Source organism: Corallococcus sp. CA049B (assembly GCF_003611685.1).
Lineage (GTDB): Bacteria > Myxococcota > Myxococcia > Myxococcales > Myxococcaceae > Corallococcus > Corallococcus coralloides.
In genome coordinates, this window is the sequence record NZ_RAWC01000043.1 from 1 (window position 1) to 53,110 (window position 53,110).

The following is a 53,110-nucleotide window of genomic DNA, read 5'->3' on the forward strand; positions in this document are numbered from 1 at the left end:
CCTCTGGCGTGGAGGGCCGGAGCACACGGCCCTGCCTGCGGGCGGCGGGGGCCTTCGCGGCCGGAGGCGCCACGAAGGGCAGGTCCTGCTCCTCGGCGCCTGAGTCTTGCTGTTCGTCCTCGTCGTCCTCGCTGGAGGAGGCGGCCTGCGCATCAGGCTCATCGGCCGCGGCGTCTTCCTCGGAGCCCGTGGCCTCCTCTCCCGTCTTGGCTTCTTCGGGCTCGGAGTCCTCGTCGGTGCCGGGGAGTTCCTCGGAGCCGATCGCCGCCGCGATGTCGGCCGCGGAGGCGTCGTCCTCCTCGGAGTCCTGCGACGCGTCCTCGTCGTCCGAGTCCTGGTCCGCGGCGGCTGCCGCCTCGGATGCATCCTCGTCGTCCGAATCCCCAGCCGCTGCTTCGGAAGCGTCGTCGTCCTCGGACTCCTCGTCGTCCGAAGCTTCGTTGTTGGACTCTTCGTCGTCCGAGGATTCGTCGGCCGCTTCTTCGTCGGATTCGTCGTCGTCCGAGTCCTCGTCGGCCGCTTCGTCGTCGGACTCCTCTTCGTCCGAGTCCTCGTCGTCGGACCCCTCGTCGTCCGAGTCCTCGTCGGAGTCGGACTCTTCCTCGTCGTCCGCCTCCTCCTCGTCGTCGGATGCAACCGGCACGTCGCGGGGCTGCGTGACCGCATCCACCGCCGCGAGGACCTCCTGCATGCGCGCCCGCGCGTGAGCGGCTTCGTCCACGGAGGACTGTGCCTTCGCGGGCTCGGACACCGTCGCGGCCGGAGCGGCGGCCACGGTCTCCTTCGCGGGGGCAGCGGCAGCCGAGGGGGCAGCGGCAGCCGAGGGGACGACGGCAGCCGCGGGGACGACGGCAGCCGCGGGGACAACGGCAGCCGCGGGGAGCTCCGCCGGACGCACCACGGGCTCCGGAGCACGGGCCACCGAAGCCCGCACGGGCTCACCCGCTCCCATCACCCCGAGCGCCACGGGCGTGGGCGCCACGTACCCGTTCTGTCTCGCGAGCATGAACAGCGCCTGGGCGACCAGGGCATTCCGGTCCACGCCCAGGTCGTGGCTCATCTGCTCCAGCGCCCGCCACAGGGGCTCCGCGACCTCGATGGTTTCACGAATCCGATTCATGCCTAGCTGCCCCTCAGATTGCTCTGCCACGGAGAGACGTGATCCGGGTCATTGAGCCAAAAGAACATCGCTTGCGTCTCCGCGTACTGCCGCTCCGCGATGGACACCAGGTTCGGGTGCAGGTCGCCCAGCGCCACGCCCTCGAACAGGAAGCCCTGGCCGGGCTTCGTCGTGCTGGCATTGCCGCGGAACTTGCGGTCCCGGCTCTGCCACAGCCGCTGCGAGGCCTGTCCCGCCGCCTGTCCGTAACCCGCCGGCGGCGCGATGCGCGTGGGCATCTGGAACGTCGTCTCGCCGCACGACCACAGCAGCCACGACAGCGCGCTCCAGTCCCCGCGCAGCATCATCGCCAGGTCCGCGAACCCCATCTCCAGGTCGAGCGTCTCGTCGATCTCCACCTGCTCGTCCTCGTCCGACTCCAGCTCTTCCTGCTTCAGCTCCACGGGCCCCTCACCCAGCAGGCCCGACAGGTCCGGCGGCAGCCAGGACACCGCGGCGCCGGGCTTGTACCGCTGGAGCAGCGCGCCGCGCATCGCCTGGAGCCGCGTGGCGTACTTGCGCACCAGCTGCTGGATGGCCTCCAGGGGCTGCTCGGGCTTCTCCGGCAGGCCGTCGTAGGTGCAGTGCGGAGGCTCCTGTCCCGCCCAGAAGTCGAACCGGGGGAACAACGCCCGCGCGTACGTGGCCAGGAACCGGGCGGTGTCTGGCTCCGCTTCCGCGAGCCCCTCCGCGTCCTTCCGCACCTGATCCGCCACGCCCAGGTTCAGCAGGATGAGGCCGCGCGTGAACAGGTACGCCTTGCGCTCCGGCGCGAGCAGCATCGCCGCGTGCAGGAAGTCCAGCGCCGCGCGAGGCCGGTCCGTCTGATCCAACAACACCGCGTAGCCCCGCAGCAGCGTGGCCGCCTCACCGCCGCGCATGAGCGCGTCCGCAATGGGGGCCCACGCCTGTCCCGCATCCTCCACCACGCTGTGCGCGACCTGACGGGCCGAGTCCTGCGTGCGCGGCAGCGTCAGCTCCTCCAGGCCCTGCTTCAACGGCTGGACGTCCAGCGACGTGGCGCACGCGCGCGCCGTGGCCAGCAGGGCCTCGCGGTAGCGCCGGTCCGCGCGGGCCTCCTTCGCCAGCTCGCGCCAGCCTTCCGCGCTCCGGGGGAGGTTGGAGAACACCGGCGAGCGCGCCAGCGTCTGCTCATCCATCGCCTGGCCCAGGTCGCGCTTGATCACCACCGCCCGCTGCGCGTCCATCAGGGACCACTCGCCACACGCGAAGTCGCCTTCCGCCCGGCCCTCCTCGAAGTGGACGCGGAAGTCCGCGTAGGTGTCCTCCGCGCGCGACCAGTAGCGCCCGTGCCGCCGTCCGTTGTCGAACTCGGCCTCCCAGAGCAGCTGGCCCTGCGCGTCCCAGAAGCGGGTGAGGCCGTGGCGCTCGCGCTCCGCGTTGAGCGTCACCTTGGCCCACTGGTTCAGGTCCTCGCGCAGCTCCGCGTCCTCGGGCAGGTGGGCCGGACGGGTGGGGTAGGGCTCGCCGGTGGACGGCACCACGCGCTGGCCGTCGCCGTTGAAGTGCTCCACCTGCCGCACGGTGCCGCGGTCGTAGTGCATCACCGTCTTGCGCACGCGCTCGCTCACGCCGCCTTCGTGCATGCGCTCGGTGGTGAAGCCGTCGGAGGCAATCCAGCTGCGAGGGCCGTGGAGCTGGCCCTGCTCGAAGGCGCCCTCCTGGGACACCGAGCCGTCCTCGTGGAAGCGCTTGAAGGGGCCGTGCGGCCTGCCCTGCTCCATGATGCATTCGTTGCAGAGGGTGCCGTCGGCGCGCCAGTACCGCCATGTGCCGTGCGGCCGGCCCTTTGCGTCCTTCGGGCCGAAGGACCACTCCTCGTCGCCGTCGTCCCAGGTGGCGCCCTCGGGGACGCCGGTGGGGAGCTGGCCCGCCTCGGTCCGCTCGCGGTTCGCCTTGCGGCGCTCCTCCTCCTCGACGTCCACGGCTCGCAGCGCGATCAGCAGCCGGTCCAGCGCCTCGGCGGGCAGCGCCTCGGAGACGCGGCGGACCTCCAGGCCGTCCTTGAACGCGACGAGGGTGGGATAGGCGTCGATGCCCAGCGGTCCGGCCACGGCCTCGTGCGCTTCCGCGTCGAGCCGGGCGAAGGTGATGTCCGGGAACCGCGCCGCGGCCTCGGTGAAGATGGGGGCGAACGCATGGCAGGGTTCACACCACGGCGCCCAGAAGTCCACGACGCACATGCCGGGCTTCTGGGTGACTGCTTCGAAATCCTCCGGGGTCAATTCGACCGGGACGCCTGCCAACGGGAACTCCTGCTCAAGGGGAGAGGCAGATAAGAGGGGCGCCGGGGGCCCGCGTCAACCGGCGCGTCACGGCGAGTCCGGCCCCCCTCCGGGCCGGACAGGGACGGCGGGTGCGTCCGCGAGCAGCAGGGGGCGGGACGTGGAACGATGGCCGGATGCGGCCCACCCTCGTGGTCATCAACGGTGAACAGTACTGGCAGCGCTACTTCCCGGAATACGAGGTCGTCTTCCGCAGGCTCCAGGAGTGTTCCTGGGTCCTGCGCGGTGGCGAACTCTGGTGCATCAACCGCGAGTCCGCGACACGGTTGGACGGCGTGCTCTGGCGGGTGGGCGCCATCCGCCCGGACCCCAGGCACCGCGCGACGCTGGAGCTCATCCGCCTGAGCGGCGTGCCCTGCTCCAACCCGGCGTCCGTGCTGGCGCGCTGTCACGACCGGCTGTCCATGCTGGCGGAGATGCGTGAGGCGGGGCTGCCGGTCATTCCGTTCGACGCCGCGCTCGGCGACGACATGCTGCGCCGGCTGGAGCGGCCCGTGCCGTTCGTCGTCAAGGTCGGCAATCACCACGCGGGGCTGGGCAAGGCGCTGGTGCGCGACGCGGGCGCGTGGCCGGAGATCGCGGACCTCCTCTTCGCCGCGGACGACTACGCGGTCGTCGAGCCCTTCATCGACTACGAGCGTGACGTCCGCTGCCTCGCGGTGGGCGAGCGCATGTGGGCGATGACGCGGGCGAGCGCGGGCTGGAAGGCCAACGTCGACACGCGCAAGTACCACGTCATCGACCCGCCGCCGGAGCTCGCGGAGCACACGCGCCGGGCCATGCGGCATCTGGGCGCGGACGTGCTGGGCCTGGACTTCCTCCAGGCGAAGGACGGCGCCTACACGCTGCTGGAATGCAACGACACGCCGGGCCTGTCCGGCTTCCCGGAGGCGCTGCGGGAGGACGTCGCGGAGTGCCTGCGTGTCCGGATGCGCCAGCGCTGAGTGGAGCGCAGCGACGCCGCGACGGTGTGCCGGAGCGGGCACCAGGTGGGCGCCCGGACGGAGGGAGCGGTGGGCCGGGAAGTCGTGCCTGCGCGGAAGCAAGGATGAAGCCACGGGCGGGGGCCGTGGTGGACCGCGAGTCAGTGTCTGTGCGAGTTCAAGGCGGAACCACGTGCAGAGGCTGCCCGTCGGGCGCGCTTGCCGGAGACCTGTCCGACTGTCCGACAGGTTCGCGCCCCATGTGGCCCGAGGCCATGAACCTGTCCGACTGTCCGACAGGTTCGCGCCGCATGCGGCCCGAAGCCACCAACCTGTCCGACAGTCGGACAGGTTTTCACCGCTCGGGGCCGGAGGGGGCGCCCTCCCGGTAGCCGGCGCGGACGGGTGCTCATGTGCCTATGTCAGACCCCTGATGCCGGGGCAGGGCATCACCCGGAGGGCAGCGTCGTCCGCACCCGCGACCGGCGCACCATCGCGAAGCTGCGTTACGAGGACTACGAGCGCACGCAGCGCGTGAAGCGCTGAAAAGCAAGAAGGCGGCGGTGTCTCCGTTCACCGCCGCCTCCATCCGAGCCACGCATCCAGTCGACCTGCGGCTCGGCGATATTCATGTGGCTTGTCGCGGATGAGGTCTGGCTGCACCCCGAAGTTGCCCGCGTTGTCCGTACCCATTGCGGCTGGCGTGCCAGCCTCCGGCCTGCCGGGCGCTCCCTGATTCCAGGGGTTTGTGTCCCACGCCGGGGGCGGCCCCTGATGACCGCCGTCCTGTCCCTGATGACGACTGTCACCAGGCAGGCAGCCTGGGTTGACGCGCCGCGGAAGGATGTTCGGAGCGGACGAGGGCCGGCGGTAGACTCGCGGATCAGGTCACGGCCCCCATGACGAAGAGAGACACCGGAAGGCGAAACACAGGCACCGGCAACTCGGACTCCGTGCGCGCGGGCACGGGCCGGGGCTCGGGATACGGAACGGGCCCCCGTCCGCGCCGCGCGGAGGACGTGCCGCCGGTTCCCCAGGTGGGCCGCTACCTGCTGCTGCGCAAGCTGGGGCAGGGCGGCATGGGCGTGGTGTACGCCGCCTATGACCCGGACCTGGACCGCAAGATCGCCCTGAAGCTGCTGCACCCGAACGCCAACCACGACAACGAGGAGGCGCGGTCCCGGCTCTTGCGTGAAGCGCAGGCCATGGCGCGCGTCTCCCATCCCAACGTCATCCCCGTCTTCGACGTGGGCATGTGGGGCGACCAGGTCTTCGTCGCCATGGAGCTGGTGGAGGGCGGCACGCTGGGCTCGTGGCTGAAGGAGGCGAAGCCGTCCTGGCGCGAGGTGCTGGAGCGCTACCTCCAGGCCGGCCGGGGCCTGCAGGCCGCGCACGCGGCGGGGCTGGTGCACCGCGACTTCAAGCCCGCCAACGTGCTGGTGAGCCACGCGGGCCGCGTCTACGTGACGGACTTCGGGCTGGCGCGGCAGGTGGGCGACGGACCGGAGGCCCCTGTCTCGCCGGAGGAGGCGCAGGTCCTGGAGTCCTCGGACCGGCGCATGCTGGACACCACGCTCACTGAAGCGGGCCTGCTGGTGGGCACGCCCAACTACATGTCCCCGGAGCAGTTCCGGGGCACGCAGCTGGACGCGCGCACGGACCAGTTCAGCTTCTGCGCGGCGCTCTACGGCGCGCTCTACGGCACGCGCCCCTTCGACCCGGGCAGCATCAAGGCCTACGCGTCCGCCAGCCGGAGCGCGGAGCTGGAGGCCACCGGCACGCAGTCGCTGGGCGGCACGCAGTCGCTGAACGCCGCGCCCGCGAAGGCCCCCGTCATCTCTCCGCCGCCCGCGCTCATCCGCGAGCCCCCGCGCGAAGCGAAGGTGCCCGGCTGGGTGCGGCAGGCGGTGCTGCGCGGGCTGGCGCTGGACGCGGACGCGCGCTTCGCGTCCATGCAGGCGCTGCTGGACGCGCTCTCCCAGGAGCAGCGCCACGGGCAGCGCAAGCGCTGGCTGGGCGCGGCGGGCGCGATGGCCACCTCGCTCGCGGTGGCGGGCGGCGTGGCGTGGCAGCAGTCCCAGGTGTGCGCGGACGCGGGCGCGCTGATGGACAGCGTGTGGACGCCGGACGCGAAGGCGAAGCTGGAGTCCGCCTTCCGCGCCACCGGGAAGCCCTTCGCGGAAGGCATGGCCGTGCGCGCCGTGCAGGTGCTGGGGCAGTACGCGGACGCGTGGAAGCACCAGCGCGTCCAGGCGTGCGAGGACGCGCGCGTGAGCGGCGTGAAGCCGGAGGAGCAACTGGACCGGCAGGTGGTGTGCCTGGAGCGCCGCCGCAAGGACCTGCGCGCCACGGTGGACCTGCTCGCGAGCGCGGACGCCGCCATGGTGGAGAAGTCCGTGGACATGGCGCACGCGCTGCCCGCGCTGCACGAGTGCGAGGACGTGGAGTCGCTGGCCGAACAGCAGCGCCGCCCCGCCGACCCCGCCCTGCGCGACGCCATTGAAGCGCTGGAGGACCAGCTGTCGGAGGTGCGCGCGCAGGTGGACGCGGGCCGCTACCCGGCGGCGCTCGCGGCGGTGAAGGCGCTGGAGGCCCCGGTGGAGAAGACGGGCTACCTGCCGCTGAAGGCGGAGATGCGCTTCCACCTGGGCTGGCTCCAGGAGCAGACGGGCCAGTCGCCGGAGGCGTCCCGCCTGCTGTCGCGCGCCGTGTTCGACGCGGAGGCGGGCAGGGCGGACCGGCTGAAGGTCGCCATCCTCAACAAGCTCCTCTACGTGGAGGACGGCCAGAAGCACTTCGACCCGGCGGCGAACTGGGGCGCGCTGGCGGAGGCCACCCTCCACCGCCTGGGCGGCGAGCCCGTGCTGCAGGCCGACGTGAAGGTGAACCAGGCCAACCTCGCCATGTCCCAGGGCCACATGGAGCAGGCCCGCGCGCGGCTGACGGAGGCGAGCGCCCTCTACGACAAGGCGCTGCCGCCCGAGCACCCCAAGCGCGCGCGGGCGCTCTTCCTCCTGGGCCGGCTGCTGCTGGGCACGGGCGACGCGAAGGGGGCGGTGCCGCTGTTGGAGGCGTCGCTCGCGAAGACCCTGGCCGCCGTGGGCCCGGTGCACCCGGACGTGGCCCGCCGGCACGGCCTGTTGTCCCTGGCCCTGCGAGACGCCGGCCAGCCCGAGCGCGCCCTGCCGCACGCCCAGGCGGTGGTGGACCTCTACAAGACCCTCCACGGCGAGAAGAGCGCCCAGGTGGCGGAGGCGCTGGACGAGCTGGGCATGTGCCAGCTGGGGATGAAGCGCTACGACGACGCGCTGAAGACCTACGAGCAGGCCGTGGCCCTCAAGCGCGAGCTGCTGCCCGAGGGCGACGAGGGCCTCCAGCCGTCCTACGACGGCGTGGGCCAGGCGCTGCTGGGCCTGGGCCGGGCACGCGACTCCGTGGCGCCGCTCCAGCTGGCGGTGTCCTTCGCGTCCGCGCCCCCGGATGCGCTGGCGGAGTCCGGCTTCGCGCTGGCGCGGGCGCTGTACCAGACGGGCCAGTCGCCAGAAGCCCGCGGGGAGGCCACCCGCGCCCGGGAGCGCTTCAGCGAGTCCGGGATGGACGCGCGCGTGGGCGAGGTGGACTCGTGGCTGGAGACCCTGCCCAAGGAGCCTCCGCGCCCGCCTGCCCGAAAGCCTTCCCGGGGCCGGCGCAGGTAGGACGACACGCGCGGCTGCTGGCGACCCCGGCGGGGCGTGCTACCGTCCCGCGCCGTGTCGCTGCCACCAGACGAGGACGAGGCGCTCCTGGACGCGACGGCCACCCTGAACCGGGGCCGTGCGGGACAGGTGCGGATGGTGCTCCGGGTGCTTTCCGGCGCGGAGGCCGGCAAGGCCCACCCGCTCAAGCAGGGGACGTACGTGGTGGGCAAGGCCCCCACGTGTGACATCGTCCTCTCCGACAAGGCCGTCTCCCGCCAGCACCTGAAGCTGGAGGTGCACGACGAGCACGTCGTCGCCACGGACCTGGGCTCGCACAACGGCTCGTTCGTGGAGGGGCTGCGCTTCACCGCCATGGAGCTGCGCCCCGGCAGCGTCATCACCCTGGGCGCCACCGAGTTGAAGCTGGTGCCGGAGGACACGCGCGAGCGCTCGCTGCCCCTGTCCTCACGCGACCGCTTCGGCGCGCTCGTGGGCCAGAGCCGCAAGATGCGCGAGGCCTTCACCGTGCTGGAGCGCCTGGCGCCCGGCGGCGCGGACGTGCTCATCCACGGCGAGACGGGCACCGGCAAGGACCTGTGCGCGGAGGCCATCCACCAGCAGAGCCCGCGCGCCAAGGGCCCCTTCGTCATCGTGGACCTGGCGGGCGTGCCCTCCACCCTCATCGAGTCCGAGCTCTTCGGCCACGTGAAGGGCTCCTTCACCGGCGCCCAGGCCGACCGCGCGGGCGCCTTCGAGCGCGCGCAGAACGGCACCGTCTTCCTGGACGAGATTGGCGAGCTGCCCCTGGAGCTGCAGCCGCGCCTCTTGCGCGTGCTGGAGCGCCGGCAGGTGAAGCGCGTGGGCGGCAATGACTACTTCACGGTGAACGTGCGCGTGGTGGCCGCCTCGCACGTGAACCTGGAGCAGGCCGTCCAGCAGGGGAAGTTCCGCCGCGACCTCTTCCACCGGCTCGCCGTGCTGCGCGTGACGTTGCCCGCGCTGCGCGAGCGCCCGGAGGACATCCCGTTCCTCATCGACCACATGCTCAAGCAGATGGGCCGGCCGCCGGGAGCGCTGTCGGACCAGACGCGCGCGCTGCTCATGCAGTACCCCTGGCCCGGCAACGTGCGCGAGCTGCGCAACGTGGTGGAGCAGGTGGTCAACCTGGGCGAGGAGGCCCTGCCGGACCTGGAGGCGCCCCCGGGCGCGGACGGCCGCAAGGGGCCGGACCTGGACCTGCCCTTCAAGGAAGCGAAAGAACACCTCATCGAAGTGTTCGAGCGCGACTACCTGAAGAACCTCATCGAGCGCTGCGAGGGCAACATCTCCCGGGCTTCCCGCGAGGCGGACATCGACCGTGTCTACCTTCGGAAACTCCTGCGCAAGCACGGGTTGGATCCGTCCGGGGACCCTTAACACGGGGCGGCATCCCAGGTAGGATGGAGTCCCCCATCCCCCTCCGGAGCCACGACCGTGAGCGTGAACATTTCTTCCAACGTCCTCCGCACCTTCCAGCAACTGGCGGAGGCGAAGCCGTCCGCCCCTCCGCAGCAGGCCGCTCAGCAGGCCGGGTTGCCGGAGGAGAAGGTCGTCTCGCAGGTGGAGGGCACGCCCACCACCGCCCAGACGGAGCAGGCCACGGACGCCTTCGCGGTGGTGCAGGCCCTCAACCAGGCGTGGGCGAGCCGCTTCCAGCCGGTCTCCGGCGCGTCGGCGAAGGACCTGGGCGTCAACGGGACGCTCGCGAACGCGCCCAAGGCCCCGGAGATTGGCGGCTGGGACGCCGCGGGGACGGCCCCCGACGTGGTCAAGCAGACCAACGCGAACGACTGCGGCGCCGCGGTGGCGGTGATGCTGGGCAAGGAGATTGGCACCAGCCAGGCCCAGCCCGCGTCGGACAAGGAGAAGATGTCCGCGCTGGAGTCGCGCTTCACGCAGGGCCAGGGCACGTCGCCGCATGAGCTGTCCAACATGCTGGCGAACCAGGGCGCGAAGGTGACGCAGACGTCGTCCAAGCTCGACACGAAGGCCCTGGATGACGCGCTCGCTCGCGGCGCCAAGGGCGCGGTGATGGTGGACTCCAGCCTGGTGGACCCCACGACGAAGCCGGGTGAGACGGGCCGCGCGCACTGGGTCTCCGTGGAGGGCAAGGACGACCAGGGCCGCTACCTCATCAAGGACCCCAGCACCGGCTCCAAGATTCCGGTGGACGCCCAGCGGCTCGCGGACTCCATGCAGATCAGCTGGGACCGGCACCAGGGCGGCGGGCAGATGATCGTCGAAAGCGCCCAGGGCATGTCGGAGGCCCAGGCCGCGCAGGAGGGCGGGCTGAAGGCCGTCGCGCTGGGCAACACGGATGGCGGCGGCTCGCGCGCCATGTCCAACTTCGGCCGCGAGTCTTCATAGGCCCTGAAGAGTGACGGCGGATGGACTGAAGTCCATCCGCCGCGGCCTTCAGACGGTGAGGTGCTGCACGGCCTGGAGCCGCAGCAGCTGGCGCGCCAGCTCCTGCACCTGCTCCACCTCCTCCAGGCCCATTGCCTTGCGCAGCGCGAGCCGCTTGTCCGTGGAGGCGCGCAGGAGCAGCGCGCGCAGCTGGGGATTGCTGAGCAGCGGGTTGAGCTGGCGCAGGTGGCCCACCAGCGCGCCCAGCTGGGGCAGCGTGAGGCCCGCCACCATCACCTGCGTCGCGGAGCCCTCGTCCGGGCTCTGGCTGGTGGCCAGCATCCACGGCGACAAGAGCAGGGAACGGGTGAAGTCCGTTTCGCAGGACAGGCCCAGCCGCGCGCACTCCTCCACCACGGGGCCGGAGTCGTGGCCCGCGATGATGGGCTGGATGCGGGCGGCCTCGTACTTCTGGAGGACGGCGTCGTAGAGCTTCCGGGCCTCCACTCCCTGCGGCGTGCGCGGGAACTCCGCGAAGGCCTGGGCAATCTCCGCGCGCAGCGTGCCCAGGAGCGTGGCGTCATCCGCCGTGCCGGGCTCGCCCAGGACCTGGGCCAGGTAGGCCCGGTCCTCGGGGACCGCGTTCGCGGACTTCCACCACTCGAAGGTGACGGTGCTCACGCTCAGGACCACCGGCAGGGTGACGACGCCCTGGCGGCCGGGGTTGGCGAGGAAGGCGCTCATCTTCCCCTCCACCTCCGTGAGGCCGCGGTAGAGGCGGTTGAGCACGGCGATGCGCAGCTTCGCGCGCCCCTCCAGCGCCTGCTTCGCGGCGTCGGACGACTGGCCGTCCGTGGCGGTGCGCTCCCGGGAGGACTCGGAAGCCGCGGGCCGGCGCTCGAGCCGCGGCGCCCCGGGCGCCTGCGGTGTCGTGGGCGGAGGCTGGGGGAGCGCCGGGGCCGTCTGGGGCGCCTGCGCCGCGAGGGCCGGGGGCTGCTCCAGGGTGCCCAGGCTGGCGGCGCCCTGTGACGTGCCAGGGGCCATTCCGGCCTGCTGCTGGGCACCCCTGGCACCCCCACCGCCGGCTTCGTTGCGCTCCGTCTCGCCGGAGCGGCCGAAGTCCATGCCGTCCTGGGGGCCGGCCTGCTCCAGGCCCCCCTTGGCGGAGGCGCCCTTCGCGGAGCCTCCCTTGACGGCGACGCCTCCCTTGCCAGCGCCGCCCTTCGCGGAGGCCTTGCCGGATGACTTGCCTTCACCGGACTGCGCCTTCTCCTCCTTCTCCTGCGCGGGGCTCTGCAGGGGCAGGCCCGGGCGGGGAAGGCCAGATGGAAGGCGGACGCTCATGGACGGGGGCCTCGCTAGGGGGGAATCAGGCCAGGTTCTTCAGGTGGACGACGAGGTTGCTGTCCTTGCTGCCCAGCGTGCTCGCGTCATCCGTGGGGATGACGTAGCCCTGATCCGCGCCGACGTGCTTGCGGAAGAAGTCTACCACCTCCGGATCCTGCACGTTGGACGTGGTGCTCTTCTTGATGCCGTACGCGGAGCCGTCCGCTCCCTTGGCCTTCACGGAGTCAGGCGCGTTGGCGAGCAGGTTGTCCATCGTGCCCGACAGTCGGCCGCCGCCGTCCGGCTGGATGGTCATCGCGGTGTTGTGCCCCTCGATGTAGCTGACGTCGTAGTACGTGTTCCCGAACCCGCCGTCGAACTTCACTTCACCGAGCGTCGCGTTCTTGCCGTCGCCGCTGTCGCTGCGGAAGTTGCCGGACCAGTTGTCCGGGAACTGCACCGTGCGGCTCTCACCGGGCTTCAGCGTGACGGAGTCGACGGCCTTCTCGCCCGCGTTGGGGGTGAAGTTCACCGTCATCGGCTTGTCGCCGTCGTTGTTGAGGGTGATGGTGTTCTTGCCCTTCACCGCGCCCGAGTCGCCCACGGACTGGGGACCGGCGACGGCCGCGTTCTTCTGGGGAGCCGCCGGAGCCGGGGTGCCCTGCGCGGGGGCAGGAGCCGCGGCCTGGGCCATGGCAGGCGCAGCGCCCTGGGCAGTGGCAGGCGCAGTGGCCTGAGCAGTGGCAGGAGCCGCGGCCGGACCCGCGGCCTGGGCGGCCGGACCCGCGGCCTGCTGCGCACCGGCGCCGTTCATTCCACCGAGCAGGTCCACCAGCTGATTCACCATCTGGACCATCTGGGCCAGCTGCTCCATGGGATTGCCGCCCTGGAGCGTGCCCTTCCTGCCCACGCCCGCCGGCGCGTCGAAGCCATCCGCCTGGAACATTCCCTGGCGCGAACCCGCGCCGCACCTCGTCTTCGCCGCGTCCGCCGTGGGGCCCGACACCGGGCTGGAGAGCTCCGTGGCGGACGTGCGGGGCGAGAAGGAGGAGCTGGCAACGGACGACTTCGACAGGGGGGAGAGCGCCATGGCGGGGTTCCTCGGAGATGGGATGGGGCGGCGGGAAGAAGCCGTCCGGTTCAGCGATGCAGGGGGCTAGAGCAGGCCGCGTGCCAGCCCTCCCTGCGGCCCAAGTCCCTGAAATGACTGGTGGGTGGAGTGGCAGAAGGCCGCCGGGCTGATGACTGCCGTCAGGCCCCTGGTGTCTGCCGTCATCAGTCCCCCCGGGCCCCTGCGCGCTTGGGACCGGGACGCATGTCTCACCGCGCCATGTGAAGACAGCCATCCATTGATGTCTGGCGTCATCGATTGAGCGCCCACCGGGACCTCATGGGTAGGGCTTCACCCAAGGGTGTTTCAAGAGACGTCTGTCCAGACAGACCCACGCATTGGGTTTGTTTTTTTGGAAGGTGGAAAATTCGCATGTCTGAGATTGGGTGTTACCAAACCGACACCTCGACGCTGGGTGTGGCCGGGGTCGCGCTTCCCGCGCGCGCCGCCGCATTCCCTCGCGGGTCTCCCTCCTTCGCTCCCCATTCCTATGTCCGTTCAAATGCCTTTCCGGGCGCCGCCCCCTTCGTGGGGACGGTTCCTGGTCGTCGTGTCCGCATTGCTCACCCTGGCCGGTTGTCAGAAGGCCGCCGCTCCCGCCGAGCCCCAGACGGAGGACGTGGGCGCCGCGCGCTTCGTCGTCGCCGTGCACCAGGCGGTGACCGCCTCCGACGTGCAGCGGGTGGACCTCACGGTGGATGGCCCGGGCCAGCCGGAGCTCACCGTGCAGCTCGCGCCGGACAACTCGGTGTGGACTGGCCTGTTGAGCCAGCTGCCCGCGGGCACCGGGCGCCGCTTCCGGGCCTTCGCGTATGACGCGAACGCGCGGCTCATCTACCGGGGGGAGGCGTTGGACGTCACCATCACCGCCAACCAGACGGTCCAGGTGAACATCCTGCTCCAGCAGGTGGACCCGTCCCCCGAGTTCGAGAACGCCGGTCCCATCATCACCTCGCTGGTGGTGTCGCGCTCCTCGGTGGAGGTGGGTGGCTTCGTGGACGTGCGGGCCACGGCCTACGACCCCAACAGCGGCGACGTGCTCACGTACGCGTGGACGGCGACGGCGGGCACCTTCGGCACGCCCGCGGCGCTGGCCTCGCGCTGGACGGCCCCCATGACGGAGGGCGTGCGGACGCTGACGCTGACGGTGGCGGATCAGCTGGGCGCGTCCACCGCGGTGAGCTTCCCCATCCTCGTGGAGGGCACGGGCGTGGGCGAGGCGGAGGTCTTCGTGCGCTTCAACTCCTGGCCGCAGGTGGTGTCGCTCACCGGCTTCCCCACGCAGGTGGTCCCCGGCCAGTCCATTGGCGTGAGCGCGCAGGGCCAGGACAACGACGACGTCGCGGCGAACCTGCACTACGCCTGGACCGCGAGCTGCGCGGGCACCTGGACGGACGAGGGCACCGCGAACGCGCGCTTCACCCCCTCGGAGCTGCCCACTCAGAGCACCTGTGACAACTGCCAGCTCACCGTGCGCGTGACGGACGGCCGGGGCGGCGAGGGCCTGGGCCACCTGGGCGTGTGCGTGGGCGCGCCGGTGTCCGCCAACGTGGCGCCGCGCATCACCAGCGCCTTCCAGACGGCCCGCACCGTGGACCCGGGCAGCACCGTGCGCTTCAACGTCCGCGCCATGGATCCGGAGGGCACCGCCCTGGTCTTCGCCTGGGAGGCGCCGGCCGGCACCCTGGGGACGCCCGCCCCCATCTCCGAGGGCAGCGAGGTGACGTGGACGGCCCCCGCGTGCGTGGACGCGCAGGCGACGCCGGTGGTGCGCGCGCGGGTGACGGACGCGGAAGGGCTGGAAGCCGTGCAGACCTTCTCCCTCACCTGGACGGGCCCCGCGTGCGCCACGGCGCTGGGCTTCCTCATGCAGCCCTCGGACGTGCTGGCGACGAACGTCATCACCCCCGCGGTGCGCGTGGTGCTGCTGGACAGCCTGGGCCGCACGTCGCTGGCTCCCTCGGGCCCGGTGCGGCTGGCGTTGGGCGCGAACCCCGGCGCGGGCACGCTGTCCGGCACGGTGGAGGCGGCGCCTTCGGCGGGCATCGCGACGTTCGCGGACCTGAGCATCGACGCGTCGGGCGTGGGCTACACGCTGGTGGCGTCCGTGGCGGGGATTCCGTCCCTGGCGAGCCAGGCCTTCACCATCCAGCCGCTGGCCGTGCGCGGCGCGTCGGTGGACCGCTTCCTGACGACGGGCAACGCGCAGTTGAGCCGGAACACGGACCTGGGCGCCACGGTGGTGCAGGCGCTGGTGGAGCAGGGCAACGGCACGTTCACGACCTTCGACGGCGCGGGCGCGGCGGATGGGACGTTCTCCATCCAGGGCGTGCCCTCGGGCGCGTACTACCTGCGGCTGGGCAGGGACTACGTCGTGACGAACTCGCGCGCGCCGGACATGGGGCGTGACGGGCAGGGCCGCCCGGACGCGGTCCCGGCGAGCTCGAACACGTATCTGGCCGTGGACCTCCAGGGCCTGGCGCCCTGGCAGGTGGGGGACGACATCGAAATCTTCTCCGCGGGCACGGGGCTGTGGGCGCAGGGCGTGCCGGAGTACGCGCTGACGGGCGCCGCGCTGAGCGCGGGCAGCCAGCGCTGGACCCAGACGCTGGAGTACGCGGACATGCGCAACGCGAGCCCCGTGGAGGCCGCCGCGGGCGACACCGTGACGTTCCACCAGCTCTCCCTGAAGTCGGAGGCGACGAGCGGCGCGCCCGTGGCCTACACGGCGGCGACGCGGGCCTTCTCCGCGCCGCTGGCGGTGGCCCAGGGCGGCACGGCGAGCTTCACGGGCACGCTGGCGGCGCTCGCGCAGGACCAGGTGCTGAACGTGGACCTGCGCACGCAGGCCTTCGAGGCGCTGCGCACCCAGGTGCACCCCGGTGCCACTCCGGTGGACCACGTGCTGTTCGTCGCGGCGTTCCCGGACGGCACGCGGGGCAGCTACACGTCCGCGCCGGACCTGCTGACCTACTTCCCGGCCAAGGGCGCCGCGGACCGCGCTTTCTCCTTCAGCTACGGCAACCCCTTCCCGGGCTTCACGCAGGCGGGCCTGGCGGAGACGTCCTTCACGGTGTCGCTGCTGGCGCCGGGCGCGACCCAGGCGCTCACCGTGCGGCCCTCGGTGGGCCAGGCGGACGCGCTGCCGTCGTTCCACGCCTCCGCGCTGGCGCCCCGGCTGGGCCCCGCGCGCTCGCCGACGCTGGCGGGCCAGGACGCCTTCGGGAACGTGACGGGCGTGGGCCTGACGCCGCGCCTCGCCTGGACGGCGCCCTCGGTGGGCACCGCCACGCACTACCGCGTCCGCGTCTATGAGGTGTTCGTGAACGCGCAGGGCCGCACGGCGCAGGCCGCGGGTGGTCCGGTGGCGCAGCTGTACACTGCGGCCACGTCGCTGCGCTTCCCGCCCGGAGTGCTGGCCGCGGGCAAGCAGTACTACGCCATCCTGGAGGCGGCCTCGTCCGGCAACGCCGACTTCCAGGGCCACCCCTTCCGGTCCTCCTGGCCGGAGGCGCACGCAATGCTCGTGACGGGCATCTTCGCGCCGTAGGCGTCGCGGCGTCCTGAAACGCCGCTTCCGCCCCGAGCCTCCAGGTCCGCGTCGGGCCCTGGGGGCTTCGGGCGTTTCCGCAGTCACCCCCGTCGTCGTCGGAAGCTCCCCATGTCCCTACCGCGTTCGGTGCGTGCCCTGATGGGCACCGCCGTGTTGTGTGTCCTTTCCCTGTTGTCGGTGAGTTGTGCCACGGAAGACTTAGATGACGCCTGCGACGCGGGCTGTGTCGCGGGCGAGGCGTGCCAGGACGGAGGCTGTATCGATGAAGCCTGTGTCGGGTTGGTGTGTCCCGACGGACAGGTATGCGCCGGGGGCGACTGCGTCCAGCCCGCGGTCATCATCCCCACGCCGGTGGAGGCGCAGTGGGGAACGAAGAAGGAGAACGGCGAGGCCTGCGCCTCCAACCGGGACTGCAACAGTGGCACCTGCGCGGATGGCGTCTGCTGTGACTCCGCCTGTAACGGCGCGTGCGACGCGTGCAACCTGCCAGGCAACGAGGGCATCTGCACCGTCGCCCCGCGCGGCACGGCGTGTGACGACGGGGACGCGTGCACCCTCGAGGACGTCTGCGACGGTGAGAGCGCGACCGCCTGCGGGGGCACGCTCAAGGCCTGCAATGCCCCGCCGAACCAGTGCCACGAGACGGTGGGCGCCTGCTCCGAGGGAACCTGCACGTACACGACGAAGCCCGCGGGCACCGCGTGCGACGACGGCAACGCCTGCACCCACGGGGAGACGTGCGGCACCGACGCGAGCTGTGGCAACGGCACGCTGAAGGTCTGCGAGTCGCCTGGCGGCGCGTGCCTGGAGAACGCGGGGGCCTGCCAGCCGGAGACGGGCGCGTGCACGTACACGCCCCGGTCGCAGGGCACGGCGTGCCGCGCGGCGGTGGGCCCGTGTGACGTGGCGGAGGTCTGCACGGGGGCCGGAGGCGAGTGCCCGCCGGACCTGAAGCAGCCGGCGGGAACGGCGTGCGTGGATGACGGCAACCCCTGCACCACGGATGTCTGTGATGCTTCGGGCTCGTGCCTGCACCCGGTGCTGGGCGTGGGCACGGTCTGCGGCGCGGGCAGCGTGTGCAACGCCTCCGCGCAGTGCATCTCCAGTTGCTTCATCGACGGGGCGCTGGTGGCGGCGGGGACGACGAACCCGGCGGGTGCGTGCCAGGTGTGCGACCCGTCCCGCTCCACGTCGGCCTGGAGCTTCAAGTCCGCGGCCACGCAGTGCCGGGGCGCGGCGGATGCCTGTGACGCGGTGGAGTCCTGCACGGGCAGCAGCGCGCAGTGCCCCGCGGACGGCGACGTCGCGGCGGGCACCAGCTGCGGCGCGGGCAGCATCTGCGACGCGTCCGGCCAGTGCTCCGCGAACTGCTTCATCGACGGTGCGCTCTACGCCTCCGGGGCCACGAACCCGGCCGGCGCGTGCCAGGTGTGCAACCCGACGCTGTCCACGACGGGCTGGAGCTTCAAGCCCGCGACCACGCAGTGCCGCTCGGCCTCCGGTGTCTGCGACGCGGCCGAGTCCTGCACGGGCAGCAGCGCGCAGTGCCCGGGCGACGCGGCGGTGGGCAACGGCACGTCGTGCGGCGGCGGCTCCGAGAGCGCCTGGGGCCCGTGCGAGGGCTTCTCCGGGACGTGTGGTGAGACGGGCACGCAGTCGCGCACGGTCACGGTGCAGGCCTGCTTCAACGGCGGCTGCCAGGCGTCCACCACCACGGAGACCCGCGCCTGCACGCGCAGCACGCAGGGCAACGCCTGTGGCTCCTCCAGCACGGGCAGCTGGGGCACGTGCAGCTACTCCGGCACCTGTGGCGAGAGCGGCAGCCGCTCGCGCACGGTGACGGAGGGCTTCTGCTCCGCGGGCGCCTGCCAGCCGTCGAGCCGGACGGAGACGGAGGCCTGCACCCGCGACACCGACGGCATCACCTGCGGCAGCACGACGACGGGCAGCTGGGGCACGTGCAGCTACTCCGGCACCTGCGGAGAGGACGGCGTCCAGTCGCGCACCATCACGGAGCGAGTGTGCTCCGCCGGCACGTGCCAGTCCTTCAGCGACACGGAGACGGCGGACTGCTACCGCAACACCGAGGGCAAGTCGTGCGGCACCACCACCACGGGAAGCTGGGGCCCGTGCGGTGGCTACGCGGATTCCTGCGACGAATCCGGCACGCAGCAGCGCAGCGTGACGACGCGGACGTGCTCGTCGGGCTCGTGCGGCAGCACCCCGTCCACGGAGACGACGACCTGCAGCCGCAGCACGTCGGGCAATGCCTGTGGCACGCAGGTCGGAGCCTGGGGCCCGTGCGGCGGCTTCAGCGGCACGTGCGGCCGGTCGGGCACCCGGTCCCGGACGGTGACGAACCTGGTCTGCGGTGGTGGCTCCTGTGGCGGTGGCACGAGCTATGAGGAATCCCAGGCATGTGAACGTGACACCACGGGCGCCTCCTGCAACGACGACAACGCCTGCACCACGGGGGACACGTGCGACAGCGGAGGTGGCTGCTCCGGCACCCAGATGTCCTGCCCTGGTGGCGGCACGTGCTCGAACGGGACGTGTCCTCCCACCTGCAGTGGTTACGGACAGGCCATGTGCAATGGCGTCTGCACCAACCTGATCAACAACAACAACAACTGCGGAGGTTGTGGAATCAGGTGTGCGGTCAACGCGGGCGAAATCTGCCAGGGAATGGATTGCGTCTGCGTTGGCCTGCGGTCGGAAAAGAATGGGGAACCGGGGGCGCTTCCTCGCTGCGCGCCCGACAACCCGCTCTAGTGCCCTGACCGCGTGAAAAACACTTCTCGCGCGGGACGCATGCGCCCCGCGCGAGAAGTCTTCACGGCTTCAGCACGTCCAGGTCAGACCCTTCGGACCGTGCTCGAATGGATGAGCCGCAGTATCAGCAGCAGCACCACCGCTCCAATGAACGCCACGAAGATGGTGCCCGCGATGCCACCGAACGGGGCTCCCGTGCCGAGCGCCCGGAGGATGAAACCTCCCAGGAACGCGCCCACCACGCCCACGACGATGTCGCCAATCAGGCCGTAGCCACCGCCCACCACCGCGGACGCGAGCCATCCGGCGATGAGGCCGATCACCGCCCACAACAGGATTGTCTCCAGCGCCATGTCTCCTCCTCCCATCGAGGTGATGGACGGAACATGGGCATGATTCCCGGCCATGCCCGCCCCTCCCGCAAGGGCGACGGCAGGGCGGGCAGGCAGCCGCGTCTTCAGAGGAGAGCGGGGCAAAATGCCCCACGGAAACCCGGGGCAAAATGCCCCAATTTGAACCTCTGTTCGCGCTCTGCTGGCATTGAGTGAACACCTGTCGCTGAAGGCGGCGAGGAGTCACTTCCATGAAGCGCATCTTCGAGTCCGTCGGGTCGCCGTTGCAGTTCGACCGTGAGTCCTTCCGGTGCCGTCACACGCTCCTGGGACATCCCGCGTTGGAGCTGGAGAACCTGGCGGGCGTGGTGCAGCGGCTGCCTTCCGAGAACGTGTTCTTCAGCTCCGGTCTGGTGCCCAAGGACGCGGACTTCGACCGCGCGCACCTGGACTACCGCACCGGCCTGTCGCTGAAGGACACCGTGGAGAACATGATGACGAGCAACTCGTACATCATGCTGCGCGCGCCGGAGCAGGACCCCAGCTTCCACGATCTGTACCGCGCGCTCCTGTCGGAGGTGGAGGACCTGATGCGCCAGCAGGGCGTGGGCACCCACGCCGTGGATCCGATGCTCTACCTCTTCATCGCGTCCCCTGGCAGCGTCACGCCCTTCCACCTGGACCGCTACTCCACGCTGCTGATGCAGTTCCGGGGCAGCAAGGCGGTGCACGTCTCGAAGGCGTGGGACGAACAGGTGGTCCCCGCGCCGGACCTGGAGGCCTTCGTCGCGCGCTCCGGCTCCAAGGTGAATTACCGCGAGGCCTTCGACGCGACGGCGGAGCGCTACGCCTTCGGGCCCGGGGACGCGCTGCACATCCCCTTCGTGGCGCCGCACTACGTGAAGAACGGCGCGGACGATGTCTCCGTGTCGCTGTCCATCATCTTCAACACCCGCGAGACGGCCCGGCACCTGCGCGCGCTGCGCGCCAACCATGCGCTGCGCAAGCACCTGGGGCCGTTGGGGCACCGGCCCACGCCGGTGAACCGCTTCCTGCCGCTGGACCACGTGAAGAGCGGCATGGAGCGCGTGGTGCGCCGGGCGCGCGGCCTGCTGCACGCCTGAGGACGGCGCGCTCGCGGGCAGGGGATCCGCGGACCCGGTGGAGCCCCCCGCGAGGCACGGCCCTCACCCGCCAGGCATCCGCCCCGCGGTCTGCCAGGAAAACACCTCCACGACTGTGCGCATGAGCCCATGGCACATGCGCGAGAAGTTCGCCCGATGCTCGGAATCCCGGGGGATTGACGGCGGCACCCTTAAAGGTGCATTCAGGATGCATCTTTTTGGGGCGTGGGCCCGGAAAGCGAGCGGAGTCATGACGAGCGTGTACGAGAAGATTGGCGGAGAGCCGGCGATGGCGGCGGCGGTGGACGTCTTCTACCGGAAGGTGCTGGCCGACGAGCGCATCAGCCACTTCTTCGAGGACGTGGACATGGAGCGCCAGGCCGCGAAGCAGAAGGCGTTCCTGACGATGGTGACCGGCGGGCCCTCGAACTACTCGGGCAAGGACATGCGCGCGGGGCACAAGCACCTGGTGGAGCGCGGGCTGAACGCGATGCACTTCGACGCGGTGGTGGGGCACCTGAAGGAGACGCTGGAGGAACTGGGCGTGCCCGCGGAGCTGGTGGGCCAGGTGATGACCGTCGCCGAAGGGGCGCGCGCGGACGTGTTGAACCGCTGAAGCAGCCGTCAGGAGGCACGCCATGGCGAAGGTACGGCATGAATCCGAGTGGTATCCGCTGGAGCCCGGAGAGACGGTGCTGGACGGACTGCTGCGCCAGGGCGTGCGCGTGCCGCATGCGTGCCGGGCGGGGGCCTGCCAGTCCTGCCTGATGCGGGCGACCTCGGGCACGGTGCCCGAGGCGGCGCAGGTGGGGCTCAAGGACACGCTGCGGGCGCGAGGCTACTTCCTCGCGTGCACGTGCCGGCCCCAGGAGGGCACGGCGCTGGAGGTGGCGGGGGCGTCGGAGCTGCGCGTCCCCGCGCGGGTGGTGGACCTGGGGTCGCTCAGCGCGGACGTGTTCGCGGTGCGGCTGGAGGTGGAGTCGCCGCTCGACTATCGCGCGGGGCAGTACGTCACGGTGGTGCGCGCGGACGGGCTCGCGCGCAGCTACTCGCTGGCGAGCCTGCCTCGCGAGGGCCGGCTGGAATTGCACGTGCGGCTCGTGCCCGGGGGCGCCATGAGCGGTTGGTTCGCCCGCGAAGTCAGCCCCGGTGACCGGGTGCACGTGCAGGGGCCGGCCGGGGATTGCTTCTACGTGCCCGGGCAGCCGGAGGCGCCGCTGCTCCTGGCGGGGACGGGCACGGGGCTCGCGCCGCTGTATGGAATCCTGCGGGATGCGCTGGAGGCGGGCCACACCGGCCCCATCCACCTGTTCCACGGGGCGAAGGATCCGGGCGGGCTGTACCTCGTGGATGCGCTGAGGGCCCTGGCGGCGAGCCATCCGAACCTCCACTACCGGCCCGTCGTGCTGGCGGGGGGCGGTGGGGCGGTGGAGGAGGGCACCCTGGAGGCGAAGGTCCTCACCTGCCTCCCGAAGCGCCCGTTGGGCTGGCGAGCGTTCCTCTGCGGCAACCCCGAAGCGGTGCTATCCCTGCGCAAGAAGCTCTTTCTCGCGGGGTTCTCGCTGAAGGACATCCACGCGGATGCCTTCCTTCCGAGCGTTCCGCGAGCGGGGCCCGTCGCCGGAGCCGCCTGACTTGCACCTGACCCTTCACGCCGACTACTCGCTGCGCGTCCTCATGTACCTGGCGGCACGTCCCGGGCGGCCGTCGTCCACGCAGGAGATGGCGGACGCCTACGGCATCTCCAAGCACCACCTGGTGCGCGTGGTGCAGACGCTGGCGCAGGAAGGGCACGTGGAGGTGAAGCCGGGGCGGGCCGGCGGCGTGCTGCTGGCGAAGGCCCCGGGAGACATCCGGCTGGGCAAGGTGGTGCGCGCGGCCGAGCCGGGCTTCCACCTGGTGGAGTGCTTCGACAAGGAGCGCAACACGTGCCCCATCGCGCCCGCGTGCGGCCTCAAGGGCGTGCTGGCGGAGGCGCGTGACGCGTTCTTCGCCACGTTGGACAAGTACTCGTTGGAGGACCTGCTGCGGCGCTCCAAGCCCGGCCTGTCCGACCTGCTGCTGACCCCGGCCGCGCCGCAGGGGTAGGCGCGCCGGGAAGGAAGCGGTGACGTCCGGACTGGACGCAGCCCCCCCGGAGCGCGAATGTCCCAGTGGGTCCAGACCCTCCTGAACATCACCGCGCGAGGTACTCCGCAGCCGCGCCTCCAGCTCCACGATGCGAGCCTCCTGCTGCGCAATGCGAGACTCCTGCTGCTCGATTCGCGCGAGCGCCGCGCTCAGCAGTCGCTCCAACTCTGCGATACGCGCATCTCCTGGGGTCGGGAGTGGCCACGCCCTAGTATTTCCAAGCCGCCCCCGGCCCACGTCGAGCGTGGTGAGGCCCACCATTCGCTGCCTCACTGCCCCCTCAGGCGAGCACCACCCCGTGAACGCTTGCCAAGCTGCTTGGCCTGCTGTTCGACATGCTCTGACCCCCGCTCTGTACTCAGCCTGAGAGGAACGCCTCCCAGTCGTCTGCCTGAACCGTGACGCCCGACCCCTTCCGCCAGGCGGTGACCTCCGCCTCCCACGCCGCGGCCCCTCCTCGCAGGGGGAAGGCGCGCGTGACCGCGAGCCGGTAGAACGGTTCGTGGTCGCGCAGGAGGCCGCGATTGACCGCGTCGACTTCACCGGGGCCGTGACCGGAGCCCCCGGCCATCCATTCCGGGCCCCTCACTGATGCGTCTCCAACCTGTCCGACAGTCGGACAGGCTTCCGCGACTCGGCCGGAGCGGAGAACGTCCAAGGGAGCCCGCCAGCACGGGGGTGCGCGCCGCGACCTCCAAACCTGTCCGACAGTCGGACAGGTTCGTGGCGTGCGGCTGCCGGGGGAGCCCTCCCTGCGTTCTCACCTTCTCAACCATGGGCACGGACGTCGTGTTCGGGAGGTTGGCGCGGTTCTCGCCCGACACGGCAAGTCACGGCGGGCCCCTGTCGCGGACCCGCCGTGATGGAGTCATTGCCTCAGCGCCAGGTGTCGTTCACGGTCGAGGTTCCCGTGGCCGGCGTCGTCAGGGTGCGGTTGGCGCCGCCCTCCCAGGTGACGTTGTTGGCGGCGTCCTTCTTGATGAACTTGTACTCAACCGCCGTGGAGCCCGGCAGCGCGACGGCCGCGCTCCACGTGGGGTAGTTGGCCGCGGACAGCAGGATGGCATTGGCCGGAGCCCAGCTCCCCAGCGCTGCGACGTTGCCCACCACGTACACGCTCTGTCCCATCACGGTGCTCGCCGTGACGTTGAACGTCACCGTGGCCCCGCTGGTGGACGTGGTGACGGAGAGCGCGGAGGACTGCGCGGACGCGTTGCCCGCCGTGTCCCGCGCCCGCACGGTGTAGCTGTACGCCGTGCCCGCCGTCAGCCCCGTGTCCGTGTAGCTGGCCGTCGTGGGCGAGCCCACCAGTGACCCATTGCGATACACGTCATAGCCCGCGATGCCGCTCGCGTCGGTGGACGCCGTCCACGTCAGCGACACGGTGGTCGCCGTCTTCGCCGGAGCCGTCAGCCCCGAAGGCACCGACGGCGCGGTGGTGTCCTGGGACGGCGCACCCGCGGAGATGCTCCCCGCGTTGAACGTCGAGGTGCCCGCGGGGAAGAAGTAGTTGAGCCCCCCGTTGTTGTCCCACGTGCCGCTGCCGTTGTTGAAGACGGCCTCCAGCTGCGTGGCCGAGCCCAGGCTCACCGTGTACTTCGCGTACCCCGAGACCTCCGCCGTCGCCATGGCCACGCCCGGAGACGTCGTCCACGTGCCGCCCGCCGGACGGTAGTGGATGTAGGGCGTTGCGTAGCCCTTCTTGTAATAGACGGTCGCCGTGTTGCCGGCGCTGGTGGTGACGGAGAGCGCGGTGCTCGCCGCGGACGTGTTGCCCGCCGCGTCGCGTGCCCGCACCGTGTAGCCATAGGCCGTGTTGGAGGACAGCCCGCTGTCCGTGTAGCTCGTGGACGTGGGCGAGCCCACCTGCGTGCCATTGCGGAACACCAGGTAGCCCGTCACGCCGACGTTGTCCGTGGACGCGGTCCAGCTCAGTGACACCGTCGTCGCGGACTTCGACGGAGCCGTCAGTCCCGTGGGCACCGACGGCGCCGTGGTGTCGCTCACCGGCGCGCCCGCCGTGATGACGCCCGCGTTGAACGTGGAGGTGCCCGTGGGGAACAGGTAGTTGCCGCCGTTGTTGTTGTCCCACGTCCCGCTGCCGTTGTTGAAGACAGCCTCCAGTTGCTGCACGGAGCCCAGGTTCACCGTGTACTTTGCGTACCCCGTCACCTCCGCGTCCGGCATCAGCACGCCCGGCGCCGTCGTCCACGTGCCACCCGCGGGGCGGTAGTGGATGTACGGCGTAGCGAAGCCCTTCTTGTAATAGACCGTCGTCGTGTACCCCAAGCCGGTGGTGACGGAGAGCGCAGCGCTGGCCACGGAGGTATTCCCCGCCGCGTCACGAGCCTTCACGGTGTAGCTGTAAGTCGTGCTCGAGGACAGCCCCGTGTCCGTGAACGTCGTCGCCGTGGGCGCGGCCACCTGTGTGCCATTGCGGAACACGAGGTAGTCACTCACGCCGTAGTTGTCCGTGGCGGCGGTCCAGCTCAGCACCACCGAGGAGCTGGTGACACCCGACGCGGAGAGCCCCGAGGGCGCTGACGGCGCCGTGGTGTCCGGGGGCAGGGTGGTGACGGAGAGCGCGCTGCTCGCCGCGGAGGTGTTGCCCGCCGCGTCCCGCGCCCGCACGGTGTAGCTGTACGCCGTGCCCGCCGTCAGCCCCGTGTCCGTGTAGCTCGTCGTGGAAGGCGAGCCCACCTGCGTGCCATTGCGGAACACCTGGTAGCCCGTCACGCCCACGTTGTCCGTGGAGGCCGTCCACGTCAGCGTCACGGAGCGGTCCGTGCGCGTCGCCGCGAGCCCCGTGGGCACGGACGGCGCCGTGGTGTCCACGCGGAGGAACGGATAGGTGCCCGTCACCGAGCCGTTGATGTCCTCGATGTACTTGCCGCCCTCCAGCCGGTACTTCCCCGCGCCCACGTAGACGGATTGGATCTCGCTGCGCGTGACGTTGCCGCGCGAGTCGGTGGCCTCGATGTAGTAGTCGAGCAGCTGGTCGCGGTAGGCCCCGAGGTACACGTAGTAGAGGTCGCCAATCTCCTGCGCGGCCACCTTCTGCATCACCGGCAGGTGCGCCGGCTGCCACGCGACGCCGTTCATCACCGGCCGCAGCTCGCGGCGCTGGAGCGGGTAATCCACCCAGGCGCCCACGCGCGACGGCGTGATGCCAGGCACGCCCGCGGCCTTCAGCGCCACCGGGTCGTAGACGCGAGGCGTGTTGTCCAACGGATCGATGCTCTTCGCCGTGTGCACGCGCACGCGCGCCTTGATGCTGGTGATGCCGCTCACGTCGAACGCATAGGTGTACAGCGCGAAGTTGTTGTCGAAGTGGTGCAGCGTCCACCCTTCGGACTTGTCCGTGTTGGCGCTGCCCGGGTTGTACGGCCAGCGCTGCGGCCACCAGACGGACGGGCCCGTGCGGTCCTGTGCCAGCCGGTCCTGCACGTACGGCTTGGAGAAGTAGAGCGACTGGTTGAAGGACAGCGTGGGCTTCACGTTGTCGTCCACGTTCTCGTCGTAGTAGCCGAAGCCGGAGTCCATGGCCGGCAGGAGGAAGTACCAGGCCAGCTCCGCGGGGTTCGCGCCGCCCGCCCAGTCATTCGCCGCGTCGCCCTTCACCGGGAAGGACAGCATCCACGGGTTGAGCTGGTTGCCCGCGTGAGTCACCTGCGAGTCCAGCGCCGTGGTGGGCTTCCAGTGGTTGGGGTGCGCGTCCAGCCAGACCTGCTCGGCCGTCTTCGCGTAGTTCATCGCGGCCTGGAGCAGCGCGAAGTTGCGCTCCAGGTAGTGCCAGCCGTGCTCCAGCGACACCGTCATCCCCTCCTGCACGCCGCTCAGGTTCGTCTTGGGCGCCAGGTTGAGCCCGGTGGCCGAGTTGAACGCCGGGAACTGCCCCTTCCAGATGCCGAAGGGCAGCCGCCAGTGGTGCCACTGCGGGTCGGACGAGGAATCGCGCGTGTCCACCCACGAGCCGTCCTGAACGTGCACCACGTCCGTGGAGACGGGCGTGTTGTTGACCAGGTACTCGTCGATGCCCAGGCACTGCACGCCGCCGGTGCAGGTGACGGCGCGGCCGTTGAGCCACGTGTCGAGCGAACCCGCGCGCCCGCCGGAGTTGTCGCCGTCATGCGCGAGCACGAAGAACTGCTTCTGGGACACCAGCCCCTCGAAGTCGCGCAGGCCCACCACGTCCACGGTGGCCTGCCCCTCCCAGCCCTCCAGCCAGGAGCCGTTCTGGTTGACGGGGATGCCCACGACGCGCGACTCGGCGCCCGTGGCCGGGTCCACGTAGCGCACCCAGTGCGGCGTGGAGGCGAAGGGGTACTTGTTGCGGATGACCTGCTGCTCGTGCGCCATGGACTCGCTCACCCAGGCGCCCACGGTGCTGGTGTTCTGGAGGTCCGCGCGGTTGGGCGGCGACACCAGCGTGTCCGAGCCCGGGTCGTTGAGGAACGGATAGTCCTTCAGCGTGCGGGAGAAGTGGTTGTCACCGATGACGGACCACTTCACGCCCAGCTTCGCCAACGTGGGGATGAGCCGCTCGCTGAAGCCCAGCTCCGTGGGGAAGAAGCCCTTGGAGGCCGTGAAGCCGCTGCCCAGGAAGTACGACTGGGACAGCGTGGCGCTCTGGTAGATGAGGTCCTTGAGGAAGTAGTCCGGCCCCACCAGCGGGCCCATGGAGTGGTGGCCCGTGAAGTGGATGAGGTCCAACGAGCGGTTGCCCGCGGGCGTGCGCAGGTTGGCGTAGCGGTCCCGCCAGGTGGCGCCCCAGTTGGCGTTGTCGTAGCCGGACACGTTGCGGCGGGTGACCAGGTCGTTGACGTTGTTCACCACCGCGCCGGACATGGTGACGTGAACCTGTCCCGTGGAGGCATTGGCCTTCATGTCCGCGGCCACGTCCGGCGGCCAGTATTGATACGCGCCCACCTTCGCGTGGTGCGAGTAATACGTCACCAGGTCGTCGTGCGGCATGGGCGCGCCCGACGGCAGGAAATAGGTGTAGTTGGCCGGAGGTGACTGCTTTATCTGGATGACCTGCCCGTCATACGCGTAGCGGATGGGGCCGCCCACCGGCGTCGCGTTGTATTGGGTCAGGTCGTAGTACGCCCAGAAGTTGGGCATGTGATTGTGATACACGTGCGCGGCGGCAATCTGCGCCTGCGCCGGCTGCGCGTGTATCAGGATGACGGCGAACACCGCGAGCAAGGCCAGTTGCGGCTGTCTTTTCATGGGGCGTCCTCACCGGACGAGAGGGGCCGTCCGGTGGGCGCTGCTTACTGGCGTTTGACTCAAGATTTCCCATGTAAACTGGGAATGACAATCTGTAAATTGATACTGCGATGCGTCAGGCACTCGCGGACAAGCGGTCGTTGACAGGGGGCATGCGGGCCCGGACAGTCGGGCGCGCCATGGCCACCTATCCCGCGTCAGCCCGTGAAGCCTTTGTCCAATTGCGTACGCTTGCGGAGGCGCTGGCCCGGCCGGACGAGCGTGCGCGGGCGCTGGCGGAGCTGCGCGAGCTGGCGGAGCTGTCGCGCGACCAGCCGGAGGGGGCGCCGCTGCGGCTGGCGTCGGTGGTGGTGGCGGTGGGCGCGTCCCAGGAGCGGCTGGAGTTGTTGATTCCGCCGTCCATCTTCGCGCCGGAGGCATGGGCGTTCACGTTCCTGGAGGGGCTCCTGAAGGTCCCGCTGGACGAGTACGCCGGCAAGCAGCTGGTGGAGGTGGGCTCCGGCTCCGGGTGGATCTGCATCGCGCTGGCGAAGTTCACGGGGCTCGCGCGCATCCGGGGGCTGGACCTGAACCCGCAGGCCCCGGCGGTGGGGCTGTGCAACGCGTGGCTCAACGGCGACGAGGCGCTGGTGTCGCGGCTGTCCTTTGGTGAGAGCGACCTGCTGCTCGGCCTGCCGCAGAAGCCGGAGTGGGACTTCATCGTCGGGTGCATCCCGCAGGTGCTGCGGAGCGACGAGCTGCCCGCGGAGCTGGCGCAGGCGGATGAGCAGGCGCTGTTGGACCTGTCCAACTACACCTCGTTGCAGAACGTCTACGAGGACCACTTCGGCCTGGGGCTCATCGCGCGCCTGCTCAACGAGGCGCCGGAGCGGCTGCTGCCCGGGGGACGGCTGCTCTTGAACCTGGCGGGCCGTCCGGGCCGCGCCATCATCGCGCGGATGTTCACCCGGCGCGGTTTCACCACCCGCGTGCGCGTGGCCCGGCGGGTGATGCAGGCGGCGGACACGGACATCCGCCCGCTGGTGTCGCTGGAGCAGCGCACCGGGCGGGAGTTCGAGTTCTTCATGGAGGCGCACAGCCCGGAGCCCCTGCGCGCGGCGACGGCGCTGGGCTGGCTGCAGTCTGGCCAACCCATCTGGCACGAGGTGGCGGTGTGGGAGGCCCAGCTGTCGCTGCCCCGGGAGACGCTGGCCCTGCGCGCCGCGCTGCGCTCGCTGGGCATCGCGGCGCTCCAGGAGGAGCTGGACCTGGGGGCGGCGTCCGCGGAGCAGCTGGGCTTCGTCACGGCGCTCGCGGAGCGGCTGTCGCAGGCGCCCTTCCTGCCCTACGCGCACGAGGCCGGCGACGCGTCCTTCCGCAGGCTGGTGGCCCGCTACCTGGACCGCCACTTCGGCCTGAGGTTGTCGGAGGACTCGCTGTTCGTCGCGCCCGAGCGCGAGCAGGCCGTCTATTCGTTCCTGCTCGCCACGTGCGACCCCGGGGACACAGTGCTGGTGTCGCGCAGCCTGCACCCGCTCTACGCGCGCGCCCTGGACAAGGCGGGCGTGCGCGCCACCGTGACGCACAACACGCTGGGGGAGATCCGCCGCCTGCTGAGCGCCTTCGACGTGAAGGCCGTGCTCCTGACGGTGGAGCCGGGCGAGCGCACCAACCTGGCGGTGCTGCGCGACATCGTGGCGGAGGCCGCGCGGCGGGGCATCTGGGTGGTGCTGGACGAGAGCGCCTTCTTCAACATCACCGGCGACGTGGAGCCGCGCACCCTCTTCGAGTTCCTGGCGCGGACGCAGCACTCGCCCAACCTGGTCATCCTGTACGGCCTCATCAAGAACGCGGTGTGGCCGGACCTGGAGCTGACGCTGCTGCTCCCCGTTCCGGAGCCGCTGCGCGCGGACCTGGAGGTGGCGGCGGAGGTGACGTACTCGCGCATCAGCGTGCTGGCGGAGTGGTTCTACGAGCGGACCTTCTCGGAGCTGCTCGCCTTCCGCATGGCCTTCGCGGAGCCGGTGCCGCCCTCGCCGCACCGGGCGCCGGAGGTGCCACTGCCGCGCTCGAGCCGCATCGCGAGGCTGTCGGAGCTGCCCGCGTTCGCGCCGAAGTTCTTCCGCGAAGACGACCCGGAGCTCGTGCGCCTGGACTACGGCGAGAATGAGGGCCCCATGCCGCTGCCGCTGGTGGAGGGGCTCATCGCGGCGGGCGTCGCGCCGCGCGCGGACGGAGCGCAGACGGGGCTGGCGGAGGCCGTGGCGGCCTTCCTGCTGGAGACGCGAGGGGCCCGCTATGCCCCCGAGGACGTCGTGGTGGCTCCCGGCGTCTGGCCGCTCATGCACCACCTGGGCGTGGCGCTGCGCCAGCGGCTGGGGCGGATGCCGCGCGTGTTCCTGGTGACGCCCTGTTACGGAGTGCTGGAGCCCACGTTCCTGGCGGCCGGCTGCGAGGTGGAGTCCGGCCCGCTGGGCACGCTGCTGTCGCGCCGCGCGCGGGGGACGACGCCGGACGCGGTGGTGCTGTCGCAGCCGGCGAACCCCACGGGGCACTACCTGTCGCACGAGGAGTTGATGGCGCTGGCGACGTTCGTGGTGGAGCAGCGCTGTCTCTGGATTTCAGATGAAATCTTCGGCTTGGTGAATCTCACCAACCCCACGGCGGAGACAGTGCACAGCCCGGTGACGCTGGAGGGCGCGGTGCCCGGCATCGGCGTGCGGACGGTGCTGTTGGGCGGACTGTCGAAGGAGTTCGCGGCCGGGGGCCTGCGCGTGGGCTGGGTGGCCACGAAGGACAGGGCATTGGTAGCGGCGCTGCGCGACAGCGCCCCGGGCGTACTGCACACGCCCACCGCCCGCGCGGCGGCGTACCTGTACGCGGCCCATGCGCGCGGACCGGACGGACAGTTGCTCTACGCCGCCCGGCACAAGGCGCTGAGGAACTACCTGGCGAGGATGCGCCGCGACCTCGCGGAGAAGCGCGCGCTGGTGGCGGAGGCGCTGCCGGACGACGGCCGCGCGGAGGCCACGGAGGCGGGGGGCTTGTTCCTCGCGCCGCCGATGACGGCCTGGCTGGGGCGCTCGGTGGATGGGGTGAAGCTCACGCCAGAGAACCTGCCGCGCGTCGTCTACGAGCACACGCACGTGGTGCTCAACGGCGGCGCGTGGTGCGGTGACCCGGAGCGCGTGCGCGCGGTGTTCTCCATTCCGAGGGAGAAGCTGTTGAAGGCCCGCGACCGGCTGCGGACCTTCGGCCAGCGGCTGCGCTGACGGAACGGCGCGGCTTCAAGCGAGGCCCCCGGCGGCGGGACGGAGCGGTCCAAACCTGTCCGACAGTCGGACCAGTTTCCGCTGCTCGGGCGAAGCGGACGCTCCCGGCCGAGCAGTTCCAAACCTGTCCGACAGTCGGACAAGTTTCCGCCGCCAGGACAAAGTGGGCGCCGTCCGGCCCCAGCTTCAGGCCCGTCCGATAGTCCAACAGGTTCGGGCCGACCGGGCAAAGCGGGGGCCTCCAGGCCGCGCCGTTTCAAACGTGTCCGACAGTCGGACAGGTTTCCGCTGCCCGGGCGAAGCGGACGTCTCCGGGCCACGCGGTTCCAAAGCTGTCCGACAGTCGGACAGGTTTCCCAGGCCCGGGTGGAAACGGGCGTGTCCCGGCCGCGCGGTTCCGAACCTGTCCGACAGGTTTCGGCCGCCTGGATGAAGCGGCTTGGCCTGGCCGCGCCGTTTCGAACGTGTCCGACAGTCCGACAGGCTTCCGTGACCCGGGCGAAGCGGACGCCTCCGGGCCGCGCCGGCCCAGACTTGTCCGACAGTCGGACAGGTTTCCGAGGCCCAGGTGGAAACGGGTGCGGCCCGGCCGCGCGGTTCCGAACCAGTCCGACAGTCGGACAGGTTTCCGCCTTCCGGAGGCGGACGCCTTTCGACCGCGCCGTTTCGAACGTGTCCGACAGTCGGACAGGTTTCGGCCGCCCGGACGAAACGGACGGCTCCCAGCCGCGCCTTCCTGAACGTGTCCGGCAGGTTTCGGCCGCCTGGACGAGGCGGGCACCTCCCGGCCGTGCCTTTCAAACGTGTCCGACAGTCGGACAGGTTTTGGCGGTGCGCCGCCGGCGGGGGCGTCTCCGGAGCGTTCTCGTGTTCTCAGTTCTTTGGAGGGAGCTCATGCCCGAAGGCTGGGGCTGATGGATGCCCGGGGGCTGCGAGCCCGCGGCCACCGGCTGAGGCGACGCGGATCCGGGACCGTTCCTCTACACTGCGCCGGCCCATGATCCGTTCCCTCGCCGTCCTCCTCTGCTGTCTGCCTGCCGGCGCGCTCGCGGCCTCCGAGTCCTGGCTCGTGACGACCGACCTGTGGGGCAACCCCGCCTACCAACTCCTCACGCTGGAGCGCGATGGGAAGCGCCTCACCGGCGAGCTGGATGGGGACGCGCTGAAGGGGGAGCGCACGGGCAACGCCATCCACTTCGTCGTCACGGACTCGCGCCAGAAGACCTACGTCTTCGACGGCAAGGTGAGCGGTGAATCGCTGCGCGGCACCGCGGACTACCCGGACAGCAACAACCCGAAGACGCGCGTGTCCCATGCCTTCACGGGCCGGTTGCTGCCCTCGCGCCCCGCGGGCGGTCCTCGCGTGCATGACTTCACGCCCACCTCGTGGTCCAACGAGTTCACCGCGCACCGTGCGCCGGTGCTGACCGTCTGGCCGGGCGACACGGTGCGCACCTCGACGCTCGACTCCGGCGGCATGGACCCGAAGGGCGTCACCCGCGCCCTCTTCGGCAACCCGCAGACGGGCCCCTTCTTCATCGCCACCGCGAACCCGGGCGACACGCTGGCCATCCGCATCCGCCGCCTCACGTTGAACCGCACGTTCGCGGACAGCCTGGATGGCATCGTGGGCCGGGCCCTCACTCCGGGCCTCGCCGCGAAGGCGACGGAGCTGGGCAAGCCCGTGCGCTGGAAGCTCGACCCCGACCGCGGCGTCGCGACCCCGGAGAACCCGACGGAGCGCCTGAAGGCCTTCACCGTGCCGCTGCGGCCCATGCTGGGCGGCCTGGCCGTGGCGCCCGGCTTCGGGTCCGCGCCCCTGTCCACCGGCGACACGGGCCGCTACGGCGGCAACATGGACTTCAACGAGGTCGTGGAGGGCAACACCGTCTACCTGCCCGTGGCGCAGCCCGGAGCGCTCCTATACCTGGGCGACGCGCACGCCGCGCAGGGCGACGGCGAGACGTCGCAGTACGCCCTGGAGACCTCCATGGACGTCGAGTTCACCGTGGACGTCCTGCACGGCAAGCCGCCGCCCTCCACGCCTCGCGTGGAGTCCCCCACGCACCTGATGGCGCTGGGGCAGGGCGGCTCACTGGACGACGCCCTGCGCTCCGCGACGCAGGGGCTGACCCAGTGGCTGGAGCAGGACTACGGGCTCACCCTGTCGGAGAGCGCGCAGGTGCTGGGCAGCTCCGTCCAGTACGTCGTCGCGAACCTCGCCGGGCGCAGCGTGGGCGTCGCCGCGAAGCTGGACAAGGCTCGGCTCCAGGCCCTCCGCCCCTCGGTGAAGTGAGCTGGAGTCCCGGGTGCGTCCGCGGCCCCTGAAAATGGGGCGGAAATGCCGTGTCGATTCCGCGGCCCCTCGTTCGACGTGGAGGTGAACCCTCCCGGTCACCCGGGAGCACCTCTTCCATCGAGCCGGGAGCCTCCCATGGCCAGCAAGATCGCAATCGCCGTCCTCGTCCTCGTCGTCGCGCTGGGCGCCTTCGTCGCCACCCGCCCGGACCACTTCCGCATCGAGCGCAACGCGCACGTGGCCGCGCCCCCGGCCACCGTCTTCGCGCTGATCAACGACCTGCACCGGTTCGACACGTGGAACCCGTTCCGCTCCGAGCCCGCGCCCGGCGTGACCAATGTCTTCGACGGGCCCAACGAAGGACCGGGCGCCAGCTTCTCCTATGCCGGCGGCGAGTCCGGGGCGGGGCGCATGACCATCGTGGAGAGCCAGCCCGGCGCGCGCGTCGTCCTCAAGCTGGAGTTCTTCAAGCCGTTCGAAGCCACGAACCAGGCCACCTTCACGCTCACCCCGGAGAACGGCGGCACCCGCGTGAGCTGGGCGATGGAGGGCGAGAACACCCTGATGGGCAAGGCCATGTCGCTCGTCGTGAACATGGACACGATGATCGGCAAGGAGTTCGAGCGGGGCCTCGCGAACCTGGACGCCACTGCCCGAGGCATCACCCCGCCTTCCAGCGCGAGCGCCCAGTCCGACGCGGCGACGCCCGCCCCGGCGCTCTGAAGCATCGAGCCTCAGTCCTCCAGCGCCCGGTAGGCGCCCTTGGAGAACTCCAGGGCCAGGGCCTCGTCGTCGGGGCCCTGCATGCGTCTCTGCGTCAGGAGGATGGCGGTCAGGTCCTGCCGGGGATCGATGAAGAACGTCGGGCCGTAGCCGCCGGCCCAGCCGTAGCGCCCCGCGGTGGGGGAGATGCCATCCGGCTTCGTGCACACGGCTCCGCCGAAGCCCCATCCGGACGCATCCCAGAAGCCAGGGAAGAAGGGCGAGGCGGCCTTCTGCTCCTCCGGAATCTGGTCCGTCAGCATCTCCTGGACGCTCGCGGAGGACAGCAGGCGGGTGTTCCCGGCCTGACCTCCGCCCAGCAGCATCCGGCAGAAGGCGAGCAGGTCATCGGCCGTGGACACGAGCCCTCCCTGGCCTCCTCCCGACAGGAACGCGGGAGGCCGTGACCAGGAGCTGTCCGCCGGTGTGTCCCACGCTTCCAGCGTTCCCGTGGCGTCGTCGAGCGCATAGGCCGTCGTGAGCCGGTCGAGCTTCTCCGTGGGCACGGTGAACGCCGTGTCCTTCATGCCCAGTGGCACGAAGAGCCGCTCGCGCAGGAAGTCGTCGAGGCGCATGCCCGAGGCCCGCGCGACCAGCACGCCCAGGACCTCGTAGCCGGTGTGATAGCTCCACCGCTCTCCGGGTTGATGCATGAGCGGCAGCGTGCCCAGCCGCCGCATGAATTCGTCGGGCGGATCCGTGAGCGCGTGGAAGCCGGGCGCCACCCGGGCCTCGCTCATGGCCCTCTGGATGGGGTGCGTGCCGGGCGGCGCCATCACCGCGCCCAGCCCCCAGCGCAGCGTGAGCAGGTCGCGCACGGTGATGGCGCGCTTCGCGGGGACGGTGTCGTCGAGCGGGCCGCCGGGAGTGCGCAGGACGCGGCGGTCCGCCAGCTCCGGCAGCCACGGGTCGACGGCGCCGTCGAGCGGGAGCTTCCCGTCCTCCACGAGCATCAGCGTGGCCACCGCCGTGATGGGCTTGGCCATGGACGCGAGCCGGAAGAGGCTGTCCCGCCGCATGGGCGGACCGGAGGGCGCAAGGCCCTGCGTGCCCAGCACGTCGACGTGCACGGTGTCTTCGCGAGCGACCAGGGCGACGACACCGGGCAGGTCGCCGCGTTCGACGTGGCCGCGCAGGGCGGACGTCATGTCGGCGAGCCGTGACGGGGAGAGCGCGGCGGATCGTGGGTGCATGGCCTTGAGTCTAGCCCCGCGACGCCGGCCGCGAGTCCAGATGCGTGGGGGCAGGCCGGCGCTTCAGCGCTTCGCGAGGATGAAGGCGGTGACGGAATAGCGCTGGTGGCCCCGGGCCTCGGACGTCCATTCCGTCACGCGGTGGGGGGCGCCCCTCGCGCGGAAGATGAACACCGAGTTGAAGAGCGGCGGGACGCGCATCATGTCCGCGTCCACTTCGGGATGCCGGAAGGTGAGGACGCCGCCGAAGCGGTCCTCCCACGGGCGCGTGAAGTTGTAGACGACGGCGAGCCCTTCCTCGTCCGTGTCCCGGTGCTCCGGGAAGAACTCGCCCACCTCCATGCGCGACACCTGCACCTGCCGCGTCTCCAGTGGCTCGGGCCAGCCCACCAGCGCGGCGTGGAAGGCCGCGCCGTCCGCGCTCTTGAGCCACGCGCAGAAGTCCGTCAGGGCGGAGGGCTCCTGCTGATGCAGCGGCGCGATGTGCAGCGGATAGGGGCCGTGATGGTGGCGCACGAAGCGCGCGTCTCGCAGGGCCTGGTGCAGCGCCTCGGCGCGCTCGGGGAGGAGGGCGTCCGTGAGGCAGAGGTGCGGCACCCGTCCGCCTTCAATGAACTCCCGGCGGAGCGTGGCGTGCAGGGCCTCGGAGACGGAGGCTAGGCGCGTCCACGCGGTCGCGGACGCCGGGAACACCTCCGGCTTCGGGGCCGGGACGGGGCCGAAGATGCTGTCGGCGTAGTCCGTGATGAAGAACCCGCTCGGGCGCTCAGGCCTTGGAGACGAGGTAGCTGGCGAGCCGGGAGATGACTTTGCCGTCGCGCGGGTCATCGAAGAAGGAGATGGCGGGAGTGGGGTTGAATTCAAGCGCCACGAAGGCGCCATCAGGTCCGCGCCGCAGGTCCACCGCCGTGAAGACCATGCCCAGCGCGCTGGCGCCCTTGAGACACACCGCCCAGGCCTCCTTCGGCAGGCGGGCGGGCTTCACGCGGTGCAGGTTCTGCCTCGCGTCCACCACGCCGTCGGTGGGGATGTGGAAGGCGGACACGGGCTCGCCGTCGAGCACGTAGGCGCGGAACTCGTCGCCCTGGATCTGCTCCTGGAACAGCACCGGGCAGTTGGCGAGCAGCTGGAGCCGTTCCTCGGTGAGGTCCGCCTCCTCCACCTTGCGCACCAGCGCGCCGCCGCTCAGGGGCTTGTAGATGACGGCCCCGTGGCGCGCGACGAACTCGCGCACCGCGTCCGGCGAGGCGGTGGCCAGGGTGCTGGGGACGGGGATGCGGTGGCGGCGCAGCAGGGCCAGCTGTTGCAGCTTCAGGTAGTGCAGCTCCACCGCCTCCAGCGGGTTGACGAACGAGCCGCCGCGCCGGTGCAGCGAACGCAGCACCGAGTGGAGGAACGACTGGCGCTCCCGCTCCGCCAGGTACTGCTCCTGCCAGCGCGGGAAGTTGCGCTCGGACAGGGCCTCGGCCTCGGGGACCGGGAGCGAGAGGCGCACGAGCTTGAGGTAGAACGAGCGCAGGTCGCTGAGACACTCACCGTCCCAGTGGACCTCCCCGTCCTCCCAGCTCAACGCGGCGGAGTCCGGGACCCGGTCCGTCTCCAGGACGATGGCTCGCGCACGACGCCGCTCCACCGCTTCCGCGACGAAGCGGGTGGCGTCATCCGAGCGCGAGCCGATGACCACGACCTTCTTGCGAGACGTCATGGGGTCCCTGACTTCGCCCGCCCGTCTTTCAGACCGGGCTGTCCATCTTGACCTTCACGATGCCGCCATCCAGCGGCTTGAGGTCCGGGAGCTTCGAGCCACGCGTGGGGTCATCCATCATGACCTTCACCACGCCGAGGTCCTCCGGCGGCTTGAAGTCCGGCAGCTTCAAGCCACCGGTCGGATCATCCATCCGGATCTTCACCCGGCCGCCGTCCGGCGGAGTGAAGTCCGGCACCTTCGAGCCACGGGTCGGGTCATCCATCATGACCTTCACCCGGCCGCCATCCGGCGGCGTGAAGTCCGGCAGGTTCAAGCCACCGGTCGGATCATCCATCCGGACCTTCACCCGGCCGCCGTCCGGCGGCGTGAAGTCCGGCAGCTTCAATCCACCGGTCGGATCATCCATCCGGATCTTCACCCGGCCGCCGTCCCGCGGCGTGAAGTCCGACAGCTTCGAGCCGCGGGTGGGGTCGTCCATCATGACCTTCACCATGCCGCTGTCCTTCGGCGGCTTGAGGCCGACGCCGTCGCCCACGAACCTATCCGCGAGCTCACGGGCCTTCGGGGTCAACTTGACCTTCTCGAAGGCGTCGCGCACCTGGTGCTTCTGCTGGGGGCTCAGCTGGCTCGCGTCAGCGCCCTGGAGCGCCTTCTTGAGGGCCGGGGCGCCCACGGCCTTGCCTGCCGTGCTGGCGGTCTTCAACGCGGTCTGCAGCGACGAGACGAAGCCCGTGGGGGATTTGATCTGGGTCATAAAGATTCCTCTGAAAAGGTTATCGCCGTGCCTGGTCAGGGAGTTGCTTGATTCTCTCAAGATGAGAGTCCCGGTAGACCCTGGGGCTGCCTGGCCGCCCGCCGTCTTCCTTCGGGCCATGGGCGACCCAACCCTTGAAGACAAGGGGAGGAGACACCATGGCGCACCGAGACGACGGACTGCTGGTGCGAGCGCTCGCGGAGTCCGTGCGGCCGCTCCAGGGGACGAGGGAGGACTTCGGGCCCCTGATGGACCTGGTGGGGAACGCGACGTGCGTGCTGATTGGGGAAGCGACCCACGGCACGCACGAGTTCTACCGGCTGCGCGCGCTCCTGACGCGGAGGCTCATCGAGGAGAAGGGCTTCAACGCCGTCGCGGTGGAGGCGGACTGGCCGGACGCGTACCGCATCAACCGCTACGTGCGGGCCATGGGCACGGACGCGGACGCGGTGGAGTCGCTCTCTGACTTCCAGCGCTTCCCCGCGTGGATGTGGCGCAACGCGGACGTGCTGGACTTCGCGGGCTGGCTGCGGACCCACAACGACCGTCACTCCGCGCGGGAGAAGGTCGGGTTCTACGGGCTGGACCTCTACAGCCTCCACGCCTCCATGGGCGCGGTGCTGAAGTACCTGGACCGGGCGGATCCGGAGGCCGCGAAGCGCGCCCGGTACCGCTACGCGTGCTTCGAACACTTCGGCGAGGACCCGAAGGACTACGGCCACGCGACGTCGCTGGGCCTGTCTCCGGATTGCGAGCGCCAGGTCGTCGACCAGCTCCGCGAGCTGCAACGGGAGCGCGAGGCCCTGCTGCGAAGGGATGGGTTCATCGCGGAGGACGCGCAGTTCGAGGCGGAGCAGAACGCCCGGGTCGTCCAGAACGCGGAGGAATACTACCGGTCCATGTTCCATGGGCGCATCTCGTCCTGGAACCTGCGCGACACGCACATGGCGGACACGCTGGATGCGCTGACGGGCTTCCTGAAGCGGAGGCTCGGGGCCGCCCGGATCGTCGTCTGGGCGCACAACTCACACGTCGGGGACGCGCGCGCGACGGAGATGGGAGCGTCGGGCGAGGTGAACCTGGGCCAGCTGACGCGCCAGCGACACCCGCGAGCGACGCGGCTCATCGGCTTCAGCACGTACCGGGGCACCGTCACCGCGGCCTCCAACTGGGGAGGGTCCGCCGAGCGCAAGCAGGTCCGCCACGGGCTCGCGGGCAGCTGCGAGTCCGTCTTCCATCAGGTTGGCCTGCCGGGCTTCCTGCTGGACCTCCGCGAGCTGGGAGAGGCCGCCGGAGCGCTCCGGGAGCCGCGCCTGCAGCGGGCCATCGGCGTCATCTACCGGCCCGAAACGGAGCGCAGGAGCCACTACTTCCACACGCGGCTGCCGGAGCAGTTCGACGCGATGTTGCACATCGACGAGACGCGCGCGCTCGAACCGCTGGAGCGCACCGCCGGATGGGAGCGCGGTGAAGCGCCGGAGACCTATCCGACGGGCCTGTAGCCGCCGGGCCTCGCGGCTACCTCCGGGGCCGGGTGGCCGCGGCCTTGCGGGTGGCCGCGGCCTTGCGGGCGGACGTCTTGCGCGCGGTGGCCGTGCGCTGGCGTGAGGCGCTCTTCGCCTGGGCGGACAGGGCTGGGCGGACACAGGGCCTGCTTGGAAGCCGCCTGACGGCCCTCCCGCTCGAGCGCGCCCTTGCGTGGCCTTGCTCCGCTTCCTCGACGGTGCCCGGGGCCTGCTTCGCTCGTTCAACGGTCGCCTTGCCGGGCATGGCTTCCTCCCATCCGGGTTACGGTCCTGGCCCAAGGGTGCGGACGCTCCGCGCCCAGGCAAGCCGTGCCCCGTGTCCGGAGAAAGCCCCATGCGGTGGTGGTGCCTCATGCTGTTGCTTGCTTCCTGTTCGGCGCACCGGTCCTCCGGTGGCGGCGCGCCGGACGAAGCGAACGCGCGGGACCTGCGCGCCCGCATCCACGAGGCCCGGGGCGAAGCTGCCACCGAGTCCCGGCAGTGGAGCGTGGCGGCGGCGTCGTTCGCGCTCGCTCGGGCCTCGCGGGATTCGCTCGCCGCGCAGTGGGGACAGGGCCAGGCGGTGGACCGCGCCTCCACGCTGCGCTGGTCGAAGCGCATCCAGGGCTCGGTGCTCGCCCTGGCGTTCACGCCGGATGGCCGCGTGCTGGCGTCCGGACACTACGACTCCGTCGTCCGGCTCTGGGACGTGGAGCGCGGCGAGCTGCTGGCGGAGCTGAAGGGCCACACGGCCGAGGTCCACGCCGTGGCCTTCTCGCCGGACGGCCGCTGGCTGGCTTCCGCGGGAAGACCCGGCGAGCTCCGCGTCTGGGATTGGCGCCAGGGCCAGCCGCGCGCGGTGATTCCCGGCCACACCGACGTCGTGCTCGGGCTGGCCTTCTCGCCCGACGGCAGGCGGCTGGCCTCCGGCGGCCTGGACAAGGCCGTCCGCGTCTGGGACTTCGAGACGGGCGCCGAGCAGCTGCGCTTCGAGCACGACGACTACGTCATCGCCGTCGCCTTCTCCCCGGACGGCAGGCGGCTCCTGTCCACGAGCGCGGACCGGAGCGCGCGGCTCTGGGACCTGGAGTCGCGCAAGGAACTCCACCGCCTCGTGGGACATGAAGAGAAGGTGGTGGCGGGCGCGTTCTCCTCGGACGGGATGCGCATCATGACGGCGGCGGCCGACCGGGCCGTGCGCTTCTGGGACGCCCGCTCGGGACAGCTCACCGACGTGTTTCGCAACTCAGGCGACGTCTCCGTGGCCGCCATCGACGGCGGGTTCCAGCTCCTGGTCCAGGGCGGATGGGACGGGCGCGTGCAGCTCATTGACGGCCATGGGGGCGCGCTGCTGGAGCGGATGGATGCGCATCAAGCCTTCGTGATGAGCGTGTCCCTGTCACCGGACGGGCGCACGTTCGCTTCGGGCGGGATGGACGGCCTCCTCGCCGTGTGGCGCCGGCCGGAGGTCCCCGCGCAGGTGCTGCTTCGCGGACCCGGCGTCTGGGTGGAGGCGCTCGCGTTCTCCCAGGACCGCGAGTTGATGACAGGCAGTGAGGACGGCTGGCGGCGGTGGCGCATCGCGGAGGGAAGGGAGCTCCGTCCGGAAGGGGGAGGAGCGGAGGCCGCGGTGTCCCTGGCGGTGAGCCCGGACCGCGAGCGCATCGCGGTGGGCACGCTGAAGGGGAGGGCGCTCGTGCTGGACGCGCGTTCGGGGCGGGTGCTGCTGGAGCTGCCAGGGGGGAGCGGCTCCGTGCGCGCGGTGGCCTTCAGCCCGGATGGGGCGCTGCTCGCGGTGGCGGGCGATCCGGACATCCAGCTCTGGTCCGTGGCCGACAGCAGGCCCGTGGGACTGCTCCAGGGACACACCGGCAAGGTCTGGGCCCTGGCCTTCGACAGCACGGGGCGCAGGCTCGCGTCGGGCAGCAAGGACACGACGGTGCGGACCTGGGACGTGGAGCGGCGTCAGCCCCTCTTGCGGCTCGACATGGGCGAACCCGTGCGCGCCGTGGTCTTCACTCCGTCCGAACCCCACCTGGTGACGGCGGGAATGCGTCAGCCCTTGCGCGTCTGGGATGTGACGGAGGGCCGGCTGTTGAAGACGCTGGGCGAGAAGACCGTGGGCGTGCTCGCCCTGGCCGTGTCGCCCGATGGCCGCTTCCTGGCCTCGTCGGGCATGGATGCGGGGGTGAAGGTCTGGGGGCTGCCCTCCGGTGAACAGCTGGGGACGCTCACGGGCCAGCAGGGCTTCCTGGCGGCCCTGGCCTTCTCACCGGACGGCGCGCTCCTCGTCTCCGCGGCCTCCGACCAGACGCTCCAGCTGAACCGGTTCGACTCCATCGCCCATCCGCCCCCGGCGGGAGCGGGCATCGACGACCTCCTGCTCCGCTACGGGCTCGTCTGGGACGAGGCGCGGTTCCGCTTCACACCAGCCGCAGGAAGCGATTGAGGTCGCGGAACAACCAGAGGGGATTGCCGTACCACACGGCCATCTCCAGCACCCCCGCCCAGACGACGAGCCCCAGCCGCACCGCCGTGGGCCAGCGAGGAGCGCGCAGCACGCCCACGCACAAAGGCACCAGCAGCAGCGCGGACGCATGCCACCAATGGCGCGTGTCGATGACCGCGAGCAACACGCCCAGCCCCACCGACGCGGTCACCAGCCCGTCCGCCCCGCGCCAGGAGAGCGCCAGCACCGCCGCGCTCAAGCCCATCACCAGGGCCACGGTGCCGGGCTCTCCCAGGATGGAAGGCGTCGCCGCATCCGTCTGGGCTGCCAGCGGCGCCATCCACAGGAACGTGCGCACGCAGAGGCCCCCCGCAGCCGCGACCCCCACCAGCGTGCCCCACGGCCACTGACGCACCGGCCGCGCATGCACGACGCGCCACAGCGCCACCACGCCCACGGCGACCAGGACGAGCGCCCGGTAGTGCAACAGCGCCGCGAGCGCCAGCCAGCGCAACGCGACCACCGGCCGGTCCTTCGCGAGCGCCGCCAGCGCCAGCACCCCGCAGACGAGCCACGCGCCGTCGTACTGGCCATAAAGCGCCAGCCGCATCAGCACCAGCCAGCAGAGGAACCCCACCGCCCAGCGCCCACCCGCCGGAAGCCCGTCCAGCAGCCGCAGCGCCGCGTAGAGCGCCACATGCGCGAAGGCCAGCAGGTACAGCAGGCACACCTGCCCGAAGGCCTGGGGCGACAGGGGCACCCACTCGCCCACGAGCGCCATGGGCAGGAAGAGCACCAGCGCGCCGGGCGGATAGACGTACGGCACCTCCAGCCACTGGTCGATGGCCTGGCGATAGGGGAGGCCTTCGCGAAGCTCGCCCAGCGGCGCGGTGTAGAGGGGCTGGAGTCCGCGATGCAGTCCCACCCAGACCACGTACGGGTGGCGCACGTGGTCCGTGTAGCCCTCCTTCAGCGTCCCCCGCGACGTCACCCCGGACAGGGGAACCGCGGAGAGCACGAGGAGCGACAGCAGCGTGAGCAGCCCCCACCGCGCGGCGGGATGCCGGACGAGGGTGCCGGGGCCTTCCATGACGTCAGGCGCTGGAGGCCGCCACGCGCGCGCGCAGGTCCTGCTTGAGGCCCAGCGAGAAGAGCACCAGGGTGAGCAGGTACACGGGTTCGATGAAGAAGAGCTGCGGACCGCCCAGGGACAGGCCGTGGGTCTTCTTCTCGAAGACGACGTGCGCGCCCACCACCATCGCGAAGCGGAACACCATCACGCCCACCGCGATGCCCGCGGCCGTCCCCGTGGGAAGCCGCGCCACCGCCTCCGCGGCGAGCAGCGTGGGCACCAGCGGCAGGGCCATGAGCAGGCCCGCGGTCCACTCCAGCGTCATGGCGTACACGGCCACCGCGGCCACCAGCAGGTGCGCGGCGGTCAGCGGCGTGCCGGGGATGCGCGCCCAGCACAGCGGCACCAGCAGGGCGAACGTGAAGAGGTAGGCCCCCACGAAGTGCACGGCGCGGCTGACGCCGTTCTCATGCAGGGGCATCCAGACGCGCATCTTGTCGGCGAAGCTCATGGACCCCCACCGTAGGCCATCCGTGCACGGAATGCTGGTGTCGCGGAGGTCAGCTCTGGGACGCCTTGAGCACCTTCGCGACGACGGCCGCGTCCGTCACGCGGTCGTACTTGAAGGGCTGCCCGTACACCGCCTGGTAGCGGAAGACCGTGAAGGGGCCCTTGTCCTCGCTGGCGTGCTCCGGCACGAGCACCGCGAAGCTCTCGTTCTCCACGCCAATCACGTCGATGCAGCGCAGGCGCTCTAGCTTCCCGGCCGGGTCGCGCAGGTTGTAGACGTCGTCGATGGCGAAGCTCAGCACGCCCTCGGGTTCGGGACGCTCGGGCAGGTACTTGCGCAGCAGGCCCAGCACCTGCTCCAGGTACTGACGGGCGGCGGTGGGGGTGGCGGGCAGCTCCTTCCGCTTCGCGTCCTCTTGCACCAGGGACACCAGCGTCTGCGCTGGCAGCTGCTTGTCGGTGAGCACGGCCTCCAGCCCCTCGATGCCCGTCAACAGCGGGATGCTGTTGAACCCGAGCACGTGCCGGATCTGGTCCTCCACTTCGGCCAGGTCCGAGTTGGGGCCGCAGTAGGCCTTCAGGAAGGTCCGCGCCTTGTCGAGCGGAGGCGCATTCTGGAGGGCGTCCATCCGCGCCCGGAGCTGCTCGTAGGTGGCACTGGCCTTGGGGTCGGCGTTCATGGGGTCTTGTTACCAGGGAAGGCGGTCAGGACCACGACCTGCGGCGGCGCTCCGTCAATGACGCGCAGCCGGATGTTGTAGTGGGTCGCGTTCAGCGGGACGGCCCTCATGTTGCCCGTCACCGGATCCTCCACGCCCTTGAAGCCCCGGCCCACCGACGTCCCGGCGGGCACGGGGATGTCCAGGTTGTCGCTGACGCCCTCCAGCGCCAGCTCGGTGCGGATGCGGCCCCAGTTGTCGGCGACGTACTTGTTGATGGTCGCGTTCATCGTCGCGTCGCTGTCCCACTGGAACGACAGGGGCTCCGTCTTGTTCCAGCCATCGCCCGTGGTGACGCGGCTCTCGATGCTGCGGGTCCCCGGAGGCGTGCCCGCGGAGGAGTAGGGCAGCTGGGCGCCGTGCCGGTCCACGGTGTGCGCGTTGTGGGCGGTGCCGTGCGCCAGGTCATTGGCCGCCACGTCGAAGGTGGGGCCATTGGGGAACGCCGCCGTGAGCTGCTGGTCGCGGATGACGCCCCGGCGGAGCATCTCCTCCCGGGCCAGCTGGATGCGGGCATTGGCGTACTGCTGCGTCTCGAGGGGGACATCCTGCCCCGTTATCGGATCCTTCTGGCTGTAGCGGCCGGTCTTGGCGTCCTGGTTGAGCTCCGCCTGCGTGCGGGTCTTCGGGTCGTAGGTGCGCTGGGCGTACGCGCGGTGGCCCTCGGCCACCCGGTTCTTGTACTCCGCCCGCGACTCCGTGGGCAGGCGCGGGTCGTTGATGGCCTTGTACTCCTCCGCCGACATGGGGCCCTTCGTCGGAGGCGACACCGCGTTCTGCGTGTTCACGGACGTGCCCACGCCCGGCCAGTCCGGTGTCGTGGCGCCCGGCGTGCCGTGCATGGCCACGGAGCCCGAGCCCGGGGCCAGCGAGTCCAGCCGCTTCGCGTGGAATTCAATCTGGAACTCCACGTTGGCGATGTCGCGCTGGAGCGCCGCGCGCTCGGCGACGGTGGCCGCGGTGGGCTTGCCGCTCATGCCCGCGATGCTGTCGTCGATGCGCTGCTGCGCCGCCTCCAGGCCGCCCAGGATGTTCTTGAGCTTCTGCACCTCCAGCTTGGACTCGAAGCCCTGCGTGCCGTAGCCCGGCGTGCGGGTGAGGGCCTGCTGGACGCGGTCCTTGAGCTGGCGGATCTGCCCGGTGGGCCCCTCGTACTTCTGGAGCAGGCGCGCCGTCTCCTGGTGCGCGGCGATGTCCGCGGGCGTGGCGTGCGGCCCCGCCTCGATGCGCACCTGGCCATTGTCGTAGCGCACCTTGGTGGTGTTGCCCGGCAGGTCCGGGTTGCGCAGCACCGGGATTTCGCGCGGCTTGAGCAGCTCCGCGCCCTTGGCCAGGCCGCCGCTGACGACACCGCCCGTCACCGCGCCCACGGTGCCGTCCGTCACCGCGCGGGTGGCCACGCGGCCCACGCCCGTGAGCGCGCCGTCCTTCCACGTCTCGGACTGGGTGGCCGCGTCCATGGCGCCACCGGCCGCGCCGCCGTAGGCCCCTTCCTTGAGGCCCTGCTTGATGGCGGTGCGCACGGTGCCCTCCGCCGTCTCACGCACCGTCGTGCGGACCGCGGCCTCCGTGGCCTGGGTGGCCGCCACGCGCGTGCCGCCCGCGACGGCGGAAGCGCCCTTGCCAATGGGAATCACCGCCGTGCCGCCCTCCACGGCGCCGATGAGCGCCTGGCGGCTCAGGTCCTGCGCCCCGGCCGCGCCGCCCTGGATGGCGGCGTATGTCGCCGCGCGCGTGGTGGCGCCCACCGTCGCGTACCCGGCGATGGCCAGGGGCGTGGCCGCGCCGCCCGTCGCGACGACGGCCACGGTGGTCGCGGCGACGACGGCCACGGTGGCCGTGGTCTCCGCCAGCGAGTCCTTGGCGGACTGGAGCGCCTTCACGTCCTCCGTGGCGTAGCCCGTCAGCGTGTTCGCGCGCTGGGTGTCACCCGTCGCGATGGCCCGGTCGGCGCGGTCCAGGTTGCGGTCGAGGATGTCGTTGTCCGACTCGCCCTTGGTGAGGTGTTGGATGCCGTCCAGCAGGTTCACGCCGAAGCCGGACTCGTTGGACTGGACCTCGCGCAGCCGCCGCACGCGCTCCTGCGCGGCGTTGGGGTCGTTGGGGTCGATGGCGCCCAGGTCGTAGTCCTGCTTGAGCAGCTCCAGCTCGTCGCGGCCGTCCAGCTCGCCGTCCAGCTCCGCGCGCAGGTCCTTGCCGTACTTCTGCTGGTAGGCGGCGGCGATGGAGTCCAGCTGGGCCTTGGACTTGCCGCCCAGCTCGGAGCGGATGGCGTCCTCGTCCGTGCCCATGCCGTCCATGGCCAGGAACAGCCGCTCCGCGGAGGCCTCCGCCTGCCCCTTCGCGTCGTCCGCGGCGGGCGGGTTGAGCAGGCGCAGCGTGACGTCCCGGTCGCCGCCGTCCCACCTGCGCACCTGGGCGTCCAGCGACTGGCCCGTCTGCCTCTGGTACTCGGCCTTGAGGGCGTTGAGCTGCTCGGGCGTCTTGCCCTGGAGGATGTCGCGCACGCCGCTCTCGTCCGCGCCGAAGAAGCCGCCCATGGCCTCGCGCAGCCGGGCCGAGTCCGCCTGGGCCGGGTTGCCCTGCATCAGGCCGACGGCGCGGTCGTACTCCTCGGTGGACAGCTCGTCCTTGAGCTTCGCCTTCAGGCCCTCATCCTGCGCGAGGATGGCGCGCTGCTCCGGCGTGGCCCGCTCCAGGCGCTCGAAGATGCGGCCCTCGTCGGTGCCCCAGCCGGCCATGTCCTCTTCCAGGCCGGCCTTGAGCGCCCGGGTCTCCAGCGCGGTGGCCTCCGCGGGCGTGGACGCCTGACCCGCGTGGAGCATGCTCCGGGCGCGCTCCAGCTGCGCGCCGTCCATCTCCCGGCCCATGCGGGCCAGGAGGACGTCCTCGGGCTTCTGGCCCGCCGGGGTGCCGCCGTTCATGTCCGCGTACTGCTGCGCGATGGCGTGGCGCTCCGCGGGAGAGCGCTTCTCCAGGATCTTCAGCATGTCCTCGTTGGAGCCGAAGAGGCCGTCCATCTCGGACTGGAGGTTGACCGCGTCGCTCCTGGCCGCGTTGCCCTGGAGCAGGCCCTCCGCGCGCCGCAGGTCGGAGCCCCCCAGCTCGTCCCGGATCTTCGCATCCAGGTTCTTGCCGTAGTGGTCCTGGTAGCTCTGGCGGATCATCGCGATCTGCTCGGGCGTCTTGCCCTCGAGCGTCTTGAAGATCTTGTCCTCGTCGGTGCCCCACCCGGTCATGCCGCCGTCCATGGCCTCGCGCAGGGCGCTGGCGTCCTTGTCCGCCTGGGCCTGGGTGTACGCAGGCGCGGCGGGGGCGGGCGGTGCCGGCGGCCCGGCGACGGGGTTGCGCGTCGCCGCGACGTTCGCGGCCGTAGCGGCCGAGGTGGTAGCGGCGGTAGCGGCCGCCGCGGCCATCGTCCCCAGCGAAAGGCCGGTCCGGGGCTGCGTGCTCTCGAAGCTGGAGCGGTCGCGAGGCGCGGGCTTGGGAGTGGGAGGAGGCGGCGGAGGAGGAGGTGGCGGAGGCTTGGGGGCCGGCGGCTGCTGCGGGAACGTGCGCGGAAGGCCGTTGTTACGAGGTCCGTCGATCGCCATCGTCTGTCTCCGAAGACTTCTCTGCCCTCGGTGGGTCCATTACTGGCGCCCTGGAACCGCGGCGTCCCCCGCCACCGGGTGCAATCCTTTTCCCTATTATCGCATCAACCCGCCCCAGGTTGCCTGATGACCCAGGCGGACCGGAATCTCAGGTAGGCATTGGCCTACACCGTGCGGGTGGCGCGCAGGCGGGGCGGGGTGAAGGACAGCTCGCGCAGCTGGAGCCGGGAGGTGGTGAAGCCGTCGAAGCGCTTGGGGGCCTCTGGCGTGCCGGCGCGGACGGCGACGTGGGACTCCACGTCCAGCTCCATGCGGACGGGCCACAGCCGGTCCAGGGAGAGCAGGCAGCCGCCGTGGCCCTTCGCCTCGGTGTACATGGAGGCTTCGCCTTTGACGTCCGGAGGCGGGCGGAGCGAGGCGGGGACGGGCTGGGGCGTGCGCGGCGTCTCCATCTGGAGGCGCAGGCCCACGGACTGACCATCCCAGGTGCGCAGCTCCACGCGGGTGTTCGCGCCGGTGAGGGCGCCGCTGCCCGCGCCCTTCTCCTCCCAGCGGGCCCCGACGCCCACGGGTTCGCCAGGCAGGAAGGTGCCCAGGTCCTTGAGCAGTCCGGCCATCTGCTGCATCTGGCCGCGCACGGGCGCGGAGAGGTCCGCAGGCAGCTTCCACTCGAAGCCGCTGGAGCGGCCGTTGGGGGCCACCTGGCCTTCGCCCTTCAGGCCGGGCAGGGGAGACAGCTGCGCGCGGGCCGCCTCCACGGTGCGCACGGGCGTGCGCGCGGCGACGAGCAGGTCCACCTCCTCCAGCGTGAAGCGGTAGCGCGCGCTGCCATCCGGGAGCACGCGCAGGACCTCCACGGCCATCACCAGCTGGACCCCCGGCATCGCGGGGCCGGGCCTGGTGCGGCCCGCGTCGCGAAGCGTGGTGGCGGTCTCCGACCTCATGCCGATGCGCTGCACCCCGCCGAACAGGGGGCGCAGCAGGAGGGGCTTCAGGGGGGCCTGACCGCGATGCAGGACGTGCATGGACCGCGACTTTAGCCCCGCCGCGCCGCTTGGGAATCCGGGCGGTGAACGCCGGGTCCGGGTGGGGACCGTGGATGTCTGCGATTTCGCCCCGGCCCCGCTGTATCCGTCGCGATACACCGGGACTGTGTTGTTTTTGGAAAGGGAAGATTCCAGGCAAAGCCAGACAGCGCTGTCTCAGTCTGTGAGTTTGTTTTTCCCAGGCTGCGAGAACGTGCTTCCGAGGGGCGAAACACGTCGCGGAGACAGGATTGATTGTTTATAGACGTGCCGCCCAGGCCCGTCTGGAGGCAGCACTGAAGCGCTCGCACCACAAGATCCTTCCAACTCACTCGGTGTATTGGTTCCTGGCGGGCCTGGCTTTGCTCTACGTGGAGGCCGCGGCGCTCCTGGACCCCCTGGGCGTGCCCCTGCTTCCGCACCAGATGGTCCAGGACGTGCTCCGGAGCGGGTTCGGCTTCTACCTGCTGCTCTTGGGCATCCCCTGCTGCATCTGGGTCCTGGCGTGGCAGGCCCGCGACCTCTTCGCCTGGCTGATGGCGCCGCACACCCTGACGGTGGACGACGAAGCCCTGCGCGCGGACGGCATGCGGATCCGCTGGCGGGACGTGCGGGAGATCATCGAACAGCACGGGGACGACCGCCTCGTCCTGCGCCACACGGGTGGAACGCTGCGGCTGCGGCTGTACCTGTGGAGCGACCCGGACGTCCTGCACGCGGCGGTGCTGGAGCAGGTCGTGTCGCGCCTGCTGGCGCGCGTGAGCCACCAGATCTCCGCGGGGAAGCCGGTGCGCTTCGGGCCGCTCGTCCTGGGCGAGGCGGGGCTCATCCACCGGGGCAGGCTCTGGCGCTGGGACGACATCGAGAGCATCCGCCTCCAGGACGAGGTGGACCAGGGCTCCGCGTCCCGCGACCTGGTCATCGTCGCTCAGGGCAAGGCCCGGAAGTTCGACGAAGCGAAGGTCATCAACTCGCCAGTCCTGCTGGCCTATCTCTCAGACCGGCTGGCCGGCTGACGCACCCACGGGCATCCCGACATGGAAATCTACCGCTCCCCCCAGTCCAAGAAGCAGGCGGAGAAGCCGCGCGCCATCTACTACTCGCGGGGCAAGCTCATCGCGGGCGTGGTCATCTGGGTGGTGGCCACGCTCGGCTTCGGCGCGCTCACCGTGCGGGCGCTCCCGGTGAGCAACATCTGGATCGCCGTCGCGCTCATCACCCTGGCCTCGGCCTGGATGCTGTTCAACTGCATCCGCGCGCTGGGGAAGCTGGACAGCCCCGTGCTGCTCATCGGCCGGGACGGCATCCGCTTCCCGGATGGCGTGCTCATCGCCTGGGGGGACATGGAGGAGAACGTCTACCTCGACCAGTCCTACATGGGCCTGCCGGTCATCAAGATGGTGCAGATCAAGACCACGCTGGCGAAGCCCCGCGTCAAGAAGATGCGGGTCTCCGCGCTCGCCATGGACAGCGACGAGTACATGGCGCTCTGTGACAGCTACAGCCAGGGCGGCGGGGCTCCCGCCGCGCGCTGACCCAAGGCCGCTGCGCGCTTCAGCGCAGCGGGGGACGCAGCACGAGCACGGGCCGGCGGCTCAGCGAGAGCACCTTGCGCGCCACCGACCCGAGCAGGGCTTCCCTCACGCCTCCGTGGCCGCGCGAGCCCAGGCAGAGCAGCTCCGCGTCCATCCGCTCCGCGGCCTGCACGAGCGCGAGCGCCACGTCCTCGCCGTGGAGGACCTCCAGCCGCGTGGTGATCTCCCGGGCATCCAGTCCCTTCGGCACGCGCTCCAGCAGGCGCTGCTTCAGGTCGCGGTGGAGCTCCGCGCCGGAGCGCTCGGGAATCACCGTCACCAGGTGCACCTCCGCGCCCGCGGGCGCCAGCGCGAAGGCGAAGGGGATGGCCTCGTCCGCGAGCGGCGACAGGTCCGTGGCCACCAGCAGCCGCCGCACCTGGGGCAGCGGCACCTCGCCCAGGGAGGCCGCGGAGGCCACCGGCACCACCGCCGCCGACATGGGCGCGAGCCGCAGGGCGTGGTGCGCCACCGAGGCCAGGTTGCCCAGGGCGTTGTGCGGGTGCGTGCCCACCACGAGCAGGTCCGCCTCCTGCTCCCGGGCCAGGTCCACCAGGTGGTCCGCGGCGCGGCCCACCGCCATGCGCAGGTGCACGCGCGGCGAGACGCCCTGGCCCGTGTGCGCCAGCGCCGCCACCTCGCGGTGGAGCACGGCCTCGATGCGGGGCGCCACCTCATCCAGGTTCATGGGGGTGGGCAGCCCCAGGCGCCGGCACTGCTCGAAGGCGTAGTAGACATGCCCCGCCAGCAGCTCGATGGGGCCATCCGCGCCCAGCTCCTCCAGCCAGCGCCGGGCGGCCTCGCTGCCCCGTGAGCGATCCACCCCGAACATCACGCGCAGGGGGCGCTCCCCCTGGAGCCAGGCCTTGAAGGGGGCGGCGTCACGCACCCGCAGGAGCGGCACGGCGCAGTTGCGCGCGATGCGCTCCAGGCTGACCCCCGACCCCAGGCCGGCGGGCTCGTCGCGGGGCGTGCCCACCACCAGCAGCCGCGCCTCGTGCGCGTCGCAGAAGACAGCCAGGGCTCGCGAGGAGCCGCTCTCCAGCAGGGTGGACTCCACCCGCGCCCCCAGCGGCTCCAGCCGCTGGGTCTCCTCGCGCAGCAGCGCCCGCAGGCCTTCGCGCACGGGCTCGGCCGCGACCCGGAGCTGATCCGGGTGGACCTGGTGGACGAGCCAGAGCGTCTGGCCCCGGCGGGCGGCGATTCGCGCGGCCACCTCCGCGGCCTGACGGGAACCTTCGGAGAGGTCGGTTGCGCAGAGGATGGTCATGGCTGGGCTCCGGACGGGGGGAAGGCGCCACACCGGGACGTTCCGGTGGGGCTCGCGCTGGGAGCGCGCCCCATTATAGCCTCCAGGCCTCTTCAGGATGCGTGCCGTCCCACTCCCTCGGGCGTCCCCGGCCCGGCCCGCAAGGGTTGCGGCGCCCGGAGGCATGGGCGCAAAAGCTGCGCGTCCCGGGGACCCGGTCCGCGTCCCCCCTCGCGGCATGGGCTTCGCAACCCGGCGGGGGCATCCCCTGGCGCAGGAGCAACCCGAAATGAGCCTCCCTTGTTGGCTGGACCCCGAGCATGGCCACCGCGTGGAGCGCAGTGGCGCGTGGGGCGAGCGGGCGGTGTCTCGATGAGCGCGGCGAATACCGGGGCGGCGGCGGCGGTGGCGCCGGAGCCGCGCTGGGGCCTCACCCAGCGGGAGGCCGAGGCGCGCCGGGTCCGGCACGGGCCCAACACCCTGACGCGCGAGCAGCCCCGCTCCGCGTGGCTCTTCCTGGGCCGCCAGTTCCGCTCCGGCATGGTGTGGCTGCTGCTGGGCGCGTGCGGCGTGGCGGCGCTGCTGGGCGAAGGCGCGGACGCGGTGGCCATCGCCACCATCGTGGTGCTCAACGCGCTGGTGGGCTTCCTCCAGGAGTACCGCGCGGACCGCGCCGTGCTGGCCCTGCGCGCGCTCACCGCTCCCAGCGCGCGGGTGCTGCGCGACGGCGTGAGCGCCGTGATTCCGGCGTCCCAGGTGGTGCCGGGGGACGCGCTGGTGCTGGAGGCAGGGGACGTGGTGGCGGCGGACGCGCGGCTGCTGTCGGCGCATGCGCTGCTCACGCTGGAGGCGGCGCTCACCGGGGAGAGCACGCCGGTGGACAAGCAGGTGGGCGCGCTGCCGGACACCACCCCGCTGGCGGAGCGCAAGGACCGCGTCTTCATGGGGACCTCCGTGGCGGCGGGCACGGCGGTGGCGGAGGTGACGGCCACCGGCATGGACACGGAGCTGGGCCGCATCGCGCACCTGGTGCGCACGGCGCAGGAGCCCCAGACGCCGCTGCAACAGCGCCTGGAGGGCGTCACCCGCATGCTGCTGGTGCTGTGCGTGGCCGTGGGCGCGCTGGTGGCGGGCCTGGGGCTGGCGCGGGGACAGGCGGGGGTGGAGCTGTTGCTCGCGGCGGTGGCGCTCGCGGTCGCGGCGGTGCCGGAGGGCCTGCCCACGGTGGTGACGCTCGCGCTCGCCGTGGGCGTGCAGCGCATGGTGAAGGGGCACGTGCTCGTGCGGCGGATGCAGGCGGTGGAGGCGCTGGGGGCCGCCACGGTCATCTGCACGGACAAGACGGGCACGCTCACCCAGGGAATCATGGAGGTGCGCGAGGTGTGGCCCCCGGAGTCCACCCAGCGCGTGCTGGAGG

The 53,110-nt window shown here is 71.2% G+C and carries 35 protein-coding genes and 1 pseudogene; 19 read left to right on the forward strand and 17 right to left on the reverse strand.

Annotated elements, in window-relative coordinates:
- Both D7W82_RS12775 and D7W82_RS42340 read right to left on the reverse strand, forming a co-directional pair.
- Positions 1-1,120, reverse strand: a pseudogene (locus D7W82_RS12775) (hypothetical protein); the annotation flags it as partial.
- A gap of 2 nt (positions 1,121-1,122) precedes the next feature.
- A complete protein-coding gene (locus tag D7W82_RS42340; protein ID WP_120618612.1) occupies positions 1,123-3,426 on the reverse strand; it encodes a thioredoxin family protein in 2,304 nt (767 codons plus the stop codon).
- A gap of 155 nt (positions 3,427-3,581) precedes the next feature.
- Between D7W82_RS42340 and D7W82_RS12785 the strand changes: the two genes are divergently transcribed.
- From D7W82_RS12785 to D7W82_RS12800, 5 genes are all read left to right on the forward strand, one after another.
- Positions 3,582-4,409: a RimK family alpha-L-glutamate ligase gene (locus D7W82_RS12785; RefSeq protein ID WP_120618613.1), complete on the forward strand. Its 828-nt coding sequence runs from the start codon at positions 3,582-3,584 to the stop codon at positions 4,407-4,409.
- Between the two features lie 390 nt (positions 4,410-4,799).
- A complete protein-coding gene (locus tag D7W82_RS42175) occupies positions 4,800-4,934 on the forward strand; it encodes a hypothetical protein (RefSeq protein ID WP_255417128.1) in 135 nt (44 codons plus the stop codon).
- A gap of 353 nt (positions 4,935-5,287) precedes the next feature.
- A complete protein-coding gene (locus D7W82_RS12790; protein WP_120618614.1) occupies positions 5,288-8,083 on the forward strand; it encodes a serine/threonine-protein kinase in 2,796 nt (931 codons plus the stop codon).
- Positions 8,084-8,218: 135 nt separating this feature from the next.
- Positions 8,219-9,481 (forward strand): sigma 54-interacting transcriptional regulator, encoded by a 1,263-nt coding sequence (locus D7W82_RS12795; protein WP_233587456.1) that lies wholly within the window; start codon positions 8,219-8,221, stop codon positions 9,479-9,481.
- Positions 9,482-9,538: 57 nt separating this feature from the next.
- Positions 9,539-10,471, forward strand: a complete 933-nt coding sequence (locus tag D7W82_RS12800; RefSeq protein ID WP_120618615.1) for a hypothetical protein — start codon at positions 9,539-9,541, stop codon at positions 10,469-10,471.
- A 48-nt stretch (positions 10,472-10,519) separates the two neighbouring features.
- Here the strand turns inward: D7W82_RS12800 and D7W82_RS12805 are convergent, their stop codons facing one another.
- On the reverse strand, positions 10,520-11,794 hold the full coding sequence (locus D7W82_RS12805; protein ID WP_120618616.1) for a hypothetical protein: 1,275 nt from the start codon (positions 11,792-11,794) through the stop codon (positions 10,520-10,522).
- 25 nt (positions 11,795-11,819) lie between these two features.
- Positions 11,820-12,866 carry a hypothetical protein gene (locus D7W82_RS12810; protein WP_120618617.1) on the reverse strand — a complete coding sequence of 349 codons (1,047 nt, stop codon included), beginning with the start codon at positions 12,864-12,866 and terminating at the stop codon, positions 11,820-11,822.
- A gap of 571 nt (positions 12,867-13,437) precedes the next feature.
- Here D7W82_RS12810 and D7W82_RS42345 point away from each other — a divergent pair.
- Positions 13,438-16,437, forward strand: a complete 3,000-nt coding sequence (locus D7W82_RS42345) for a hypothetical protein (protein WP_147439303.1) — start codon at positions 13,438-13,440, stop codon at positions 16,435-16,437.
- Between the two features lie 111 nt (positions 16,438-16,548).
- Positions 16,549-19,212, forward strand: coding sequence for a hypothetical protein (locus D7W82_RS12820; RefSeq protein WP_147439304.1), 2,664 nt, complete (start codon positions 16,549-16,551; stop codon positions 19,210-19,212).
- 83 nt (positions 19,213-19,295) lie between these two features.
- Here D7W82_RS12820 and D7W82_RS12825 read toward each other — a convergent pair whose 3' ends face one another.
- Entirely contained in the window at positions 19,296-19,565 is a 270-nt protein-coding gene (locus D7W82_RS12825; protein ID WP_014394573.1) for a GlsB/YeaQ/YmgE family stress response membrane protein, read from the reverse strand.
- 230 nt (positions 19,566-19,795) lie between these two features.
- Here D7W82_RS12825 and D7W82_RS12830 point away from each other — a divergent pair, with 230 nt between their 5' ends.
- The 4 genes from D7W82_RS12830 (at position 19,796) to D7W82_RS12845 (ending at position 22,756) form a co-directional block, all read left to right on the forward strand.
- Positions 19,796-20,668: a JmjC domain-containing protein gene (locus D7W82_RS12830; RefSeq protein ID WP_120618620.1), complete on the forward strand. Its 873-nt coding sequence runs from the start codon at positions 19,796-19,798 to the stop codon at positions 20,666-20,668.
- A gap of 250 nt (positions 20,669-20,918) precedes the next feature.
- Positions 20,919-21,284: a group 1 truncated hemoglobin gene (locus tag D7W82_RS12835; RefSeq protein ID WP_120618621.1), complete on the forward strand. Its 366-nt coding sequence runs from the start codon at positions 20,919-20,921 to the stop codon at positions 21,282-21,284.
- A gap of 22 nt (positions 21,285-21,306) precedes the next feature.
- Positions 21,307-22,302, forward strand: coding sequence for a 2Fe-2S iron-sulfur cluster-binding protein (locus D7W82_RS12840; protein ID WP_120618622.1), 996 nt, complete (start codon positions 21,307-21,309; stop codon positions 22,300-22,302).
- Position 22,303: 1 nt separating this feature from the next.
- Positions 22,304-22,756, forward strand: a complete 453-nt coding sequence (locus D7W82_RS12845; RefSeq protein ID WP_120618642.1) for an Rrf2 family transcriptional regulator — start codon at positions 22,304-22,306, stop codon at positions 22,754-22,756.
- A gap of 400 nt (positions 22,757-23,156) precedes the next feature.
- Here D7W82_RS12845 and D7W82_RS12850 read toward each other — a convergent pair whose 3' ends face one another.
- Both D7W82_RS12850 and D7W82_RS12855 read right to left on the reverse strand, forming a co-directional pair.
- Positions 23,157-23,369 (reverse strand): hypothetical protein, encoded by a 213-nt coding sequence (locus tag D7W82_RS12850; protein WP_199727742.1) that lies wholly within the window; start codon positions 23,367-23,369, stop codon positions 23,157-23,159.
- Positions 23,370-23,674: 305 nt separating this feature from the next.
- Entirely contained in the window at positions 23,675-28,030 is a 4,356-nt protein-coding gene (locus D7W82_RS12855) for a carbohydrate binding domain-containing protein (protein WP_120618623.1), read from the reverse strand.
- Positions 28,031-28,209: 179 nt separating this feature from the next.
- On the opposite strand from D7W82_RS12855, the gene D7W82_RS12860 reads away from it, so the two are divergent.
- From D7W82_RS12860 to D7W82_RS12870, 3 genes are all read left to right on the forward strand, one after another.
- Entirely contained in the window at positions 28,210-31,281 is a 3,072-nt protein-coding gene (locus tag D7W82_RS12860) for an aminotransferase class I/II-fold pyridoxal phosphate-dependent enzyme (RefSeq protein WP_120618624.1), read from the forward strand.
- Between the two features lie 997 nt (positions 31,282-32,278).
- The gene (locus D7W82_RS12865) at positions 32,279-33,577 is read left to right on the forward strand and encodes an acetamidase/formamidase family protein (RefSeq protein WP_120618625.1); all 1,299 of its coding nucleotides are present in this window, start codon (positions 32,279-32,281) and stop codon (positions 33,575-33,577) included.
- A 138-nt stretch (positions 33,578-33,715) separates the two neighbouring features.
- Entirely contained in the window at positions 33,716-34,303 is a 588-nt protein-coding gene (locus D7W82_RS12870) for an SRPBCC family protein (RefSeq protein ID WP_158617645.1), read from the forward strand.
- Positions 34,304-34,314: 11 nt separating this feature from the next.
- Here the strand turns inward: D7W82_RS12870 and D7W82_RS12875 are convergent, their stop codons facing one another.
- From D7W82_RS12875 to D7W82_RS12890, 4 genes are all read right to left on the reverse strand, one after another.
- Positions 34,315-35,535 (reverse strand): serine hydrolase, encoded by a 1,221-nt coding sequence (locus D7W82_RS12875; RefSeq protein WP_120618627.1) that lies wholly within the window; start codon positions 35,533-35,535, stop codon positions 34,315-34,317.
- A gap of 63 nt (positions 35,536-35,598) precedes the next feature.
- Complete coding sequence (locus D7W82_RS12880; RefSeq protein ID WP_233587448.1) at positions 35,599-36,228, reverse strand: 2OG-Fe(II) oxygenase; 630 nt, start codon at positions 36,226-36,228, stop codon at positions 35,599-35,601.
- Between the two features lie 73 nt (positions 36,229-36,301).
- A complete protein-coding gene (locus tag D7W82_RS12885; RefSeq protein WP_120618629.1) occupies positions 36,302-37,240 on the reverse strand; it encodes a RimK family alpha-L-glutamate ligase in 939 nt (312 codons plus the stop codon).
- 28 nt (positions 37,241-37,268) lie between these two features.
- On the reverse strand, positions 37,269-37,997 hold the full coding sequence (locus D7W82_RS12890; protein ID WP_120618630.1) for a hypothetical protein: 729 nt from the start codon (positions 37,995-37,997) through the stop codon (positions 37,269-37,271).
- A 158-nt stretch (positions 37,998-38,155) separates the two neighbouring features.
- Here D7W82_RS12890 and D7W82_RS12895 point away from each other — a divergent pair, with 158 nt between their 5' ends.
- Positions 38,156-39,499, forward strand: coding sequence for an erythromycin esterase family protein (locus D7W82_RS12895; protein ID WP_120618631.1), 1,344 nt, complete (start codon positions 38,156-38,158; stop codon positions 39,497-39,499).
- A gap of 358 nt (positions 39,500-39,857) precedes the next feature.
- Complete coding sequence (locus D7W82_RS12900) at positions 39,858-41,951, forward strand: WD40 repeat domain-containing protein (protein WP_120618632.1); 2,094 nt, start codon at positions 39,858-39,860, stop codon at positions 41,949-41,951.
- Here the strand turns inward: D7W82_RS12900 and D7W82_RS12905 are convergent.
- From D7W82_RS12905 to D7W82_RS12930, 5 genes are all read right to left on the reverse strand, one after another.
- Complete coding sequence (locus tag D7W82_RS12905; RefSeq protein ID WP_120618633.1) at positions 41,926-43,041, reverse strand: hypothetical protein; 1,116 nt, start codon at positions 43,039-43,041, stop codon at positions 41,926-41,928. The genes D7W82_RS12900 and D7W82_RS12905 overlap by 26 nt on opposite strands.
- Positions 43,042-43,045: 4 nt before the next feature.
- The gene (locus D7W82_RS12910; RefSeq protein ID WP_120618634.1) at positions 43,046-43,534 is read right to left on the reverse strand and encodes an Mpo1-like protein; all 489 of its coding nucleotides are present in this window, start codon (positions 43,532-43,534) and stop codon (positions 43,046-43,048) included.
- A 49-nt stretch (positions 43,535-43,583) separates the two neighbouring features.
- A complete protein-coding gene (locus tag D7W82_RS12915; RefSeq protein WP_120618635.1) occupies positions 43,584-44,213 on the reverse strand; it encodes a hypothetical protein in 630 nt (209 codons plus the stop codon).
- Complete coding sequence (locus D7W82_RS12920) at positions 44,210-47,845, reverse strand: annexin (protein ID WP_158617646.1); 3,636 nt, start codon at positions 47,843-47,845, stop codon at positions 44,210-44,212. The genes D7W82_RS12915 and D7W82_RS12920 overlap by 4 nt, the downstream gene beginning before the upstream one ends.
- Before the next feature lie 164 nt (positions 47,846-48,009).
- The gene (locus D7W82_RS12930) at positions 48,010-48,870 is read right to left on the reverse strand and encodes a hypothetical protein (RefSeq protein ID WP_120618638.1); all 861 of its coding nucleotides are present in this window, start codon (positions 48,868-48,870) and stop codon (positions 48,010-48,012) included.
- A gap of 335 nt (positions 48,871-49,205) precedes the next feature.
- On the opposite strand from D7W82_RS12930, the gene D7W82_RS12935 reads away from it, so the two are divergent.
- Positions 49,206-49,886, forward strand: a complete 681-nt coding sequence (locus D7W82_RS12935) for a hypothetical protein (protein WP_233587449.1) — start codon at positions 49,206-49,208, stop codon at positions 49,884-49,886.
- Positions 49,887-49,907: 21 nt separating this feature from the next.
- Entirely contained in the window at positions 49,908-50,405 is a 498-nt protein-coding gene (locus tag D7W82_RS12940; RefSeq protein WP_120618639.1) for a hypothetical protein, read from the forward strand.
- 19 nt (positions 50,406-50,424) lie between these two features.
- Here the strand turns inward: D7W82_RS12940 and D7W82_RS12945 are convergent, their stop codons facing one another.
- A complete protein-coding gene (locus D7W82_RS12945) occupies positions 50,425-51,714 on the reverse strand; it encodes a universal stress protein (RefSeq protein ID WP_158617647.1) in 1,290 nt (429 codons plus the stop codon).
- Between the two features lie 351 nt (positions 51,715-52,065).
- Between D7W82_RS12945 and D7W82_RS12950 the strand changes: the two genes are divergently transcribed.
- Positions 52,066-53,110, forward strand: a 1,045-nt coding sequence (locus D7W82_RS12950; RefSeq protein WP_147439306.1) for an HAD-IC family P-type ATPase, incomplete at its 3' end; no start/stop codon positions are given.

Excerpts from the sequence above, each read along its gene's own strand:
- D7W82_RS12785 (WP_120618613.1), top strand. The coding sequence starts at position 3,582 with ATGCGGCCCACCCTCGTGGTCATCAACGGTGAACAGTACTGGCAGCGC.
- D7W82_RS42175 (WP_255417128.1), top strand. The coding sequence starts at position 4,800 with ATGTGCCTATGTCAGACCCCTGATGCCGGGGCAGGGCATCACCCGGAG.
- D7W82_RS12790 (WP_120618614.1), top strand. The coding sequence starts at position 5,288 with ATGACGAAGAGAGACACCGGAAGGCGAAACACAGGCACCGGCAACTCG.
- D7W82_RS12795 (WP_233587456.1), top strand. The coding sequence starts at position 8,219 with ATGGTGCTCCGGGTGCTTTCCGGCGCGGAGGCCGGCAAGGCCCACCCG.
- D7W82_RS12805 (WP_120618616.1), bottom strand. The coding sequence starts at position 11,794 with ATGAGCGTCCGCCTTCCATCTGGCCTTCCCCGCCCGGGCCTGCCCCTG.
- D7W82_RS12810 (WP_120618617.1), bottom strand. The coding sequence starts at position 12,866 with ATGGCGCTCTCCCCCCTGTCGAAGTCGTCCGTTGCCAGCTCCTCCTTC.
- D7W82_RS12820 (WP_147439304.1), top strand. The coding sequence starts at position 16,549 with ATGTCCCTACCGCGTTCGGTGCGTGCCCTGATGGGCACCGCCGTGTTG.
- D7W82_RS12825 (WP_014394573.1), bottom strand. The coding sequence starts at position 19,565 with ATGGCGCTGGAGACAATCCTGTTGTGGGCGGTGATCGGCCTCATCGCC.
- D7W82_RS12830 (WP_120618620.1), top strand. The coding sequence starts at position 19,796 with ATGAAGCGCATCTTCGAGTCCGTCGGGTCGCCGTTGCAGTTCGACCGT.
- D7W82_RS12835 (WP_120618621.1), top strand. The coding sequence starts at position 20,919 with ATGACGAGCGTGTACGAGAAGATTGGCGGAGAGCCGGCGATGGCGGCG.
- D7W82_RS12840 (WP_120618622.1), top strand. The coding sequence starts at position 21,307 with ATGGCGAAGGTACGGCATGAATCCGAGTGGTATCCGCTGGAGCCCGGA.
- D7W82_RS12850 (WP_199727742.1), bottom strand. The coding sequence starts at position 23,369 with ATGGCCGGGGGCTCCGGTCACGGCCCCGGTGAAGTCGACGCGGTCAAT.
- D7W82_RS12855 (WP_120618623.1), bottom strand. The coding sequence starts at position 28,030 with ATGAAAAGACAGCCGCAACTGGCCTTGCTCGCGGTGTTCGCCGTCATC.
- D7W82_RS12860 (WP_120618624.1), top strand. The coding sequence starts at position 28,210 with ATGGCCACCTATCCCGCGTCAGCCCGTGAAGCCTTTGTCCAATTGCGT.
- D7W82_RS12865 (WP_120618625.1), top strand. The coding sequence starts at position 32,279 with ATGATCCGTTCCCTCGCCGTCCTCCTCTGCTGTCTGCCTGCCGGCGCG.
- D7W82_RS12870 (WP_158617645.1), top strand. The coding sequence starts at position 33,716 with ATGGCCAGCAAGATCGCAATCGCCGTCCTCGTCCTCGTCGTCGCGCTG.
- D7W82_RS12875 (WP_120618627.1), bottom strand. The coding sequence starts at position 35,535 with ATGCACCCACGATCCGCCGCGCTCTCCCCGTCACGGCTCGCCGACATG.
- D7W82_RS12885 (WP_120618629.1), bottom strand. The coding sequence starts at position 37,240 with ATGACGTCTCGCAAGAAGGTCGTGGTCATCGGCTCGCGCTCGGATGAC.
- D7W82_RS12890 (WP_120618630.1), bottom strand. The coding sequence starts at position 37,997 with ATGACCCAGATCAAATCCCCCACGGGCTTCGTCTCGTCGCTGCAGACC.
- D7W82_RS12895 (WP_120618631.1), top strand. The coding sequence starts at position 38,156 with ATGGCGCACCGAGACGACGGACTGCTGGTGCGAGCGCTCGCGGAGTCC.
- D7W82_RS12900 (WP_120618632.1), top strand. The coding sequence starts at position 39,858 with ATGCGGTGGTGGTGCCTCATGCTGTTGCTTGCTTCCTGTTCGGCGCAC.
- D7W82_RS12905 (WP_120618633.1), bottom strand. The coding sequence starts at position 43,041 with ATGGAAGGCCCCGGCACCCTCGTCCGGCATCCCGCCGCGCGGTGGGGG.
- D7W82_RS12910 (WP_120618634.1), bottom strand. The coding sequence starts at position 43,534 with ATGAGCTTCGCCGACAAGATGCGCGTCTGGATGCCCCTGCATGAGAAC.
- D7W82_RS12915 (WP_120618635.1), bottom strand. The coding sequence starts at position 44,213 with ATGAACGCCGACCCCAAGGCCAGTGCCACCTACGAGCAGCTCCGGGCG.
- D7W82_RS12920 (WP_158617646.1), bottom strand. The coding sequence starts at position 47,845 with ATGGCGATCGACGGACCTCGTAACAACGGCCTTCCGCGCACGTTCCCG.
- D7W82_RS12930 (WP_120618638.1), bottom strand. The coding sequence starts at position 48,870 with ATGCACGTCCTGCATCGCGGTCAGGCCCCCCTGAAGCCCCTCCTGCTG.
- D7W82_RS12940 (WP_120618639.1), top strand. The coding sequence starts at position 49,908 with ATGGAAATCTACCGCTCCCCCCAGTCCAAGAAGCAGGCGGAGAAGCCG.
- D7W82_RS12945 (WP_158617647.1), bottom strand. The coding sequence starts at position 51,714 with ATGACCATCCTCTGCGCAACCGACCTCTCCGAAGGTTCCCGTCAGGCC.